At 56.3% G+C, this 57,376-nt stretch carries 54 protein-coding genes and 7 pseudogenes (1 of these 61 cut by a window edge); 13 read left to right on the forward strand and 48 right to left on the reverse strand.

Annotation, left to right across the window (positions count from 1 at the left end):
• Window positions 1-49: 49 nt before the first annotated feature.
• Both JCM17844_RS04715 and JCM17844_RS04720 read right to left on the reverse strand, forming a co-directional pair.
• Window positions 50-1,642, reverse strand: coding sequence for an ABC transporter permease (locus tag JCM17844_RS04715; protein ID WP_149999909.1), 1,593 nt, complete (start codon window positions 1,640-1,642; stop codon window positions 50-52).
• Window positions 1,639-2,601 (reverse strand): ABC transporter ATP-binding protein, encoded by a 963-nt coding sequence (locus JCM17844_RS04720; RefSeq protein ID WP_149999910.1) that lies wholly within the window; start codon window positions 2,599-2,601, stop codon window positions 1,639-1,641. The genes JCM17844_RS04715 and JCM17844_RS04720 overlap by 4 nt, the downstream gene beginning before the upstream one ends.
• A 108-nt stretch (window positions 2,602-2,709) precedes the next feature.
• Between JCM17844_RS04720 and JCM17844_RS04725 the strand changes: the two genes are divergently transcribed.
• Window positions 2,710-3,378, forward strand: a complete 669-nt coding sequence (locus tag JCM17844_RS04725; RefSeq protein WP_210431378.1) for a glutathione S-transferase family protein — start codon at window positions 2,710-2,712, stop codon at window positions 3,376-3,378.
• The gene (queG, locus tag JCM17844_RS04730; RefSeq protein ID WP_210431379.1) at window positions 3,375-4,559 is read left to right on the forward strand and encodes a tRNA epoxyqueuosine(34) reductase QueG; all 1,185 of its coding nucleotides are present in this window, start codon (window positions 3,375-3,377) and stop codon (window positions 4,557-4,559) included. The genes JCM17844_RS04725 and queG overlap by 4 nt, the downstream gene beginning before the upstream one ends.
• On the opposite strand, the gene JCM17844_RS04735 is transcribed toward queG, so the two are convergent.
• Window positions 4,556-5,554 carry a 2-hydroxyacid dehydrogenase gene (locus JCM17844_RS04735; RefSeq protein ID WP_149999911.1) on the reverse strand — a complete coding sequence of 333 codons (999 nt, stop codon included), beginning with the start codon at window positions 5,552-5,554 and terminating at the stop codon, window positions 4,556-4,558. The genes queG and JCM17844_RS04735 overlap by 4 nt on opposite strands.
• A gap of 304 nt (window positions 5,555-5,858) precedes the next feature.
• Between JCM17844_RS04735 and JCM17844_RS04740 the strand changes: the two genes are divergently transcribed.
• Window positions 5,859-6,305: an SH3 domain-containing protein gene (locus JCM17844_RS04740; RefSeq protein WP_149999912.1), complete on the forward strand. Its 447-nt coding sequence runs from the start codon at window positions 5,859-5,861 to the stop codon at window positions 6,303-6,305.
• A 22-nt stretch (window positions 6,306-6,327) separates the two neighbouring features.
• Here the strand turns inward: JCM17844_RS04740 and irrA are convergent, their stop codons facing one another.
• The 28 genes and pseudogenes from irrA to JCM17844_RS04875 all read right to left on the reverse strand — a co-directional run bounded on the left by irrA (window position 6,328) and on the right by JCM17844_RS04875 (window position 30,311).
• Entirely contained in the window at window positions 6,328-6,771 is a 444-nt protein-coding gene (gene irrA / locus JCM17844_RS04745; protein WP_149999913.1) for an iron response transcriptional regulator IrrA, read from the reverse strand.
• A gap of 107 nt (window positions 6,772-6,878) precedes the next feature.
• Window positions 6,879-8,276, reverse strand: coding sequence for an NAD(P)H-dependent flavin oxidoreductase (locus JCM17844_RS04750; RefSeq protein WP_150000166.1), 1,398 nt, complete (start codon window positions 8,274-8,276; stop codon window positions 6,879-6,881).
• A gap of 118 nt (window positions 8,277-8,394) precedes the next feature.
• Window positions 8,395-10,530 carry a polyribonucleotide nucleotidyltransferase gene (pnp, locus tag JCM17844_RS04755; RefSeq protein WP_149999914.1) on the reverse strand — a complete coding sequence of 712 codons (2,136 nt, stop codon included), beginning with the start codon at window positions 10,528-10,530 and terminating at the stop codon, window positions 8,395-8,397.
• Between the two features lie 189 nt (window positions 10,531-10,719).
• Window positions 10,720-10,989 (reverse strand): 30S ribosomal protein S15, encoded by a 270-nt coding sequence (gene rpsO / locus JCM17844_RS04760; RefSeq protein WP_149999915.1) that lies wholly within the window; start codon window positions 10,987-10,989, stop codon window positions 10,720-10,722.
• Window positions 10,990-11,004: 15 nt separating this feature from the next.
• Window positions 11,005-11,916, reverse strand: coding sequence for a tRNA pseudouridine(55) synthase TruB (gene truB, locus JCM17844_RS04765; RefSeq protein ID WP_149999916.1), 912 nt, complete (start codon window positions 11,914-11,916; stop codon window positions 11,005-11,007).
• Complete coding sequence (locus JCM17844_RS14440) at window positions 11,913-12,149, reverse strand: ribosome-binding factor A (RefSeq protein WP_210431381.1); 237 nt, start codon at window positions 12,147-12,149, stop codon at window positions 11,913-11,915. The genes truB and JCM17844_RS14440 overlap by 4 nt, the downstream gene beginning before the upstream one ends.
• A complete protein-coding gene (locus JCM17844_RS14445) occupies window positions 12,149-12,337 on the reverse strand; it encodes a ribosome-binding factor A (RefSeq protein ID WP_210431382.1) in 189 nt (62 codons plus the stop codon). Before JCM17844_RS14445 ends, JCM17844_RS14440 begins: the two co-directional genes overlap by 1 nt.
• A gap of 14 nt (window positions 12,338-12,351) precedes the next feature.
• A pseudogene (gene infB, locus JCM17844_RS04775) lies at window positions 12,352-15,032 on the reverse strand (translation initiation factor IF-2).
• Between the two features lie 43 nt (window positions 15,033-15,075).
• Window positions 15,076-15,756 (reverse strand): RNA-binding protein, encoded by a 681-nt coding sequence (locus JCM17844_RS04780; protein WP_149999917.1) that lies wholly within the window; start codon window positions 15,754-15,756, stop codon window positions 15,076-15,078.
• Window positions 15,753-17,350: pseudogene (nusA, locus tag JCM17844_RS04785) on the reverse strand (transcription termination factor NusA). Before nusA ends, JCM17844_RS04780 begins: the two are co-directional and overlap by 4 nt.
• A 42-nt stretch (window positions 17,351-17,392) precedes the next feature.
• Window positions 17,393-17,887: a ribosome maturation factor RimP gene (gene rimP / locus JCM17844_RS04790; RefSeq protein ID WP_210431387.1), complete on the reverse strand. Its 495-nt coding sequence runs from the start codon at window positions 17,885-17,887 to the stop codon at window positions 17,393-17,395.
• A 184-nt stretch (window positions 17,888-18,071) separates the two neighbouring features.
• Complete coding sequence (gene trmB, locus JCM17844_RS04795) at window positions 18,072-18,782, reverse strand: tRNA (guanine(46)-N(7))-methyltransferase TrmB (RefSeq protein ID WP_150000168.1); 711 nt, start codon at window positions 18,780-18,782, stop codon at window positions 18,072-18,074.
• A 28-nt stretch (window positions 18,783-18,810) separates the two neighbouring features.
• Window positions 18,811-19,989: a methionine adenosyltransferase gene (metK, locus tag JCM17844_RS04800; RefSeq protein ID WP_149999918.1), complete on the reverse strand. Its 1,179-nt coding sequence runs from the start codon at window positions 19,987-19,989 to the stop codon at window positions 18,811-18,813.
• Between the two features lie 213 nt (window positions 19,990-20,202).
• Complete coding sequence (locus tag JCM17844_RS04805) at window positions 20,203-20,607, reverse strand: helix-turn-helix domain-containing protein (RefSeq protein WP_210431389.1); 405 nt, start codon at window positions 20,605-20,607, stop codon at window positions 20,203-20,205.
• A gap of 176 nt (window positions 20,608-20,783) precedes the next feature.
• On the reverse strand, window positions 20,784-21,017 hold the full coding sequence (locus tag JCM17844_RS04810; RefSeq protein ID WP_210431390.1) for a hypothetical protein: 234 nt from the start codon (window positions 21,015-21,017) through the stop codon (window positions 20,784-20,786).
• A gap of 13 nt (window positions 21,018-21,030) precedes the next feature.
• Window positions 21,031-22,389: an apolipoprotein N-acyltransferase gene (gene lnt, locus JCM17844_RS04815; RefSeq protein WP_149999920.1), complete on the reverse strand. Its 1,359-nt coding sequence runs from the start codon at window positions 22,387-22,389 to the stop codon at window positions 21,031-21,033.
• The gene (locus JCM17844_RS04820; RefSeq protein ID WP_149999921.1) at window positions 22,382-23,254 is read right to left on the reverse strand and encodes a hemolysin family protein; all 873 of its coding nucleotides are present in this window, start codon (window positions 23,252-23,254) and stop codon (window positions 22,382-22,384) included. The genes lnt and JCM17844_RS04820 overlap by 8 nt, the downstream gene beginning before the upstream one ends.
• Complete coding sequence (ybeY, locus tag JCM17844_RS04825; RefSeq protein ID WP_210431391.1) at window positions 23,251-23,868, reverse strand: rRNA maturation RNase YbeY; 618 nt, start codon at window positions 23,866-23,868, stop codon at window positions 23,251-23,253. The genes JCM17844_RS04820 and ybeY overlap by 4 nt, the downstream gene beginning before the upstream one ends.
• Before the next feature lie 8 nt (window positions 23,869-23,876).
• A pseudogene (locus JCM17844_RS14460) lies at window positions 23,877-24,922 on the reverse strand (PhoH family protein).
• Between the two features lie 40 nt (window positions 24,923-24,962).
• Window positions 24,963-26,435 carry a tRNA (N6-isopentenyl adenosine(37)-C2)-methylthiotransferase MiaB gene (gene miaB, locus JCM17844_RS04835; protein ID WP_149999922.1) on the reverse strand — a complete coding sequence of 491 codons (1,473 nt, stop codon included), beginning with the start codon at window positions 26,433-26,435 and terminating at the stop codon, window positions 24,963-24,965.
• 85 nt (window positions 26,436-26,520) lie between these two features.
• Window positions 26,521-26,700, reverse strand: a complete 180-nt coding sequence (locus JCM17844_RS04840) for a hypothetical protein (protein WP_149999923.1) — start codon at window positions 26,698-26,700, stop codon at window positions 26,521-26,523.
• 17 nt (window positions 26,701-26,717) lie between these two features.
• The gene (locus JCM17844_RS04845; protein ID WP_149999924.1) at window positions 26,718-27,326 is read right to left on the reverse strand and encodes a lysophospholipid acyltransferase family protein; all 609 of its coding nucleotides are present in this window, start codon (window positions 27,324-27,326) and stop codon (window positions 26,718-26,720) included.
• Between the two features lie 71 nt (window positions 27,327-27,397).
• On the reverse strand, window positions 27,398-27,832 hold the full coding sequence (locus JCM17844_RS04850; protein WP_149999925.1) for a Fur family transcriptional regulator: 435 nt from the start codon (window positions 27,830-27,832) through the stop codon (window positions 27,398-27,400).
• Between the two features lie 130 nt (window positions 27,833-27,962).
• Window positions 27,963-28,388 carry a Ros/MucR family transcriptional regulator gene (locus JCM17844_RS04855; RefSeq protein ID WP_149999926.1) on the reverse strand — a complete coding sequence of 142 codons (426 nt, stop codon included), beginning with the start codon at window positions 28,386-28,388 and terminating at the stop codon, window positions 27,963-27,965.
• 95 nt (window positions 28,389-28,483) lie between these two features.
• On the reverse strand, window positions 28,484-28,801 hold the full coding sequence (locus tag JCM17844_RS04860; RefSeq protein ID WP_149999927.1) for a GNAT family N-acetyltransferase: 318 nt from the start codon (window positions 28,799-28,801) through the stop codon (window positions 28,484-28,486).
• A complete protein-coding gene (locus JCM17844_RS04865; RefSeq protein WP_149999928.1) occupies window positions 28,759-28,992 on the reverse strand; it encodes a hypothetical protein in 234 nt (77 codons plus the stop codon). The genes JCM17844_RS04860 and JCM17844_RS04865 overlap by 43 nt, the downstream gene beginning before the upstream one ends.
• Entirely contained in the window at window positions 28,989-29,717 is a 729-nt protein-coding gene (gene tsaB, locus JCM17844_RS04870; protein WP_149999929.1) for a tRNA (adenosine(37)-N6)-threonylcarbamoyltransferase complex dimerization subunit type 1 TsaB, read from the reverse strand. Before tsaB ends, JCM17844_RS04865 begins: the two co-directional genes overlap by 4 nt.
• A complete protein-coding gene (locus tag JCM17844_RS04875; protein WP_149999930.1) occupies window positions 29,718-30,311 on the reverse strand; it encodes a malonic semialdehyde reductase in 594 nt (197 codons plus the stop codon).
• Between the two features lie 300 nt (window positions 30,312-30,611).
• On the opposite strand from JCM17844_RS04875, the pseudogene JCM17844_RS17150 reads away from it, so the two are divergent.
• Both JCM17844_RS17150 and JCM17844_RS16420 read left to right on the forward strand, forming a co-directional pair.
• Window positions 30,612-31,076 (forward strand): annotated as a pseudogene (locus tag JCM17844_RS17150) (polysaccharide deacetylase family protein); the annotation flags it as partial.
• Between the two features lie 308 nt (window positions 31,077-31,384).
• Window positions 31,385-31,507, forward strand: a complete 123-nt coding sequence (locus tag JCM17844_RS16420; protein ID WP_268885068.1) for a hypothetical protein — start codon at window positions 31,385-31,387, stop codon at window positions 31,505-31,507.
• 13 nt (window positions 31,508-31,520) lie between these two features.
• Here the strand turns inward: JCM17844_RS16420 and JCM17844_RS04885 are convergent, their stop codons facing one another.
• From JCM17844_RS04885 to mutS, 7 genes and pseudogenes are all read right to left on the reverse strand, one after another.
• Window positions 31,521-32,090, reverse strand: a complete 570-nt coding sequence (locus JCM17844_RS04885; RefSeq protein ID WP_149999931.1) for a NifU family protein — start codon at window positions 32,088-32,090, stop codon at window positions 31,521-31,523.
• 162 nt (window positions 32,091-32,252) lie between these two features.
• Window positions 32,253-32,762 (reverse strand): universal stress protein, encoded by a 510-nt coding sequence (locus JCM17844_RS04890; RefSeq protein ID WP_149999932.1) that lies wholly within the window; start codon window positions 32,760-32,762, stop codon window positions 32,253-32,255.
• A gap of 82 nt (window positions 32,763-32,844) precedes the next feature.
• Entirely contained in the window at window positions 32,845-33,501 is a 657-nt protein-coding gene (locus JCM17844_RS04895; protein WP_149999933.1) for a DUF4136 domain-containing protein, read from the reverse strand.
• A 214-nt stretch (window positions 33,502-33,715) separates the two neighbouring features.
• Window positions 33,716-34,753: a tryptophan--tRNA ligase gene (gene trpS / locus JCM17844_RS04900; RefSeq protein ID WP_149999934.1), complete on the reverse strand. Its 1,038-nt coding sequence runs from the start codon at window positions 34,751-34,753 to the stop codon at window positions 33,716-33,718.
• Window positions 34,754-34,864: 111 nt separating this feature from the next.
• Window positions 34,865-36,412: a murein biosynthesis integral membrane protein MurJ gene (gene murJ / locus JCM17844_RS04905; RefSeq protein ID WP_149999935.1), complete on the reverse strand. Its 1,548-nt coding sequence runs from the start codon at window positions 36,410-36,412 to the stop codon at window positions 34,865-34,867.
• A 39-nt stretch (window positions 36,413-36,451) separates the two neighbouring features.
• Window positions 36,452-39,234, reverse strand: a pseudogene (locus tag JCM17844_RS17155) ([protein-PII] uridylyltransferase).
• Between the two features lie 58 nt (window positions 39,235-39,292).
• Window positions 39,293-42,031 carry a DNA mismatch repair protein MutS gene (gene mutS / locus JCM17844_RS04915; protein ID WP_149999936.1) on the reverse strand — a complete coding sequence of 913 codons (2,739 nt, stop codon included), beginning with the start codon at window positions 42,029-42,031 and terminating at the stop codon, window positions 39,293-39,295.
• A 174-nt stretch (window positions 42,032-42,205) separates the two neighbouring features.
• Here mutS and JCM17844_RS17160 point away from each other — a divergent pair.
• Window positions 42,206-44,472 (forward strand): annotated as a pseudogene (locus tag JCM17844_RS17160) (NADP-dependent malic enzyme).
• A 29-nt stretch (window positions 44,473-44,501) separates the two neighbouring features.
• Here JCM17844_RS17160 and JCM17844_RS04925 read toward each other — a convergent pair.
• Together JCM17844_RS04925 and JCM17844_RS04930 are read right to left on the reverse strand one after the other, a co-directional pair.
• A complete protein-coding gene (locus JCM17844_RS04925) occupies window positions 44,502-45,398 on the reverse strand; it encodes a GNAT family N-acetyltransferase (RefSeq protein WP_149999937.1) in 897 nt (298 codons plus the stop codon).
• A gap of 145 nt (window positions 45,399-45,543) precedes the next feature.
• The gene (locus tag JCM17844_RS04930) at window positions 45,544-47,034 is read right to left on the reverse strand and encodes an AmpG family muropeptide MFS transporter (protein WP_210431398.1); all 1,491 of its coding nucleotides are present in this window, start codon (window positions 47,032-47,034) and stop codon (window positions 45,544-45,546) included.
• A 185-nt stretch (window positions 47,035-47,219) separates the two neighbouring features.
• Here JCM17844_RS04930 and JCM17844_RS04935 point away from each other — a divergent pair, with 185 nt between their 5' ends.
• A complete protein-coding gene (locus JCM17844_RS04935; RefSeq protein WP_210431399.1) occupies window positions 47,220-47,639 on the forward strand; it encodes an MAPEG family protein in 420 nt (139 codons plus the stop codon).
• Here the strand turns inward: JCM17844_RS04935 and JCM17844_RS04940 are convergent.
• Window positions 47,636-49,162, reverse strand: coding sequence for a YifB family Mg chelatase-like AAA ATPase (locus JCM17844_RS04940; protein ID WP_149999939.1), 1,527 nt, complete (start codon window positions 49,160-49,162; stop codon window positions 47,636-47,638). The two genes, JCM17844_RS04935 and JCM17844_RS04940, sit on opposite strands and share 4 nt — an antisense overlap.
• A 138-nt stretch (window positions 49,163-49,300) precedes the next feature.
• Between JCM17844_RS04940 and JCM17844_RS04945 the strand changes: the two genes are divergently transcribed.
• Both JCM17844_RS04945 and JCM17844_RS04950 read left to right on the forward strand, forming a co-directional pair.
• Window positions 49,301-49,675 carry a histidine triad nucleotide-binding protein gene (locus tag JCM17844_RS04945; protein ID WP_149999940.1) on the forward strand — a complete coding sequence of 125 codons (375 nt, stop codon included), beginning with the start codon at window positions 49,301-49,303 and terminating at the stop codon, window positions 49,673-49,675.
• Window positions 49,672-50,064 (forward strand): MAPEG family protein, encoded by a 393-nt coding sequence (locus tag JCM17844_RS04950; protein ID WP_149999941.1) that lies wholly within the window; start codon window positions 49,672-49,674, stop codon window positions 50,062-50,064. The genes JCM17844_RS04945 and JCM17844_RS04950 overlap by 4 nt, the downstream gene beginning before the upstream one ends.
• A gap of 8 nt (window positions 50,065-50,072) precedes the next feature.
• Here the strand turns inward: JCM17844_RS04950 and JCM17844_RS04955 are convergent, their stop codons facing one another.
• Complete coding sequence (locus JCM17844_RS04955) at window positions 50,073-51,092, reverse strand: adenosine kinase (protein WP_210431400.1); 1,020 nt, start codon at window positions 51,090-51,092, stop codon at window positions 50,073-50,075.
• A gap of 161 nt (window positions 51,093-51,253) precedes the next feature.
• Between JCM17844_RS04955 and JCM17844_RS04960 the strand changes: the two genes are divergently transcribed.
• Genes JCM17844_RS04960 through JCM17844_RS04965 form a run of 3 tightly spaced genes read left to right on the forward strand, consistent with a single transcriptional unit; the run spans window position 51,254 to window position 52,415 of the window.
• Window positions 51,254-51,811, forward strand: a complete 558-nt coding sequence (locus tag JCM17844_RS04960) for an EI24 domain-containing protein (RefSeq protein WP_149999942.1) — start codon at window positions 51,254-51,256, stop codon at window positions 51,809-51,811.
• On the forward strand, window positions 51,811-51,939 hold the full coding sequence (locus JCM17844_RS16425; RefSeq protein ID WP_268885072.1) for a hypothetical protein: 129 nt from the start codon (window positions 51,811-51,813) through the stop codon (window positions 51,937-51,939). The genes JCM17844_RS04960 and JCM17844_RS16425 overlap by 1 nt, the downstream gene beginning before the upstream one ends.
• Window positions 51,936-52,415: a hypothetical protein gene (locus tag JCM17844_RS04965; RefSeq protein WP_149999943.1), complete on the forward strand. Its 480-nt coding sequence runs from the start codon at window positions 51,936-51,938 to the stop codon at window positions 52,413-52,415. Before JCM17844_RS16425 ends, JCM17844_RS04965 begins: the two co-directional genes overlap by 4 nt.
• 13 nt (window positions 52,416-52,428) lie before the next feature.
• On the opposite strand, the gene nth is transcribed toward JCM17844_RS04965, so the two are convergent.
• Entirely contained in the window at window positions 52,429-53,076 is a 648-nt protein-coding gene (nth, locus tag JCM17844_RS04970; protein ID WP_210431401.1) for an endonuclease III, read from the reverse strand.
• 71 nt (window positions 53,077-53,147) lie between these two features.
• Here nth and JCM17844_RS04975 point away from each other — a divergent pair, with 71 nt between their 5' ends.
• Window positions 53,148-53,720: a DUF2244 domain-containing protein gene (locus JCM17844_RS04975; RefSeq protein ID WP_149999944.1), complete on the forward strand. Its 573-nt coding sequence runs from the start codon at window positions 53,148-53,150 to the stop codon at window positions 53,718-53,720.
• On the opposite strand, the gene JCM17844_RS04980 is transcribed toward JCM17844_RS04975, so the two are convergent.
• The 5 genes and pseudogenes from JCM17844_RS04980 to dnaK all read right to left on the reverse strand — a co-directional run.
• Window positions 53,713-54,543 (reverse strand): S1 family peptidase, encoded by an 831-nt coding sequence (locus JCM17844_RS04980; protein WP_149999945.1) that lies wholly within the window; start codon window positions 54,541-54,543, stop codon window positions 53,713-53,715. The two genes, JCM17844_RS04975 and JCM17844_RS04980, sit on opposite strands and share 8 nt — an antisense overlap.
• Before the next feature lie 5 nt (window positions 54,544-54,548).
• Complete coding sequence (locus JCM17844_RS04985; RefSeq protein WP_149999946.1) at window positions 54,549-54,962, reverse strand: DUF350 domain-containing protein; 414 nt, start codon at window positions 54,960-54,962, stop codon at window positions 54,549-54,551.
• A gap of 21 nt (window positions 54,963-54,983) precedes the next feature.
• Window positions 54,984-55,784: a 4-hydroxy-tetrahydrodipicolinate reductase gene (gene dapB / locus JCM17844_RS04990; RefSeq protein ID WP_150000174.1), complete on the reverse strand. Its 801-nt coding sequence runs from the start codon at window positions 55,782-55,784 to the stop codon at window positions 54,984-54,986.
• A 41-nt stretch (window positions 55,785-55,825) separates the two neighbouring features.
• Window positions 55,826-56,962 carry a molecular chaperone DnaJ gene (gene dnaJ / locus JCM17844_RS04995; RefSeq protein WP_149999947.1) on the reverse strand — a complete coding sequence of 379 codons (1,137 nt, stop codon included), beginning with the start codon at window positions 56,960-56,962 and terminating at the stop codon, window positions 55,826-55,828.
• A gap of 119 nt (window positions 56,963-57,081) precedes the next feature.
• Window positions 57,082-57,376 (reverse strand): annotated as a pseudogene (gene dnaK / locus JCM17844_RS05000) (molecular chaperone DnaK); it runs 1,627 nt beyond the window's last position.

Here is a 57,376-nt window from a genome sequence, read left to right on the forward strand (position 1 = left end):
AAAGGGCAGCTTTGAGCTGCCCTTTTTGCATGATTGGAAAGAGGCCGTCCTATCCCCCTTGGCGCACCAATTTGATAAGCTGGCCGAATTTTGGCTTGCCACTGGACAAAACGGCGATGCGGAAAATCTTGCCCGATGCCCACAGCAGCACGGCAATGGTTAAAAGCTGCACCAGTACAGAGCCGACAATATCAAGCATTGGCGGCTCGGACGTGGCCCGCGCCATCATCATGAACGGCCCAAAGAACGGCATCCATGACAATAACTGCGCGCCGGACCCATTTGGGTCATCGGCAACAGCCCAAACCACAAAGGGGACCACCATCATCACAAGCACCATGGGCGTGGACATATTCTGCACGTCCCGCGATGTTTCGCAAAATGCTCCCAAGGTGAGAAAGATGCCCGCAAACAGGAAATAACCAAGGACAAAATAAACAAACAACGCCGGAAGAATGGGCTGTTTGGAAAACACGTCCAGCAAAATTCCCGCGAATTCCACAAAGTTGCTCCCACCCGCCAACATGATCACCGCAAGGAACATTCCCACCGAAAAGGCAAACATGGTCAGCGCCACCAAAGACGAGCCTAAAAGCTTGCCGATCAGCAACTGGTTGGGCGTGACAGAACTGACCAACACCTCGATGATGCGGCTGGATTTTTCTTCCATGGTGTTGTTCATCAACATGAACATATTGATATAGAGAAAATAAATCAGCACCACCGATAAAGCACGCGGCAAAATCCGGGCGATCATGTCCGCCGCCGTCAATTCCCGACCATCCTTGGCGGAAATATCCAGCTCCCGAATGGGTGCACGATAATCCATCCGCTCCAGAACCTCTGGATCTCCGGCATAGGCCACAAGTGCCGTCTTTTGAAACACCGTATCCACAGCCCTTGGCAAACGCATTACGAGGCTTTCCGGAAGGGCACCATTGCTCCAGATCTGCACGCTTTGCCCGGGTTCCGCATAGCCAAGGGCAGATAAGCTTCCGGGCTGTGCAGGCGCAGCATCAGGCTGGATCAGCACCACAGCGGTCAATGTTTCCGGCTTGTCACTGCCGGGAACAGTCACACTCTGTTCGCCAATAAGCCATGGCCGTAAATGATCCGCTGGTGCTCCCCTGAGATCCGCTTTTGCCAGATCGTCAGGCACATCCACCAGACGCAGAGTTTCAGGCTCCAGAACCGGTGGCGGCGACCCGGGCTTTACAAACGGAGCGGCGATGCTCATGGCCCAGACAAGCCCGCCATTGTTCAAAAACGCATCGGCATCGGCATCTGTAAAATCACTGCGGCGTTTCAATAGCAAGGGGGGCACTTTTTCAGGATCAAGTCCCTGATCGGTTTTAAACTCCGGAAACGCATAGGCGCGGGCATAAGAGGTGATCTCTGTCAGCGCATTTCGCGCATAATCACGCTTGATCTCCTGCGCCAGCATATCGCCATAACGCGCCTCTTCTGTCAGATCCACAATAGCCACATTGCGGGTGACACTGGTGTGCGAAGACAACCATTGCGGCACAAACATGCCTGCAGACATCAATAGCGGGATCAGCACAAGGGAAATGAGAAAACTTTTGGTCCGCACCGTCTCCACAAATTCATGGCGTGCAACAAGCGAAATTCCCCGAATCATTTGGCGTCTCCCCGCTCTTTTGAGACATTTTGACCGTCTACAGCCTTTTCCCCGCCCACCAGATGGACGAACACCTCATGCAGGCTGGGCTCAATCATCGAGAAATGCGCAATTTCGATGCGATGTTCCATACAGCGCCCCACCAGCTCTTCGGTGCTCACCCTGCCTTGGGTGACGATTTCCCATTCCATCACTCCATTCTCTTCGGAAATCCGGGTTACACCGCGCACCGCTTCCAGCTCGTGCAAGGCCACAATGTCATCTTTAGTGCGCAGCAAAATGCGCGGAGCCAACAAGCGCTTTGCCTCCCCTACGGTGCCATTGAACACATCGCGACCATGGGCAACCAGCCCGATTCGGTCGCATAAGCGTTCCGCATGCTGCATCACATGGGTGGAGAAAATAATGGTTTTCCCAGCCTGTTTCATATCCGCCAACAGGTCTTCCAACACCTGCTGATTGACCGGATCAAGGCCGGAAAATGGCTCATCCAACACCAGAAGATCGGGGTCATGGACCATGGTGGACAAGACCTGCACCTTTTGCGCCATGCCTTTGGACAATTGCTTGACGCGCTTTTTTGCCGCATCCGCAAGCCCATAACGCTCTAAAAGTTCTCCAGCGCGCCGCTTTGCACTGACCCCGTCCATGCCCTTCAATTGCCCCAGATAGGCAATCACATTTTGCGCCGACATATTCTTGTAAAGGCCACGCTCTTCCGGCAAATATCCAACGCGGTGCGATACAGAGAGCGCAGATTGCGCGCCCAAAATCTGTCTGGTGCCGCGATCAGGGTCGATAATGCCCAACATGATTCGAATGCTGGTGGTTTTTCCCGCCCCATTGGGCCCGAGAAAACCGTATACCTGCCCCGGTTCCACCTGCATCGAGACATTTTCAACTGCAATATGATCGCCAAAACGCTTGTGGACATTGGATAATTCAACAATGGGGGCCATAGTGTCTCCTGAAAACAGAGCGTACAAGATCGTGAGCGTCTGACATTACAATATGGTAGGGCTGGTGCAATCCTTGATGTTTATGGCTGTGCAACATGAGACGGACCGATGATGCGGGTGTTGTATCATAGCTGGCTTGAGGCCGGATCGCTTTTGACGCGAATCGTACTGGCAGAAAAAAAGCTGGAAACCCATTTGCGGCTGGAAAAGCCATGGGAGCGGCGGCCCGAATTTCTGCGCCTTAACCCGGCGGGCACGGTGCCTGTTCTGGTGGAAGACAAAACTGTCTTTTGCGATGCCATGGCCATTTGCGAATATCTTGATGAATCCAACCCCAGCCCCCCCCTGATCGGTGAAGATCCCAAGGCACGGGCCGAGGTACGCCGACTGACAAGCTGGTTCATGGGCAAATATCAGACAGAGGTAACGACCCATCTGATAACGGAAAAGCTGATGAAGCGCTTTTTACGCATGGGGGAGCCGGACAGTGGAGCCATCCGTTCGGCGCATCATAATTTGAAAATCCATATGGATTATCTGGATTTCCTGACCGAACGCCGCAATTATCTGGCCGGACCGCAGTTCAGCCTAGCCGATGCCGCCTGCGCCGCCCAGATTTCCATTGCCGATTATTTTTCCGATGTGCCATGGGACCGCCACCAAAACGCGCGAGAATGGTATATGCGGGTGAAATCAAGGCGCTCTGTGCGGCTGTTGCTGAAAGATCGTATTCCCGGCCTTATCCCACCCAAACATTATGAAAGGCCCGATTTTTGAGCGCCTCTCCCCCCCCTCTTCCTTTGGAAGATAGCCTGCGCGAATACGCCCTTGGGCTTGGCTTTGATGCGGTGGGCATCGCTGATCCCAATGCTGTGGCAGAGGCAGGGCTGCGGCTGGATCGTTATCTGGAATTGGGCCGCCATGGAGAGATGGGCTGGATGGCCGACAAAGCCGACCGCCGCCGCCATCCCAAAGCTTTATGGCCCGATGTGCAATCCGTGATTATGCTGGGCCTGAATTACGGACCCGCCCAGAATCCGTTGCAACAACTCGACTGGCGCCAAAAAGGCACGTTATCGGTTTATGCCCGCAACAAGGATTATCATGATCTGATCAAGGGGCGCCTGCGCCAATTGGCGCGGTGGGTGGTGGACAAACACAAAGCGCAAGTAAAGCTGTTTGTGGATACTGCCCCGGTGATGGAAAAGCCCTTGGCCGAAGCGGCGGGCCTTGGTTGGCAAGGCAAGCACACCAATCTGGTTTCGCCCGATTATGGCAGCTGGTTGTTTTTGGGAGCCTTGTTCACCACGCTCGACCTAAACCCCGATCAAAGCCCCGGCGATCATTGTGGGTCGTGCCGCCGTTGCCTTGATATTTGCCCCACCAAGGCATTCCCCGCGCCATATCAACTGGATGCGCGGCGGTGCATTTCCTATCTCACCATCGAATATAAAGGCCATATTGCCCGCGAATTCCGCAAAGCCATGGGCAACCGCATCTATGGCTGTGACGATTGCCTTGCCATTTGTCCGTGGAATAAATTTGCACAGAAAACCAAGGATGTGGCGTTTCTTCCGCGTACCGAATTGGCGGCCCCCGATCTGGCCGATCTGGCCGCACTGGATGACGCGGACTTTCGCACCGTCTTTGCCGGATCGCCCATCAAACGCACCGGACGCAACCGCTTTGTGCGCAATGTGATGATTGCCTTGGGCAACAGCGCCGATCCCACGCTATTGTCCGTGGTGGAGGCCCGGCTTCACGACAAATCCCCGCTGGTGCGGGCCATGGCCGTCTGGGCGGTGCATCAACTGGCCACGCCCGACCGGTTGGCCGCCCTGCGGGCACAACATCTTCCCACCGAAGCCGATCCGGCGGTGATCGCCGAATGGGCCGGAGAAGCCGACAAGACGGGCCAGAATGGCATCTTGGCCAAAGTCTCAGAGGCCGGGTCTTAAAGCCACTCCCCCAACACCCGATCAGGCGGTGCATGGCCATCGGCAAAGGTTTTGATATTGATCAGCACCTTTTCACCCATATCAACCCGCGCTTCATGCGTTGCCGATCCCATATGCGGCAAGGCCACCACGGTATTGAGCGCCAACAATTTCGGATTGACCGCCGGTTCGTGTTCATACACATCCAAACCTGCTCCGGCCAATTCGCCCGCTTCCAGCATCCGCAACAGGGCATTTTCATCCACCACTTCGCCGCGCGCCGTATTCACCACATAGGCATGGGGCCGAAGCTGTTTCAATCGCCGCGCCGACAATAGATGAAATGTCGCCGGCGTGTGGGGGCAGTGGATGGAAATCACATCCGCGCGGGCCAACATCTGGTCAAGGCTTTCCCACCATGTGGCTTCCAGATCCTGTTCCACTTGCTGCGGCAGGCGGCGGCGATTGTGATAATGGATCTGCATGCCAAAAGCCCGGGCGCGACGGGCCACCGCCTGACCGATCCGGCCCATTCCGATAATCCCCAGCCGCTTGCCCCACAGCCTGCGACCCAGCAACCCGGTGGGCGACCAACCCTCCCATTCACCACTTTCCAGCAAGCGCACCCCTTCCACCAGGCGGCGCGGCACCGCCAAGATCAGCGCCATGGTCATATCGGCGGTATCTTCCGTTAGCACCCCCGGCGTATTGGTGACGGTGATGCCGCGCTGGCGGGCGCTGGCCAGATCGATATGATCCACCCCATTGCCAAAATTGGCGATGAGCTTCAGCTGCGGGCCTGCATGGGCAAGAATCGCGGCATCGATTTTATCTGTCACCGTGGGGACCAACACATCCGCCTCGCCCACCGCTTCGATCAATTGCGCCGCGCTCATGGGTTGATCATCGGTATTGAGCCGTACATCGAATAACTCGGCCATGCGCGTTTCAATGGGTTCGGGCAAGCGCCTGCTCACAATAACGCGGGGTTTGGATGTCTTTTGAGCCTCGCTCATCAGCGGTCGATCCTTCAATTGCCATGTCGGTACGGATAGAAGAAGTGCAGAGATCAAAAAAGGCGTGCGGGAAGCTCTCCAAATTTCCTCTGTGGTTTTCCCTAGCAGATCGCGCGCCCGCTTTCAAAGTATCAACAAGACTATCATGCTATGAACAGATACTTGACCCCCCAAACCGGACGGTTAAATTCGCCCCGTCCATATATGTTGCCAAAAGGGAACCAAAACGGTGATCCGCAGATTTTTCTTCTCCTGCTTTTTGATATTGGCGACCACCGTCCCCATAAGCCAGGGATGGGCACAAATGATCGATGCCGGAGAAAGATTGCCCGGTGCCTCTGGCTTGCCTTTGCCGCGCTTTGTCTCATTGGCTTCGGGAGAAGCGAATATGCGCACCGGACCGGGCGAGCAATATCCCATTCTATGGACCTATATCCGCCGCACCTTACCGCTTGAAATTACCGCAGAATATGGAAATTGGCGGCGGGTGCGCGATAAAGACGGCACCCAAGGCTGGATGCATTCGGCTCTGCTATCTGGTGCCCGCACCGCTTTGGTAACCGGCGGCACCCGCAGCCTTTATGGAAAACCCCGGCCCACCAGCACAGAAATCATGCGAGCGGAATCGGGGGTGATTGTATCATTGGACCGCTGCCTGCCCCAATGGTGCCGGGTATCTTTGGCTGGCCGCACGGCATGGATAAACCGCACGGCCATTTGGGGCACTTACCGCGATGAAGTGATTGAATAGCTGCCCGAACCGCGACTCCGGCCTATTCGTCGATATACATCACCACATGCACCCCGGCCATACGCGCCCCTTTCGGGGGTTGCGGCAAATGCGATACCACCACATCTTCCTTGGGCACATCATAAAGCGCACCGGTGGCACAATTATAGAAATGATGGTGCGAATCGGTATTGGTGTCGAAATAAATGCGCGAGGAATCGATCACCAATTCATTCAAAAGTCCTGCTTCGGTAAACTGATGCAGAGTATTGTAAACCGTTGCCAAAGAGACTTTGACACCATCGGCCAATGCCTCTTCATGAAGTTTCTCTGCCGTCACATGGCGAGCTTCACCGGAGCTGAACAGCAGTTTGGCCAAAGACAGCCTTTGGCGCGTTGGCCGTAATCCGGCATCACGCAACAAGTTCAAACTCGCAGCATAGGGCCTGACAGCCTGACTTTGTGTCAGTCCTTCTGGAAATATCATCTCTACGTCTCCCTTGCCTGCAGGGTTATAGAAACAGAATGACCTGTTAACTATCTATTTACAAGATGATACTGTTTAATTCATTAAAAATACAATTCCGGCTCCGGTCAGTCCCCCGTCAGAATCCGGTCCACAAGCTGTTTCACCGTTGGCACAAACCCATTTGAATAAAAGGGATCTTCGGCAAAGCGATAGGCATTATGTCCAGCAAAGACCAGATTGTCCTCCAGGCTTTTGCCATGGGCAACATCTTGCAAAGTTTTCTGGATACAGAAACTTCTGGGGTCGGTTTTCCGGCCCGTCGAGTTTTTCTCGTTATCCGCCCAGTTGGAAAATTGACATTGCGACAGACACCCCATGCAATCCGCCTGATCCTTACGGATTTCATCACGACATTCGGTGGTCACAAACACCAAGGTATTGTCCGGGGTTTTCATCGCTTCGGTAAACCCTTGGGCAATCCATGCCTGCGCCTGTTGTTCATCAGACTTTGTCACATAAAATTTGCGCCGTGAGCCATCGGTCAACAGCGTGTCATGTTCGCCCACATTCTGCGTGGAATACGCAATCTGACGATTGCTGCGCCCCACCAGCGCATTCAAGAAGCGGTTTTTAATGGCTGAAGAATAAAAGCCGGTGGGCGAAAATTTGTGAAGCAGCACATCGCCGTCTTTCAACGTCATCAGCATACGCTTCCATTTTTCGGGAATCGGGCTTTCCCGCGTCACCAAAGGTCGGGTGCCAAACTGGAAGGCGATAGGGCCAAGTTCGGGATTGTCCACCCAATCTTGCCATTCGCGCAAAAACCACACGCCGCCCGCCATGATGATCGGCACCTCGGGGCAGCCCGCATCACGCATTGTCTGGCGCAGTTGCACCACGCGCGGATAGGGATCTTCCGGGATGTTCGGATCTTCGGAATTGGACAGGCCGTTATGACCGCCCGCCCGCCACGGATCTTCATAAACCACAGCGCCCAGATAACCGGAAAACTTGTTATAGGCGCGCTTCCACAAGGCGCGAAAGGCCCGCCCCGAAGAAACGATAGGATAATAATGCACCCCATAGCCCGCACAAATTTCCGCCAGCTTATAAGGCATGCCCGCGCCGCATGTCACGCCGTGTACAAGCTCGCGCGTTTTTTCCAACACGCCTTGCAACACCCTTTGTGCGCCGCCCATTTCCCATAAGACATTGATATTGATCGCCCCAAGGCCCCGCGATGTTTCATAGGCACGGCGCACCTGTTCAACACCGCCATCAATGGCATAGCGCACCAGCTCTTCATGGCGTTCGCGGCGGGTGCGGCCATAATATATCTGCGGGATAATTTGCCCGTTTTCATCATAGGAATCCGCATTGACAGCCGACACCGTGCCAACACCGCCCGCCGCCGCCCACGGCCCGGACGAAGCTCCGCTGGTGACAGCAATACCTTTCCCTCCTTCGATCAAGGGAAGAAGTTCTTTGCCGCCAAGGCGGATTGCATTCAGTGCCTTCACAATACATCTCCAAACAGACAAACACGCAGCTTTGACTTAAACAAAATCTGATGGAAAATACAAACGCCGAGACGGTCAAAAACCATCCCGGCGCCTTTTTTATTGCTATCGGGAAAGACGATCAGTCCCGATTTTTGCCGCCCTTCGCGGGCCGTGTATCTTCCAGCTCTTCGCCGGTTTCTTGATTTACAAGGCGCATGGACAACCGCACTTTACCACGATCATCAATATCAAGCACCTTCACCTTCACCTGATCGCCTTCTTTGACGATGTCGGTGACTTTATCAACCCGATGATCGGCCAGTTCTGAAATATGCACCAGACCATCACGGTTCCCGATGAAGTTCACGAACGCGCCGAAGTCCATGATGCGGACAACCTTGCCATCGTAAATACGACCCAGTTCCGGTTCGGCCACAATGCCTTCAATCCAGGCAACGGCTTTCTTGATTGCTTCGGGATCCGAGCTGGAAACCTTGATCGAACCATCGTCTTCGATATCCACCTTCGCGCCGGTGGTTTCGACGATTTCACGGATCACCTTGCCGCCCGTACCGATCACTTCGCGGATTTTTTCCTTGTTGATCTGCATGGTTTCAATGCGCGGCGCATTGACGGAAAGCTCGGTGCGGGCACCGGTCAACGCCTTGTTCATTTCACCCAGAATATGGGCACGGCCACCGCTGGCCTGAGCAAGCGCTTTTTCCATGATCTCTTCGGTGATCCCGGCAATCTTGATGTCCATCTGCAAGGAGGTAATCCCCTGCTCGGTTCCGGCCACCTTGAAATCCATATCGCCCAAATGATCTTCATCACCCAGAATGTCCGAGAGAACGGCGAACTTATCGCCTTCCTTGATCAGACCCATGGCAATGCCGGACACGGGACGCACCAACGGCACGCCGGCATCCATCATCGACAGAGACGAACCGCACACCGTCGCCATGGAAGACGAGCCGTTCGATTCAGTCACTTCCGAAACGATACGGATGGTGTAGGGGAAAGACTCTTTCGACGGCAGAACCGCCTTCAAGGCGCGCCATGCCAACTTTCCATGACCCACTTCCCGACGACCGGTGAAACCAACGCGGCCGGTTTCGCCAACGCTATAGGGCGGGAAATTATAGTGCAGCATGAAATGCTCACGATAAGAGCCTTCCAATGCATCGATCAGCTGCTCATCATCGCCCGTACCAAGGGTGGTCACCGCCAAAGCCTGCGTTTCACCGCGGGTGAACAGGGCAGAGCCATGGGCACGGGGCAGAACGCCCACTTCGGAAACGATGGGCCGCACCTGATCAAGGGCACGGCCATCGATGCGGGGCTTGCCTGCAATGATATTGCCGCGCACGATGGTCTTTTCCATCGATTTGAGGATATCCCCCACCTTATCAAGAGCTTCGGCATCATCGGCCAAAGCCTCTTTCACAGCCGCCTTCACCGCATCGATCTTGGCGCGGCGTTCTTGCTTTTCGGTGATGGCATAAGCCGCTTCCAGACCGGCGCGGGCCAATTCACCCACTTTGGCTTCCAAAGCCGAATTGTCGGGCTTTTCGGGCAGATCCCACGGTTCTTTCGCCGCTTCTTCCGCCAAGGCAATGATGGCATCGATCACCGGCTGCATCTGCTGATGGCCGAACATCACGGCCCCCAACATCACCGCTTCGTCCAGTTCCTTGGCCTCCGATTCCACCATCAAAACCGCATCCTGCGTTCCGGCAACAACCAGATCGAGGCTGCTATCCGCCAGATCATCGGGAACCGGATTAAGCAGATAGGCGCCATCCTTATAGCCGACGCGTGCGCCGCCAATGGGGCCAAAGAACGGAATACCCGACAGGGTCAGCGCCGCAGACGCCCCAACCATGGCAACCACATCGGGGTCGTTTTCCATGTCGTGGCTCAAAACGGTGCAGATCACCTGTGTGTCATTGCGGAATTCCGCAGGGAACAACGGGCGGATGGGACGGTCGATCAAGCGCGAGGTCAACGTCTCTTTTTCAGAAGGACGGCCTTCGCGCTTGAAGAAGCCGCCGGGGATCTTGCCGGCAGCATATGTTTTTTCCTGATAATTCACGGTCAGCGGAAAGAAATCCCGCCCCGGATCGGCTTGCTTCGCCGCCACAACGGTACACAATACCGTCGTTTCGCCATAGGTGGCGACAACTGCGCCATCGGCCTGACGGGCAATGCGGCCCGTCTCAAGAGTAAGGGGACGTCCGCCCCAATCGATGGTCTTGCGATAGATTTCGAACATTCTTGCTTCCATACGGTCCTGGGGCCGATGGCCTTCCACCACACCCCGGCAGGCACCCGGCCCGCCCATTCCATTGTGTTTTACGCGCACACCCGCCGACGGATTTCGGCAGGCCCCGCGCCGACGGACATGGTCCATCGGATCTTAAAAAAAGAGCCGGGCAATCGTAAACCCGGCTCCAAAACGTTCTTATTTGCGCAGTCCCAAACGTTTGATCAGAGCCGTATACCGGTTCTGATCCTTACGCTTGAGATAATCGAGCAAACGACGACGCTGATTGACCATTTTCAGCAAACCACGGCGGGAATGATTGTCCTTGGCGTGGGTTTTGAAATGCCCGGTCAGGTTAGAAATGCGTTCGGTCAGAATAGCGACCTGAACTTCAGGTGACCCTGTGTCGCTTTCGGCCTGTGCGTAGTCTTTGATCAGCTCTTGCTTGCGCTCGGCAGTGATCGACATCGATATACTCCATCATTAGAGATTAAAAACCCGCAAGGATTTCAACACACCGTTCGTACAGTCAGCGATTGCCACAGGGCGCTCGCCGCACATAAGAACCTGTATGCCTTCCTTGGCGGAGGGATGCCGGAGACATTGACCTTGCTTAATACGGTCAGCCTCCTGATCCGTGACGGCCAGCGCCGGGATGTCGTCCAGCGCGGTCGTTACGGGAAGCACATTCGCTTCGACGGGCGCACTCTGCCCGACTTTTGCGAGATTTTCCAGCGAAATTGCAGCCTCTTCATTGAATGGCCCCACCCGGGTCCGCCGCAAGGCCGTCACATGGCCTACTGTCCCCAAACGATGGGCCAAATCCCGCGCTAAAGAGCGCACATAGGTGCCCTTGCCGCAGGTCATGACAAAGCGGCCTTTTTGGCCACCCTCTTCCGCCCCCAAATAGCGCAGGGCATGAATCGTCACCGATCGAGCCGCCAAAGTCACATCTGCACCGGACCGGGCCAGATCATAAGCCCGCTTCCCCGCAACCTTGATGGCGGAATAGGCGGGCGGCACCTGATCGATGGTGCCGATAAAAGCGGGAAGGGCGGCTTCAATAGCGTCCGCTGTGGGGATCACATCGCTGCGGGCCACCACATCCCCTTCACAATCATCGGTGCTGCGGGCTTCGCCCCAACCGATGGTGAAGGCATAATCCTTTGTGGAATCGACGATATAAGGCATGGCCTTGGTGGCTTCACCCAATCCGATGGGTAGAATGCCGCTGGCCAACGGGTCCAGCGTGCCCGCATGGCCCGCTTTTTTGGCATCCAGCAGCCAGCGTATTTTTCCCACCGCCTGAGACGAAGTCATTTGCAGAGGTTTATCGAGAATGATCCAGCCATGAATATCACGCCCCCGCCGTTTCCGGCCTGTTCGGGCGGTCATGCAGGTGCGTCCTCGTCATTCCCGTCATCAAGGGTATCCGCCTGATCAAGATCCCGGCGAACCTTATCGGAGCGCAAAATCGTTTCGATGCGGTCCCCCTCGCCAAAGCTTTCATCCAGCTTGAAATGAAGCTGCGGCAAATATTTCAGGGTCAGTTGTCGTGCCAAAAGCCCACGAAAATGCGGAGCCGCACGGCTCAAGCCTTTCAGCACCGCCTCTGCATCAGCGCCCATCAAAGGCACCACGAACACATCCGCATGACGCAGATCAGGCTACATTCCACCGCCGACACGGTGACCAAATGGCCCGCCACATCGGGATCAGCAATGTCACCCCGGCTCAAGGTTGCCGAGAGCGCATGGCGGATGGTTTCCGCCACACGCAAGAGGCGCACATTGCGCCCGCCTTCACGCGCACCCATGCTTGCTCTCCTCGTCAGAGCTTGCGCTCGACTTCACGGGTTTCAAAGGCTTCGACCTGATCGCCGGGCCGCATATCTTGGTAATTCTCGAACGCCATACCGCATTCCACGCCGGACTGCACCTCGTCCACATCGTCTTTGAAACGACGCAGAGAAGACAAGCGCCCGGTATAAATCACCACATTGTCCCGCAGCAAACGCGCCTTGGCATTGCGGCGGATCACCCCTTCGGTGACCAGACAGCCCGCGGCCTTGCCAGACTTGCCGGCAGAGAACACATCGCGCACTTCCGCCATCCCCAAGGCCGTTTCTTCGATCGCCGGACCAAGCTGACCGGCCATAGCCGCTTTCACTTCATCCACCAGATCATAGATCACGGAATAATATTTGATCGGCACGCCATCGCGTTCGGCAGCCTCGCGGGCCTGCTTGTTGGCCCGCACATTAAAGCCGATGATCAAGGCATTGGACGCATTGGCCAAAGTGACATCGGTTTCGGTGATGCCGCCAGCCGCCGCATGCAAAATCCGCGCTTTGATATCCTCGCCGCCGATTTTCGCCAATGACTGCACAATCGCTTCCACTGTGCCTTGCACATCGCCGCGAATCACCACCGGGAATTCTTCGGCCTTCTTCTCTTTCAACTGAGAGAACATGCCTTCGATGCTGGTGGGAGTCGTGAACTGACGCCGTTTGCGCTGCTGTTGCTGGCGATATTGCGACACATCACGGGCCCGGGCTTCGCTATCCACCACCGAGAAATCATCACCGGCAGAGGGCGCCCCGTTCAGACCAAGGATTTCCACAGGGCGTGCCGGCGCAGCCTCGTCCAACTGGCGGCCCCGTTCGTCCACCATGGCTCGCACTTTCCCCCATTCGGCCCCGGCAACCACAATGTCACCAACCCGCAGGTTCCTCGTGCCACAAGAAGGGTCGCCACCGGACCACGGCCTTTTTCCAGCTTGGCTTCCACCACCACACCTTCTGCGGCGCGGTTGGGATTGGCCTTCAACTCCAGCACTTCCGATTGCAACAGGATGGCTTCTTCCAGCTTGTCGAGATTCTGCCGCTTCAGCGCCGAAACCTCCACATCCAGAACGTCGCCGCCCATGGCTTCAACCTGCACATCATGCTGTAGCAATTCCTGACGCACACGATCGGCACTGGCCCCCGGCGCATCCATTTTGTTGATGGCAATGATCATCGGCACATTGGCCGCCTTGGCATGATTGATGGCCTCGATGGTTTGCGGCATGATGCCATCATCCGCCGCTACCACGATCACCACCAGATCCGTTACACGCGCCCCACGGGCCCGCATCTGGGTAAAGGCTTCATGGCCCGGCGTATCAAGGAAAGTGATTCGCTCACCCGAAGACAGGGTCACCTGATAAGCGCCGATATGCTGGGTAATTCCCCCGGCTTCGCCCGACGCCACATCGGTTTCGCGCAAGGCATCCAGCAAGGATGTTTTCCCATGGTCCACATGGCCCATGATCGTCACAACCGGCGGACGAGCCTGCATATCTTCCAAATTATCTTCCTCGCCTACAAGGCCGATTTCCACATCCGCTTCCGACACGCGTTTTGGCAAATGCCCCAATTCCGCTACCACCAGTTCGGCGGTATCCTGATCGAGATTTTCATTGATGGTGACCATCATACCCATTTTCATCAGCACACGAATGGCATCGGTAGCTTTTTCCGCCATACGATTTGCCAATTCCTGAACTGTGATAACCTCCGGGATCACCACTTCACGGACCTTCTTTTCTTGGTCCTTGATGGATTGACCACCGCGGCGCTTGGCCTGTGCCCGGCGGAAAGCCGCCATCGACCGACGACGCTCTTGCTCGCCATCGCTATCAAAAGCACGATTGACGGTAAGCTTGCCAGAACGGCGACTGTCACCGCCGCCGCGGGTGCGTCGACCCCGGCTGCGTTTGTCGCCCTCCTCTTCCGGCTTGGTTTCGCGGCGCTTGCTGGCAGGTTTCTTCGCTTCCGCCTTTTTGGTGCTTTCCTCGCGCGCCTGAGCTTCTTCTTCCGCTTTTTTGCGGGCTTCGGCTTCGGCTTTTTTGCGAATTTTATCTTCAGCCGCGCGTTTGGCTGCCTGTTCGGCCAACCGTTTGGCTTGCTCTTCCGCCTTGGTCAGCTCACCTTTTGGGGCAGCCGCCTTCTCAGCAGCAACAGCACCGGCTTTTTCCGCCTCCGCGCGGCGAGCGGCTTCAGCCGCTTCGCGCAAGGCTTCTTCTTCCGCTTTACGGCGCCGTTCTTCTTCAGCGCGTTTCTTCGCCTCTTCTTCCACCCGAAGGCGCTCGGCTTCAGCGCGTTTGCGCTCTTCATCAAGGCTGGCCAGCGCGCGCTTGCGTACTTCCAATTCCTGATTGGTCAAAGCCCCGGAATCCTGCCCGGAAGACCGCTTGGTCTTGGATGTCGTGGGACGCGCTTGACGCTGCTGTTGCTTTTGCGGCGGCGACACCGGTTTTTGAGCAGGCTTTTCCGTCGTAGGCTGCGCCGTCGTCGATGCGGCTTCGGTGCCGCCCGCTTTCTTCAGCACACGCTTGCGGCGCCGCTCTACGACAACGGGCTTGGAACGGCCATGGGAAAAGTTTTGCCGCACTTGACCTGAATCAGGTCCCTTGCCGACACCGAGCGTGCCACGTCCAGAAAGGCTCAATTTGTTGTCGTCGCTCATATTCTCTCTTCGATCTATACACGAGGACTGCCCCCGTGATCCGTCATTCCGGCGCTCGAACACCCTCGGCCCGCATATCGGGCAAGGCTCCGAACAGTGACTGACCACGCCACAAAGCCAGTCTGTTCATCTCACACAAGAGGCGATCCGCCCCTCCGCCAGCCATAATGGCAGCGTGTACCACATTCTCGCCCCCTAGCGCCAAACCCAATTGGTCCCGGCTTAAAAGAGCAACAATCGCAACAGCTTCACCGGCTGCTGCACGCAATTTACGTCGACCATCCGGCGCTCCGTCGGTCGCTTCAATCAAAATACGCGCCCGACCCGATGTCACTTTGGCCCGCACCTTTTCAAAGCCCGTTACCAACCGTCCGGCACGTTTTTCAAGGCCAAGCCGACCCGTAACACGATTCACCAGCAAGCGATCGATCCGATCCGGCAAATCGGCATCCACCATATCCGGCGTTACCGATTGCTTCAAAGACCGCGCCACCCCGCCGATAAACCGCCGCCTTAAAAGCCCTTCTTCGAAAGCGGCACGGTCAGCCTTGATCCAGACCCCACGACCGGGCAGCGATTCCGCCAGATCCGGAACCAAATGACCATCGGGGGCCATAACAAAACGGATCATTGTTTCTTTGGACCCGGTGTCGCCGCTCAAAACACAGCGACGCTCCGGCTCCGATCGCCGTTTGCCCGACCTCTCCGACTTGTCCAAAGTCACGCCTGTTCCGCGCTCCCTTCAGCCTCACCACTCGCTTCACCGTCTGCTTCCATCTCGGTGTCCGTTTCCGGCTCATCCTCGATCCAGCCCGCAAGACGGCGTGCGCGCATGATCAAACCTTGGGCCTCCAACGGGTCCAGACCAGATGTTTTCAAAGGCGCATCCCGGTCCGAAACCAGCTCTTCCGGAGTGAAGCCTGCAAAATCCTCAAGGGATTTCACATCCGCCTCACCCAAAGAAACCAGCATCAAGGATGTCAGACCATCAAGGGCCGCCAATTCATCCGACACACCCAGAGCTTTGCGCTTTTCATCGGCTTCCGCCAATTTTGCATCCAAAGCATCTTGTGCGCGTTTTTGCAGCTCGCCCACCAAATCTTCATCGAACCCTTCAATGGCCGCCAATTCATCCGGCTCCACATAGGCCACTTCTTCGAGATCGCTAAACCCTTCCGCCACCAACAATTGGGCAAGGGTTTCATCAACATCAAGGGCTTCAACAAAAAAGCGGGTCTGTTGCGCAAACTCTTCCTGGCGCCGCTCGCTTTCTTCCTGCTCGGTCATGATATCGATGGTCCAGCCGGTCAATTGCGATGCCAGACGCACATTCTGGCCACGGCGACCAATGGCAAGGCTCAGTTGATCGTCCGGGACCACCACTTCGATGCGGCGGCTGTCTTCATCCATCACCACCTTCGCCACTTCAGCAGGGGCCAAGGCATTGACGATAAAGCTGGCCTGATCATCCTGCCACGGAATGATATCGATCTTTTCGCCTTGCAGTTCATTCACCACCGCCTGAACGCGGCTGCCGCGCATCCCCACACAGGCCCCCACCGGATCGATGGAATTGTCGTTCGACAAAACAGCGATTTTCGCGCGGCTTCCCGGATCGCGGGCGACCGCCTTGATCTCGATGATATTGTCGTAGATTTCCGGCACCTCCTGCGCAAACAGCGATGCCATGAATTCCGGCTTGGTACGCGACATGAAAATTTGCGGTCCACGGGTTTCCCGACGCACATCATAGATAATGCCGCGAATACGCTCGTTTTGCCGCAAATGTTCACGGGGGATCACCTGATCGCGGCGCATAATGCTTCCGCACGACCCAGATCCACAATGGCATTGCCATATTCGACGCGCTTGATCACACCGGTCACAACCTCACCAATGCGATCCTTATATTCTTCATATTGGCGATCACGTTCGGCATCGCGCACTTTTTGCACGATCACCTGTTTGGCGGTTTGCGCCCCGATGCGGCTATAATCGATGGGCGGCAAGCTATCGGCCAGAAAATCGCCAATGGCGGCGTCTTCCTTATCATGCCGAGCATCCACGAGAGAAACCTGGGTGGCCGGGTTTTCCACCTCTTCCACCACCTCCATCACGCGAAAGAGCCGAATCTCGCCGCTTTTGCGGTCGATCTGTGCTCTGATCTCGTTTTCCGCGCCATAGCGCGAGCGGGCGGCTTTCTGGATCGCCTCTTCCATCGCCTCAAGGACGATTTCCCGATCGATCATTTTTTCCCGTGCAGCCGCATCCGCGATCTGCAACAGTTCAAGCCGATTGGCACTGACGGCCGCTGCCATGCTCTTCTCGCTCCTCACAAAGGGCCGCTAAGCCCACTTTCCTCAGTCGAACGACGCTTGCTGGCGCGCCGCCTCCAATAAATCGTCCGTCAAGACGAGTTTTGCCTTCTGGACCTGATCCACCGGCAAGAGACAGTCTTTGCCATCGACCCGGACCTTAATCTTATCCGCTTCAAGCCCCAATAGTCGTCCGCGAAAACGGCGCTGACCATCAACGGCTTCTCCCAGTTCAATCTTGGCCTCGAATCCGGCCCACCGTTCAAAATCCTTACGGCGGGTCAGGGGCCGATCGACACCTGGCGAGCTCACCTCAAGCACATATTCACCGGAAATCGGATCTTCAACGTCAAGAAGCGCAGAAATCTCATGGCTAAGATCCGCACAATCATCAACCGACATGGTGCCATCAGGCCGTTCAGCCATCACCTGCAATTTCGGCCGTTGATCGCCGCCAAAGCTGACGCGCACCAATTCGAAGCCCATTGCTTCGGCGGTGGGCTCAATGATTGCCCTGACTTTCTCTGCCGCATCCATCATCCGGCTCGCTGTCTTTCTGGTGAAAACCCGTTACATAAACAAAAAAAGTGGGCCGCGGCCCACTCCTCAACATCGATCCCGTATGTCTGGGAGAGCAGGACTATATATACACAGTGCATGGCAACACACAAGCCCGGAAGCTATGTCTATCGCCGCCCCCCTTTTACCACAAATCACGCCCAATTCAGAGCCTGCGATAACGAAAATAACAATCCCAGCGGCCTTCACGGTCTGCCTTCAAGGCATAGCGGGTAAAAAGCCAGTCATCCGGTGCCGTTCGCCAATCCTTCGGGCTTTCCGCCAGCCAGTCAAAATCGGACCGCTGGCTCATGCGCATGGCCGTCCATTGGCGATATACCGGATCATCGGTAACTATGCGCAATTCTCCGCCCCGCCGAAGAATACGGGCCAAAGCATCCAGATTATGGGGATTGACGAATCGGCGCTTTGCATGGCGGCGCTTATGCCAAGGATCGGGATGTAACAAATACACCATGTCCAAAGATCCATCGGGCAAGGCATCGATCAAATCGCGGGCATCATCATCATAGACCCGCACATTGCCCAGACCTTCCCGCGCCACCGTATCAAGAAAACCCACCAGCCCGTTGATATAAGGCTCGCACCCAAAAAAACCGGTATCGGGCTGACGGATCGCCTGATGCGCCAGATGCTCCCCCTTGCCAAAGCCGATCTCGAGGGCGAAGCGAGAGAATTGGGGACCAAACAGCGCTTTCGGGTCCAGTGCTCCGGGGCGCTTTTCCGGCTTGGAAAGGCCAATCTTTGGATAAAGATCGTCGATCAACCCCTGCTGCCGGGGGCTAAGGCCGGGGCCTTTGCGCCGCCCGAAGAACTGTCGTTCATTCAGGCGCGCGCGCTTTTCATCGGAAATCATTGGTCGCAAGCCGCACCCTTATTGCCTGTTACGCGCCAAAGGCACCCTTGAGCGCATCCACCAGATCGGTCTTTTCCCAAGAAAAGCCGCCATCTTCGGTGGGGGCACGGCCAAAATGACCATAAGCGGCGGTGCGCTTGTAAATTGGGCGGCTCAGCTGCAAATGCTCACGGATGCCGCGCGGCGACAGGCTCACCAATTCCCGCAGGATTTTTGAGACTTGATCTTCCGCCACTTCGCCAGTGCCATGAAAGTCTGTATAAACGGCAAGTGGATAAGACACCCCGATGGCATAAGCCAACTGAATGGTGCATTTCTCTGCCAGCCCTGCGGCCACCACATTCTTGGCCAGATAACGGGCCGCATAAGCCGCCGAGCGATCCACCTTCGAAGGGTCCTTGCCCGAAAAGGCTCCGCCACCATGGGGGGCCGCGCCGCCATAGGTATCGACAATGATCTTGCGGCCGGTCAGACCCGCATCCCCGTCGGGGCCGCCAATCACAAATTTCCCAGTCGGGTTTACGTAGAACGCATCATCAGGACACATCCAGCCTTCGGGCAGAACACGCTCCACATAACCGCGCACCAGTTCACGCAAATCATCCTGACTGATATTTTCTTTGTGCTGGGTAGATACCACGATGGATTTTGTCGCCACCGGCCGGCCGTTTTCATAAGCCAATGTGACCTGACTTTTGGAATCCGGCTCCAGGGCCACCGCTTCACCGGAATGACGCGCCTGCGCCAATTCCTTCAGGATCTGATGGGCATATTGAATGGGAGCCGGCATCAAGGCTTCGGTTTCGCGGCAGGCATAGCCAAACATAATGCCCTGATCGCCCGCACCTTCATCCTTGTTGGATCCCGAAGCCGCATCCACGCCCATGGCAATATCGGCGGACTGTGGATGAATATAGCAATCGAACAAAGCGTTTTCCCAATGGAAACCCTCTTGCTCATAACCGATCTCACGCACGGCATCCCGCGCCACCGCTTCCAGCATATCGGTGGTAATATGGCTTGGGCCGCGCACTTCGCCCGCCAAAACGATGCGATTGGTGGTGACCAGCGTTTCTGCCGCAACACGCGCATTGGGGTCGGCGGAAAGATAAAGGTCCAGAACCGCATCGGAAATTCGGTCTGAAACTTTATCCGGGTGTCCTTCGGACACGGATTCGCTGGTAAACAGATAATTGCGAAGCGCCACGCTATCCTCCAATCCTCAACCCGATCCAAGAGTTGGACCCACAGGCTCTATACCGAAGGCGTCGCATCTCGACAAGCATAAAGAAATCTTTATGTGCTTATGTGCAGCAACAAATCCGTGCGCAAAAAGATCTTGAAACACAAAACCCCAACGCCCAAAGCGCCGGGGTAAAAGATCCAATCACTCTCGCCTTATGAAAAGAGCCGATGATGTTCAATCTTCATTTTGTGCAATGGATTTCACAAGTTCAAACATGCGCTTACGCACCTTTGGCTGCTCAATGCGGTAATAGGCCCGAACCAGTTCCAACGTTTCCCGTTTGGACAACTGATCCGCTTCAAAAGGTTCCGCAGGCGAATCCGACATACCCCGATTGGCAAACTCAACGCTTTCCGGCATGTCATCGAAAAAGAAGGACACGGGGACGTCAAGAATCTGTGAAAGCTTGAACAACCGGCTGGACCCAATACGATTGGCCCCCCGTTCATATTTCTGGATTTGCTGAAATGTCAGCCCCAGTGCATCGCCCAACTTTTCCTGGCTCATACCAAGCAAGGTTCGGCGCAAACGCACGCGCGAGCCAACATGTACATCAATCGGATCAGGATTTGCTGCCACCAAATTAGTCCTTATTCGTATTATTAAGCGTGAGCGTTAAAGGCAAATTGCGCCATAAAAACAATCATAATGGTAGAATACAACCACTATATCGTAAAGCCACATCGAACACACAACGCCCGCTTATCTTTAACGCGCCGACCAAACTGTGGTCAAGGCGCAATAAACAGGCATTTTCAAACCGCATCACCCGCATTACGTGTTTTTCGCCGCCTAATAATAAGGGCCGCTCCAATTCCGACAAAGACCGCCAGCAAACTATCGCCGATCCGGGCATAAAGGGGCGGACGGGGAAGCGCCACCGGCACCCCGCTATCAACAACCCCCCGACTGCCCAACGCAATTTGCGTCACAACCCGCCCCACAGAATCGACAACAGCACTGATCCCCGTCCCCGCAGAACGGATCAAGGGAATCCCTTCCTCAACGGCCCGCATCCGGCTTTGCGCAAAATGTTGATAGTCCAATACTCAACCCGAACCAGGCATCATTGGTCAGATTGACCAACATCTCGGGCCGCTCCATAGGCGCTACAACGGCACCGGGAAAGATGGCCTCGTAGCACACCAGCGGGCTGAAGCTCGGCAATCCCGCAAATTGCAGCGTGGAGGGGCCGCTTCCCGACCCCAGATCATATAATCCGCCGGCCAGTTTCTCGAGTCCAAGCGCGGAAAGCACCGAACGGGCTGGTAAATATTCCCCAAAAGGCACCAAATGATGTTTGTCATATTGGCCAAGAGTTTGCCCAAAGGAATCAAAGGCCATCACGCTGTTCATGGCTTTTGGGCGCCCATCGAGCCCTGTTTCCGCACGCAAAAGGCCGGTAATCAGCACCCCATCAGGCGGCAACATTCGGGAAATAATCGCCCGCCCGCCGGGCTTTTGATCGAAAAACGGGTCGGTGATCGCCGTTTCCGGCCATAAAACAATGAGCCGGCCATCAGGATCTGGCAGGCTGTCGCTTAAATATAGATGATCGGAAAAATGATCGCGACGAAGCGATCTGTCCCATTTCAATTTCTGCGGAATATTCGCCTGCACCAGCCGAACGGTCACATCAGGCACCCGCACAAGGGGGGTCTGATTCATCCGCATCAGGCCATAACTTCCCCAAATCATTAGCCCTAAAACCGCGCAAGCCGGCCATATCCATCCCCGCGCGCCACCGCCCCCATAGGCGGGATGAAGCGCCAAAGGACTGATGGCGATCAACAAAGTGAAAAAGCCAAGACCGTATGTTCCCACCAGTGACAAAGGCTGCATCATTGGCGTCCAGACAGCCCAGATCGCCGCCACCGGGTTCCACGGAAAGCCGGTGAACAGATGCCCGCGCAGCCATTCCGCCACCGCCCATGCCAAAGCAAACACCATCATAGCCGTAAGGCCCGGCACACTCACACGGCGCGTAAAAGCCGCCACCAAGGCCGGATAAAGCCCCATAGCCAAAGCCAATAACAACACCGCTGGCGGCCCCATGGCATCGGGAACAGAGGGTTGATTGGCAAAACTTTGAACGATCCAGCGCAGCCCCAATGAAAAAAAGCCGAAGCCAAAAGCCCAGCCATCCCAAAAGGCCGCCCCGGGACCGGCGGTGCGCATGAACATCCACACAAAAACCGGCATGGTGACCAACAGAACCGGCAAATAGAATGTGGGCGCAAAAGCAAAGCTGGAGATCGCCCCCAAAGAAAACAGCAGCGCCCAGCGCAGGGGACGGCGCTGCAGCCAAGCCAGCCCGCGCCGGTATCGGTCGGGTTGCAATTCTACGAGATTTTCAGGCATTGCGAAGAGCAGCCGGCTTGGGAGTGAAAATTCTCAACCGCAATATGCGTCTTGGTTCTGCGTCCACCACCTCAAAGCGCACACCGGACTCGTGCTTGATGCGCTCGCCGATCTGCGGCACCCGTCCGGCAAGGGAAAACACAAGCCCGCCCACAGTATCCACATCCTCCCACCGTTCATCGGTCAAATCAATATCGATGGTTTCTTCCAGATCTTCCAAGGAAAGGCGGGCATCAGCATCGAATTTCCCTTCCCCCAAAGACCGGATCAGAACGGGCTCTTCGGTATCATGTTCATCTTCGATATCGCCAACGATTTGCTCCACCAGGTCTTCAATGGTGACAAGCCCGTCGGTGCCGCCATATTCATCGACGATAATGGCCATATGAATGCGGTTCGCCCGCATTTTGGTCAAAAGATCCATGGCTCGCATAGACGGTGCCACAAACAAGACCGGACGCTGAATATCCGCGACCCGCGATTGGCCCGGCCCTTCATCCGCACCATTGCCATGCAGCAAGGTCAGCGCATCTTTCACATGCACCATGCCCACCACTTCATCCAAGGAGCCGCGAAAAAGCGGTAGCCGCGAATGGGCTGCCTGGGCAAAAACTTTCAGGATTGCATCAAAGGATTCTTCAATATCCACCGCGACCACATCCACCCGGGGCACCATGATGTCACAGATGCGCAGGTCGCCATTCTTCAAGATATTAAACAGCATCTTGATTTCATCGGGGCCAAGCGACAAGGTCCCCAATTCATCCCGATGTCTTTCGATGATCCCCTCAAAGGCTTCCCGCAGGCCCGTTTCATTCCCCCGCGACAAGCCCAACTTACGGGCGATGGTGCGCCAAGCGCTCATGGGGTTCGTCCCTTTATTGCCGCACTATTTTTCTGATCCCTATGGTCTTGATAGGGATCGCTGATGCCAAATCCGCCAAGAATACGCCGCTCCAGCGCTTCCATTTCTTCGGCTTCATCCTCGTTCATATGATCATAGCCAAGGCAATGCAGCACCCCGTGCACCACAAGATGGCTCACATGATCGGCAAGTGTTTTCCCTTGCGCCTGCGCCTCGCGCTCGACCACGCCAGACGCCAGAATAAGATCGCCCAACCCCACGGGCATCTCTGCCGGAAGCGTTTGCAAGGTCGGCTCCAGTTCATCCCCTTCAAAAGCAGGGAAAGACAAAACATTGGTAGAGCCGGCCTTGCCGCGAAACGCCATATTCAGCGCCGCCACCCGCGCATCATCGGCCAGTTCCACCGACAATTCGGTAGAGCGCATCAACAAGCCGGCCACACCAACATCACTGTGCAACATGGCCGCCTTGGCCATCGCCACAACAAGGGGTTCGCTTTCGGGGATCAAAGACAGCCATGTGCTGTCCGATATATGGATCTGGATATCGAAAGGATCATCATCTGTGGCAACGGCCAAACCGTCACCGAAGGGACTTATGGGGTCTTCTGGCATCTCAATTTTCACAGTTCGGCTTCAGGAGAAGAGGTGCCCATTTTATCATAGGCCGCAACGATACGAGCCACCAAAGGATGGCGCACCACATCTTTATCGGTAAATCGGATCACCTCGATCCCTGACACGCCAGACAAGGTTCCAAGAGCGTCCGCAAGGCCGCTTTTGCTGGTCGGGGGCAAGTCCACCTGGCTGGGATCACCGCAAATGGTCATCCACGAATTTTCCCCAAATCGTGTCAGAAACATCTTCATCTGCATGGGCGTGGTGTTTTGCGCTTCATCCAGAATCACATAGGCATTTGAAAGTGTCCGTCCGCGCATATAAGCAAGGGGAGCCACTTCAATCTGGCCAGACAACAGCCGTTTTTCAACCTGATCGGCGGGCATCATGTCATAAAGCGCATCATAAAGGGGCCGCAGATAGGGATCGACCTTTTCCTTCAGATCACCGGGCAAGAAACCCAGATTTTCTCCAGCTTCCACCGCAGGGCGCGATAAAATGATACGGTCCACCTCGCCAGCCAGCATCCGGCTACCGCCATGGCCACCGCCAGATAGGTTTTCCCCGTTCCCGCAGGGCCAATACCGAAGGTCAGCAACGACGATTGCATGGCCGAAATATAGCGGGTTTGCATGGGAGAGCGCGGCTGGATAACCCGATTGCGCGTTACAATCCGCACAGAGGCATGATCGCCCGCCATTGCAGCCGCACCAGAGGAGCCCGCTGGTTTAGCGGCTTCCTTTTTAGGCAATCCGGGAGGGGTGCCCATCATACGCAAGGTTCCATCCACATCTCCCTGATCAAGGCTTTCGCCCTGTTCCAAACGCGCATAAAGCGACATCAGTACCCGGCGCGCCACGTCGCACGCATCCATCGGCCCATCAATTGAAAGCTGGTTCCCGCGATTAACGATGGTCACACCCAGCGTCTGTTCGATTCTGGCCAGATTGCGGTCATGCGCCCCGTAAAGAGATGCAAGCAGCCGGTTATTCTCGAAATCGAGAAATGGTTTGGGTGTCGCGTTTTGCGGTGGCTGAGCCAGATCGTTCAAGCGCTGTTTGATCCCGTAATCGCTGCCAAGGACGGCAAATCTAAAAAGATGTGCCGGTTAATACAGGCCGACCGCGCAGGCTGTTCGGCCCTGCAGAAACAATTTCAACGTCCAGTAACCGGCCCATATGACGAGTGTATGGCTGCGTCGCCGATTCGTCCAGAGTCTCTGCACCGGAAAGCGACGCAAAATCCACATGAACCGCCTGATTATAGGGGCTGCGACCCAATAATTGCGCCGAAGACTTCCCTTCCCGTTCCATCAGAACCCGCATGGTGTGGCCCACGACGCTTTGATTGAAGGCATATTGCTGTTCATTCAACAAAGCCTGCAAGGCAGCCAGACGCTCGGTTTTCACCGCTTCATCCACCTGTTCCTCGATCACGCTGGCCGGTGTGCCGGGGCGCGGGCTATATTTGAAACTATAAGCCTGCGCATATTTAACGGACCGTACCAGCTCCAGCGTCTGTTCAAAATCCGCATCCGTTTCGCCGGGGAAGCCCACGATAAAATCCCCCGACAAGGCAATATCGGGCCTTTTGGTGCGCAAACGATCAATGATGCGGTGATAGTCCTCGGCCGTATGGCGACGATTCATGGCCTTCAGAATACGATCCGACCCGGATTGCACCGGCAAATGCAGATAGGGCATCAAGGTGTCCAGCGCCCCATGGGCTTCGAACAGATCATCGCTCATATCGCGTGGATGGCTGGTGGTATAACGCAAGCGTTCCAGCCCTTCGATCTCGCTCAGGCGATAAAGCAGCCCTGCCAAGGATTGCGTGCCGCCTGCCTGTGCCGCGCCGTGATAGGCATTTACATTCTGGCCCAGCAAGGTGATTTCCCGCACACCGCCATCCACAAGCCGCTGCGCTTCTTGCACAATATCGGCTTCAGGGCGCGACACCTCCGACCCACGGGTATAAGGCACCACACAAAATGTGCAGAATTTGTCGCAGCCTTCCTGAACGGTCAAAAAGGCTGTGGCTCCCTTATGTCCGGTCTTGCCCGGCAAATGATCGAACTTATCTTCGGCAGGAAAATCCGTATCCAGCACCCGCACCGTTTGGCCGCGCGCCTGTTGCGCATCCGCCCGATCGATCATATCGGGCAGCCGGTGATAGGTCTGCGGCCCGAAGACCATATCCACCGCAGGGGCGCGGCGCACGATTTCCGCACCTTCGGCCTGGGCCACACAGCCTGCCACGGCGATATACATGCTTTTGCCGTCTTTGGCGCGGCTATCTTTCAGCTGACGCAAACGGCCCACTTCCGAAAACACCTTCTCGGCGGCCTTTTCACGAATATGGCAGGTATTGAGAATCACCAGATCTGCAGTATCCGGGCTATCCACCGGCGTGAAATCCCGCCCCGCCAAGGCATCGGCCATACGCTGGCTGTCATAGACATTCATCTGGCAGCCATAGGTTTTGACGAAAACCGTCCGCTTGGCGGTGCTGGAGACAGCGGGGCTGTCCGCGCTGTCGGCTCTTTTATCAATGTGCTTACTCATATGCGCGCCTATGGCCGAAAAACACCCTGAAATGCAAGCAAAACCGCGTTTAACCGCAAAGAACATCCCAAGCAGGCCAACGCCGTCACTCTGCAATCCGTCCCATATTTGCCGCCGCCAGACCCTCGGAAACACACGCATGGCATTGCACCGCAAGCGTTTTACGGTCGATGCCCTGTGTCACCTCGATGGGGTCATGGTACTGGATCACCGCCTTGATCCGGCCCAGCCGCAATATTTGCCAAATATGGCTGGTCAGTTCCATATCCCCATACCAGCCAATCAGCGGTCTTTGCGCCCGTGATATCGGAATCCCGTTGATATGGGTATAGGCAATGGTGAAGGCTGGATTTTCAGGCCGTCCATTCCCTGCGCCACGGAAAAAAGTGACGATTTAAAAGGCTTCACCATGGTCCCGTCGGTCGAGGTTCCTTCGGCAAACAAGATCAGGCTATCCCCCTCGGCCAGACGGGCACTGATCTCGTTGCGTTGATGGATGCTGGAACGGGGCCGACCGCGATCCACGAACACCGAACGATAAAGACGCGCCATCAGGCTGATTCCACCCCAGCCCGCCACTTCTTTCTTGGCAATGAAGGCCGCCTTCACATGACCGCCGATAATGGGAATATCCAGCCAGGAAATATGGTTGGAAACAAACAGCACCGGACCATCGGCCTGTTGCCCGCGTATCTCGGTTTCCACACCCACCAGCCGGGTGATGAAACGCGATAAACCCATGGGAAAGCCCAACCAGTGCCGGGGCATGAAACGCAGCACGAAAAGCTGGAACGGCACCACAAGCGCACAGCTTAAGACGATCAGGCCCAAAGCGCTGGCCGCCCCCAAATGGAATCCCAATGTGCCGCGCAATTCACGCAGGCTCCTCACCTCCGAAGGCGGCGCATCCGATGCCTCCAGACTTGACGGAGCGCGGTGGGGCGGGGAGGAGGACAGCGGACTTACTCTGGCTTGTTTTTACGGGACAAGGGAACGCCGTACAGTTCCATCCGATGATCCACCAGCCTGAACCCCAGCTTACGGGCCACATCCTTTTGCAGGCGTTCAATTTCTTCATTGTGGAATTCAACCACCGTGCCGGTATCCAGATCAATCAGATGATCGTGATGTTCATCACTTACCGGCTCATAGCGCGACCGGCCATCACGAAAATCATGACGCTCCAGAATGCCTGCCTCTTCAAACAAGCGCACCGTCCGATAAACCGTGGCGATGGAAATGCGATCATCCACATGGGTGGCGCGCCGATACACCTCCTCCACATCAGGATGATCGGTGGCATCGCTTAAAACACGGGCAATCACACGCCGTTGGTCGGTCATGCGCATCCCTTTATCGATGCACATCTGCTCGATATCGAGCGGCTGATCGTCCATTGTTCTCTCCGCAGTTTTATGAACAGCGCACACTATACCGCATTCGCAGCATTGCTCCAGCCAATCAAAAAGAGCCAGAGCAACTTTCCTTGTCCAGGCATATCCACCGCATCAAAAGGCGGTATCGCGCCTAGCTTTTGCGGCGGCGGGTTCCCAAACCAATTTTCTTGGCCAGCTCTTGGCGTTGCTTGGCATAATTGGGCGCAACCATCGGATAATCTGCTGGCAAACCCCAGCGCTCGCGATAGTCTTCGGGGGTCATATCATAGCGGGTCTTGAGATACCGTTTGAGCATTTTCAGCTTTTTGCCGTCTTCAAGACAGATCACGAAATCCGGGGTTACCGATTTCTTGATGGGAACGGCGGGTTCTGGCCGTTCTGCCTCAACAACAGCATCTTCCGACCCGATTGCCCGCAAGGCACCATAGACATCTGCGATCAATTTAGGCAGTTCGGATACGGGCACAGAATTGTTGGAAAGATGAGAAACGACAATATCTGTCGTCAAAGCAAGCAATTCATCATTTTGCAAAATGCTATCTCCTGAAGCTGCCATTCAAGTCCATCCCTGTTTCAGGGGGACCAAAAGTCAAAATTGATAGTAATCTGTGCTTGATATACATCAACTCATGTATACTTCAAGAGATCAATTCAACGATGATGTTTATTTTTATTTCTATTTTTAAACTCATCAGGAGCACAGGCCATGGTCACCGCATCTCTAAATCCACCATCGGCCAATTGATAATAACGAGGCCGCCGCCCGATCTGCTTAAAGCCATGATCTTTATAAAAAGCGCAGGCGGCTTCATTATCTTCACGCACCTCTAAAAACAATTGTCGGGCGGCCCGGCTTTTACACAAACCCAAAAGATGCGCCAACAAAGACCGCGCCACGCCGGTCCGGCGGGCCTGCACCAAAACACCTAAAGACAACAGTTCACATTCATCGGCGGCAAAGCGCACCATGCATAGCCCAAAGGCTCATCCAGCCGGCAGGCCACCAAACCCAACACACCGGGCATCCGCAGCACCTCGGACAGTTCGCTTCCTCCCCAGCGTTCACCCGTATCGGGAGGGAAACTGCCATGATGCAAGGCGGTCAGCACGTCTGCCCCTTCGATCCCGATTTGATGCAAAGACAAAGGTTCCGCGGTCATGATGGGTCCAGCCGTGTCAAACCGGGGCGGGTGGACTGCTTGGCATCGGGGGGGCGCAGATAAAAAGGAGAGGGCAGTGCATCATGTTCCCGGCGCCCTGTCTGTACGGTCACTGTCTGTGCCGTCACTGTTTGTGCGACCAGATGCACCAAAGCCGCCGCCAATCCTTCGGGGGCCACCATCATCCGGGCATGGGGTATCCGCATGGCCAATTTTTCTGCCCCGCTGCCAATGATCCCACCGCGCCAATCGGCATAAAGCGCCGCTATATCCTCAAGCTCCGATAAAGCCGGAGCGCTGATCGATTGTCCTTTTTCATCAAAACTTTGACAATAAAGCTGATCCCCGCGCGCCGCCAAAGCCACCAGAACCGGCTGATCCGTTGTCTCTTGCTCCACCAAAGTCCGGGCCGCAAAGGCCAGGGTTTCAAAGGTGGTGAACCCGATGGCGGGAACAGACAAAGCCAAAGCCAATCCCCGGGCCGCGGCAATGCCCACCCGCACACCGGCAAAGCTGCCCGGCCCTGTGGTAACGGCGATATGGCTGATATGGGTCATCTCAAGCCCTTGCTGCCGCACCAGATCATCGATCATCGGCAACAAAGCCTCCGCCTGCCCGCGCCGCATGGTTTTGGTCAATGAGTACGGCGCGCCGCCCTCTTTCAAAAGGGCGACGGAGCAACTTTGCGCACCCGTATCAAAAGCCAGATACACCGGGGTCATCATTCAGAGCACTTGGCAGGCATCATCAAAGGCCAGTCTGGGGCTGCGCGGGAAGAGCTCATCGGTAGAGCCATAGCCAATGGCGCAAAGGAAATTGGATTTGATCTGGCTATCGGGGAAAAATTCCGCATCCACGGCTTTATTGTCAAAGCCGCTCATCGGGCCGCAATCAAGACCAAGCGCCCGGGCCGCCAGCATCAGATAGGCCCCTTGCAAAGTAGAATTGCGAAAGGCTGTTTGATGGGCCACATCCGCATCATGGGCAAACCAGTCCCGTGCCTCGGGATTGTGGGGGAACAATTGCGGGATTTTATCGTAAAATTCCGCATCCCATGCCACAATGGCGACCACCGGCGCTGTCATGACCTTGATCGCATTGCTGCCCATCACAAGGGGTTTCAACCGCGTTTTCGCTGCTTCGCTTTGCAGGAAAACAAACCGCGCCGGAGAACAATTGGCGCTGGTCGGTCCCCACTTGAGCAAATCATATAAGGCCTGTAGCGTTTCACCGCTGACCGGCTTGTCCTGCCAACGATTATAGGAGCGGGCCTTTCGAAACAGGGTGTCAAGAGCGGTAGGATTCAACGGGCTGCTCATAAAGACCTCTTTGATCATGAGGATGGATTGAGGAATGGACCAGCAATGATGCCAGAACAGACACTGCAAACAAGGGTCCCCGCTTTTAACCGATCCTGCGCTTTGGTCAAATGGGCGCGGCCTTTTACCCTTGCTCTTTTGGGACTGGCCCCACTGCTTTTTGGTGCAGCAATCGCTCAGGCACAGGCACAGCCCGGCCCAACCATGCCGGAAAGTCTGGCGCAAAGCGATCAGCATGATGCGGTCATTCTGATCTATCACCGCTTTGGTGAGAACACCATTCCGTCAACCAATATTCGCATGGACCAATTCAAAGAGCAGCTTGAAAGCCTGAAAAACAATGGCCATCAGGTTTTGCCCTTATCCGAAATCCTTGCCGCTTTCAAAAGCGGCACGGCCTTACCGGAAAAGGCCGTCGCCATCACCATTGACGATGCCTATGCCTCGTTCAAAACACAGGGATGGCCCTTATTGAAAGACTATGGCTATCCCGCCACCTTGTTTGTTGCCACCGACCCTGTGGATCAAAAACTGCCCGGATATCTAAGCTGGGACGATCTGCGCAGCCTTCAAACGGAAGGGGTCACCATCGGCCATCATGGGGCCGCCCATCTGCATATGGTGGAGGAAGGGGTGAAGGCCGCCCGTGCCGATATAGACCGCGCCAGCACCCGCTTTCAGGCCGAACTGGGGACCATTCCTTCTTTGTTTGCATGGCCTTATGGGGAATATAGCCCTGCCCTTATCCGCATGGCCCAAAAGATGGGATTCGAGGCCGCCTTGGCGCAATATTCCGGCGTTGCCGCCATGTGGGACGACCCCTTCGCGCTGCCGCGTTTCCCTTTTAATGAACGCTATTCAACGCCAGAGCGTTTCCACCTGATTTCCAATGCGCGGGCCTTACCGGTGACCGATATGATCCCCAAAGGCCCTCTCTTGACAGATGGCGACACCAACCCGCCCGCTTATGGGTTCAGCCTGCCATATCCGGTCCCCGGTCTTTCGGCGCTGGCCTGCTATCCCAGCCACGCAAAGCAAGCCAGATCCAGCAGCTTGGCAGCCGCCGGATTGAAGTGCGCATCGACCGGCCCTTTCCCGCAGGCCGCAACCGGATCAATTGTACTCTGCCCGGCCCGGATCGCCGCTGGTATTGGCTGGGGAAATTCATCTATGTGCCCGGCAATCCGGTGGACTAGGCCATTCGGCAAATCAGGCGATGGGGCGCACTTCGGTAATTTCCGGGATATAATAGCGCAACAGATTCTCGATTCCCTGCTTCAAGGTCATGGTGGAACTGGGGCAGCCCGCACAAGCGCCTTGCATATGCAGATACACCACGCCTTCCTGAAATCCGTGGAAGGTGATGTCACCCCCATCCCGGGCAACGGCGGGGCGTACTTTTTCATCCAGAAGCACTTTGATCTGATCGACAATCTCCGCATCTGCGGGGTCGCCTTCCATTTCCGAAGGCCCTGCCGCCATCACCTGCGCCCCCTCCAACAAGGTTGGCGCACCAGAGGTGAAATGCTGCATCACCGCACCCAAAATTTCCGGCTTGATCTGCTCCCAGCCTTGAGAGTCCGATTTGGTCACGGTGATGAAATCGGCCCCCATGAACACCGCCTCGACGCCAGCAACACGGAAGATCGCGTCCGCCAATGGCGAAACTTTGGCCTGCTCGGCATCGGTAAAATCAGCGGTTCCGCTGTCCAGGACCGTGCGGCCGGGCAAAAATTTCAGGGTCGCCGGATTGGGCGTTTGTTCTGTCTGGATAAACATGGGGCACCTCTTCAAATTACTCCGCTTATGTGGAGACAAGCGCGGCACAGGTCAAGGAAATCAGATGAATTTCATCCGATTTTCTTTGTCCTTGACATATCAACAGAAAGGGGTTGGCGCTGCCGCATTTACAAATGCAGGGGGAAGCATCATCTGCGCGGCTTAAACCAACCGATCAATGGTTTCTGGCTCCAGCGTACCGGGGACGATCACAACGGGGCAGGGCAGATTGGCCGCCATAGGGCCAGAGAAATAATCTACCAACGGCCCCGGTTCACCACCCGCACTGGCCGCCAAAACGAGGGCGAACAGATCCTGACGTTCTTTGATGAATTTATGCAGCTCTTCTTTAGGCGGACCTTCACGCACAACAATTTCCGGCTTCACCCCGGAATAGGCATAAATGCGTGCCGCCACATCTTCCAGCATGGCTCGCGCCTGCGACAATCCCTCCTCTCGCATCCGGTCCGCCACCGCTTTCCAATGTTGAAAGTCACCGGGGGCCACCGAATGAAACAAGATGATACCGCCACCAACAATATGGCCCGCACGCCCCGAAGCAAAACGAATTGCCAGTTGCGCCTCTTCGCTTTCATCCACCACAACCACGAAATTGCGGGGATGATCCGAGATCGGGCCTAAAGAATGATGGTCAGCAATATCCATTGTCATGGTGCGATGGTGGCAAGCCGCACGGGCTTGCGCAAGTCAAGAAACGCCGCGACAGGAAAAAATTATCACTCGCCCATCACACTCAATAACCGGTTGAAGACGATTTCGAGCCTTTGGGCAATTTGAGTTCAACCGTTTGGGTTTGGCCGCTTTGGCCGGGGAAGCCGGTAAACATGGCCTGTACCAGATAGGGCATCACCGACGGCACATCATTATTGCTGATGGTGGTATCTGCGCGGCCTTCAAAGACCACTTCATCATTTGAACGAACCATGGCAACGGTCATGCGCACCGAATGTACGGTAACGGAATAGACCTGATTGCCACCATAGCCGTATCCGCCATAGCCACCATAATATCCGCCATAGTAGGACGAACGGAACCCATAGGGATGGAAGAAACCACGCCCGTAATAAGGATAACCGCCATAATAATTGGGGCGCGAAAAGACCTTTTCACGGCCCTCTGACACCAGCCAGTCAAATTCAACGGTGATATCCGCATCCCCTTCTGTGGGGCGGTAGCCGGCATCGATCAATTGCGCCCGCACCAAACCGGCATATTGTTCGAATTCAAGGCTGCCTTGCTTATCAGGGTCAATAGCAACGATTTTCACCGTTTGCTGTTGCGGGGCAGAAAGCCGGTGAAACCGGGCCACATCGGCTTCAAAAGTTCGCGCACAGCCCGCAAGCACAAAAGCGGATAGCAACAAGATAGCCGTGATCAATCGATATGGCATGGCAGTTCCGTCCTTCTTATAATCCTGTTTGCGCGACCAAGATGCATCCAAACCCTGCGCAGATAACAATCATTTTAATCTGCACAGGCTAACATACAAGGCTGAACCGACGATGAATTCCGGCAAGGCCATCCTTGAAACGCTCTGTTCATAAGCCTCTATGGAACATATGGCTGCAATTTTGCGCAGCGCAAGCCAACGGCCTCATCAAATTTTAGCGCGCCCGACGCCCTAAAAAGCCAACGGTTTCCCGAACCTCTTCCATCACCGGCAAAGCCAAAGCCGCCGCCCGATCCGCCCCCTCACTCAAAATAGCATCGATCTCGGCGGGATCGTTCATCAAACGGCTCATTTCCTGCGTGATCGGCGACAGCTTTGCCACAGCCAGATCCACCAATGCCTTTTTAAACGGCGCAAAGTCTGTCCCGCCGAACTCCGCCAGCGTTTTCTCAAGGCTTTGGTCGGACAAAGCCGCATAAATGCCCAGCAGATTATTGGCTTCTGGCCGCTCCGCCAAATCCGCAACACTGTCGGGTAATGGATGAGGATCGGTTTTGGCCTTGCGAATTTTACGGGCAATGCTATCGGCATCATCGGTAAGATTAAGCCGCGACGCATCCGACGGATCGGATTTGCTCATTTTCTTGGAGCCGTCCCGCAGACTCATGATCCGCGCCCCTTCTTTCTGGATCACCGGCTCCACCAGCGGGAACACCTCACGGCCATAATCATTGTTGAATTTCATGGCAATGTCGCGGGTCAGCTCCAGATGCTGTTTTTGATCTTCGCCCACCGGCACATGGCTGGCTTTATAGGCCAGAATATCCGCCGCCATCAGATTGGGATAAACAAACAGCCCGGCGCTGGCTTTTTCGCGGTTTTTGCCCGCCTTGTCCTTGAATTGTGTCATACGGTTCAGCCAGCCGATGCGAGCCACGCAATTAAACACCCAAGCCAATTCGCCATGGGCGGCCACCTGGCTTTGATTGAACAAGACCGAACGCTTGGGATCGACCCCCGACGCAATATAGGCCGCCGCCGCCTCGCGGGTTTGCCGGATCAGCTCTTGCGGATCTTGCCAAACGGTGATGGCGTGCAAATCCACCACGCAATAAATACATTCATAATCGTCTTGCAGCTTGGCCCAATTACGAAACGCCCCCAGATAATTTCCCAAATGCATGGAGCCGGATGGCTGGGCACCAGAAAAAATGCGGTTTTTGGGCAAGGATACCGGACGATCTTCGGTCATAGGGGCGCTCACTGCAAAAGGATGTGAAAGCAAAACACAGGCTCAAACGAGACACTGGCTCAAAAGTGCCGAACCTTATGGCAATGGCCGCCCCCAAGGTCAACTGCCCGGCTATCGCCAATTTTTTATTTCGGACAGGCGAAAGGCTCCCGATATCAGGCTCGCCACACCATAAACACCAAGGCCGCTGACCACCAAGAGCGCCGCCTGCCCCACCTGCATCGCCTTGGACGCCCCGCGCCCGGCCCCAAAAAAATGATCCAGACCAAACAACACTGCCGCCATCAGGCCACAGCTCGCAATTACCCGAAGCAAGCGGCTTTTAAGGCGGGCATCAAGGGCAAACTGGCTACGGCGATGCAAATTGACATAAAGCAGCGCCGCATTCAGCCAAGCGGCAATGCTGGTGGCCAAAGCCAGCCCCACATGGCGCAACGGCCCCATCAGCAAAAGATTGAGCACCAGATTGGTGACAAGCGCCAATAGGGCAATTTTCACCGGCGTTTTCATATCTTCACGGGCATAAAAGCCCGGCACCAGAACCTTGATCAGCACAAAAGCTGGCAAGCCAGCGGCAAAGGCGGCCAAAGCCCATGCGGTGGCCTGACTATCATCTGCAGTAAACGCCCCATGCTGGAACAGCGCCGAAATCAAAGGCTGGGGAACAGTTGCCAAGGCAAAGGCCGCGGGCAGGGTGAGAATCAAGGCAAATTCAATGGCCCGATTATGATGATGGATGGCCTCCACAGCCGAGCCCCCCGCCAAAGTGCGTGAAAGATGAGGCAACAGCACCGTGCCTACGGCAATGCCGATCACTCCCAAGGGCAATTGATTGAGCCGGTCCGCATAAAACAAGAACGACAAAGACCCTTCGGGCAACATCGATGCCAAAATCACATCAATCATCAGATTGATCTGTGTCATGCCCGCCCCCAATGCCACCGGCAACATCACGGTGAGCAGTCTCTTGACCGCTGGGGTCAGTTTTGGGCGCGGCAAAGAGAGGGAAAATCCCATCCGGTGGGCGCCATAAAGCAGCAACAGCAATTGCACGACACCGGCAAGGCTGACCGCAATGGCCAACGCTTTGGCGGTCATGATGGCCGTGTCATGGAACAAAAGCAGCGAGGAAATCAGCACCAGATTAAGCAAGATAGGTGCCGCCGCCGCTTCAGAAAACCGCCCCAAGCCATTCAGAATACCGGAAAAAAGCGATACCAGGGAAATCAGAAGCAAATAGGGAAACGTAAGCCGTGTCAGATCTACCGCCAGCGCAAATTTCTCTGGCTGATCGGCAAATCCTGGGGCCAGAACAAGCATTGCCCATGGCATAACCGCTTGCATCAATCCCGTGAAAACCAACAGGATTGGCAGCAAAACAGCCAGGGCCTCCTGGGCAAAAATCCGGGCATTATGGCGGCTGGTCGGGGTAGGGTCGCGCCCCAGAATTCTGGAAAACAAGGGCACAAAGGCTGAAGAAAACGCCCCTTCCGCAAACAGACGGCGGAAGAAATTGGGCAATTTGAACGCCACGAAAAAGCAATCTGCCGCCAGCCCTGCACCCAGAAACTGCGCCATCAAAACATCGCGCATAAAGCCCAGAATACGGCTCATCAGCGTAAAAGAGCCTACGGTGGAGAATGCCCGCATCATACTCATAAGGCAGAAAACCCGGCCACAGCCTGCCAAAACGCCATCTTAGCCCCCATGGGCTTTGGCACCCATCCGGCGGCGATGTTCGTGACTGAAAGGCAGATCGCCCAAAGACGCCGCCAGCAATTTCTTTTCAATATTGGCAATGCGTTGCGCCCCGGTAATTTTCTGCCCTTCCAGATCCTGCACATAAAACACATCCACTGCCCGCTCGCCATAGGTTGCCACATGCGCAGAAAAAATCGACAAACGCATCCGCGAAAGAGCGCGGGTCAGATCGTAAAGCAGGCCGATACGATCGCGGGCATTCACCTCGATCACCGTGGCCCGGTTGGACGCCCGGTTATCGATCAGGATCAGCGGCTCCACCGTGAACACCGCCATGCGCTTTTTAAGGGCATTGGTTTTGCGCTTCAGATTTTCATCTGCGGGCAATTTGTTCACCACAGCACGGCGCACCGAGCGTTCCATCTGCGCCAGCTTGTGCGGATCGGAAAACGCCGAGCCATCCATGGTCTGGATACGAAAATTATCCAGAGCCTTCCCATCATTCGTGGTGTGGATCTTGGCATCCACCACCGATGCTCCAGCCACGGCAAATGCCCCTGAAAGCCTTGCAAACAGGCCGGGCCGGTCACGGGTAAACACCCCCACTTCGGTCATATCCTGAAAGGCATTCACCGACAGCATCACCCCCACTTCCTCGCCTGCACTTTCGGTTTCGCGAATAAGGCGGGCATTATGTTCGTGGGTGTTGCTGTCTTCGGCAATCCAATAGCTGTCATGCAGGCGGCTCATATGGATATCGCGGCTGCGTTTGGGCCAATCGCCCAGCCGTGACGCCAATTCCGCTTTTTTGCTGTCTACCCGTTCCTTGCGACCGGTTGTGGCATGACCGGCGATCAACACCTCTTCCGCCTGATCATAAAGATCACGCAAAAGCTGGCCTTTCCAGCCATTCCACACGCCGGGACCAACGGCCCGGATATCCACCACCGTCAAGATGATCAGCAATCTTAGCCGCTCCGGGCTTTTCACCGCCTTGCAAAAATCAAGGATGGTCTTGCGATCCGCCAAATCGCGTTTGAAGGCTGTGTGGCTCATCAGCAAATGCCACCGCACCAGCCACGCAACCAGATCCGTTTCCGCCGCCGTCAAACCCAAGCGCGGACACAAAGTACGGGCGATACGCTCTCCGGTTTTGGAATGATCCCCCTGCCTGCCCTTGGCGATATCATGCAAAAGCACCGCCACATAAAGCACCCGGCGCGACACCAGTTTATGGATCAATGTCGTGGACATGGGGTGTTCGTCGGCCAGTTCACCCCGTTCGATCTTTGCCAGCAAACCGATGGCATGGATGGTATGCTCGTCCACCGTATAATGGTGATACATATCATATTGCATTTGCGCCACCACCCGCCCGAAATCCGGCACGAAACGGCCAAACACACCGGCTTCATTCATGCGGCGCAAATTCAGTTCGGGATGGTCCTTCGAGGTCAGCACCTCCATAAAGGCCTTATTGGCTGCCGGATCTTCCCGCACCGTTTTATCGATCAATGCCAAATGGCGCCCGATATGACGTAACGCATTGGGATGGATATCAAAGCCCGATTGATGCGCCACCGCGAAAATTTCGATCATCTTGCGCGGATCTTTTACAAACAGCGCATCCCCCGACACATTGAGCCGATTACCATCCACCGAAAGCCGCGGATACGGCGCTTGGGGCGTAAGGCTTTCAAGGAAAACATCGATGTTTTCTCTTGCCGGTCTTCCAGCACCGCGCAAACCACACGGGTTAGATCCCCCACCTGCTTGGCCACCAGAAAATAATGCTTCATGAAGCGTTCAACGCCAGACAGGCCGGGGCGATCGCGGTAATTGAGCCGCCGCGCCAATTCCGGCTGGACATCGAAGGTCAACCGCTCTTGCGCACGCCCCACCAGAAAGTGCAGTGACACCCGCACCGTCCATAAAAATGATTCCGCCTTGCGGAACGACTGCAGCTCTTCAGGCGCCAAAATGCCTTCCAACACCAGATCGCGGGGCCGGTGCACATCATAAAGAAATTTGGTCATCCAGAACAAAGTATGCAAATCCCGCAGGCCGCCCTTGCCATCCTTCAGATTGGGCTCCACCACATAGCGGCTATCCCCCATGCGGCTATGGCGGGCGTCCCGTTCTGCCAGTTTTTGCTCCACAAACAGCCGCCCCTGCCCTTGAAGCACCTCTTTTCGGTAGCGGCTGTCCAGCTCGTCAAACAGCGCACGATCCCCCACCAGCATCCGCCGTTCCAACAGTGCCGTTTTCACCGAAAGATCTTTTTGCGCCATCCGCACGCAATCACCGGGCGAGCGCACCGCCTGCCCCACTTTCAGCCCCATATCCCACAGGGTATACAGCATGAACTCCACCACCTGTTCATGCCAGACCGTTGATTTATAAGGATAAAGAAACAACAGATCGAGGTCTGAGAACGGGGCCAGCTCGCTGCGGCCATAGCCGCCCGTCGCCACCACCGCCAAACGCTCGCTATCGGTGGGATTGTGACACGGATAAAGATGATGCACCGCCACATCATACAAGCCTTCCACCAGCTTATCCGCCAGATAGCTGAAAGACGCGGCCAAGGTGCGGCCATTGGTGCCATCTTGCTCATGGCGTTGCTTTAATTCTGCAAAGCCGTCCTTCCACGCCGTTTTGGCAACATCCAGAATCCGGGCGCGCCGGTCACGGGATTCAGGCTGGGTTGCCGCTTTGGCCAGCGCCTCCACAAAGGCTCCATAATCAATGATCTGACGCTTCTTCAAGATCTTGACCATGGCCGTCCTTCCTGTTGAATGCCCAAAATCCGGGGCCGGTATATCCCTTTATCTGCGCCTATTGTCCCCCATCCGACAAAGTCTTCAAGTGATAGATCAGATCATGGGCCTGTTTGGGGCTCAGATCATCGGGATTGATGTCTAAAAGCGCCTCTCTTACGGGATCGGTCGGAACCGCAGATCCGGCCTCGTCAGATAGTCTGTCGGCCATTTGGAACAAGGGCAGATCGCCCAGAACACCGCGCACCGGAGCACCATGGCCCTGCGCTTCCAATTCCGCCAGAACCTGCCGCGCCCGCGCCACCACAGAGGCAGGCAGGCCCGCCAGCTTTGCCACCTGAATACCGTAAGACCGGTCTGCCGCGCCATGGGCCACTTCATGCAAGAACACCACATCTCCCTGCCATTCCTTCACCCGCATAGAGCGTAAGGCCATTTTCGGAAGCCGTTCCTTGAGCGTTGAAAGTTCGTGATAATGGGTTGCAAACAAAGCACGGGCGCGGTTTTTTTCATAAAGATGCTCCACCGCAGCCCAGGCAATGGACAAACCATCAAATGTCGCGGTGCCACGGCCAATCTCGTCCAAGATCACCAAGGACCGTTCGGTGGCCTGATTCAGAATTGCTGCGGTTTCCACCATTTCCACCATGAAGGTAGAGCGCCCCTGCGCCAGATCGTCAGATGCACCGACCCGGCTGAACAGGCGGTCCACAATGCCGATACGCGCCGCTTGGGCCGGCACATAGCTGCCACTTTGGGCCAAGATGGCAATCAACGCATTCTGGCGCAAAAATGTGGATTTCCCCGCCATATTGGGACCGGTAATCAACCATAGCCGGGTTTCGGGGCCAAGATCGCAATCATTGGCCACGAAGGGGCCCTCATCGGCCTTGCGCAGCGCCGCTTCCACCACCGGATGCCGCCCGCCCACAATATCGAATGCACAATCGGTAGTGATCTCGGGCCGTGTCCAGCGTTCGGTAACGGCCACCTCTGCCAAGGCGGCCGATACATCAAAAACCGCCAAGGCCTGGGCCGTTTGCGACAAAGCCGCCCACGCATCCGATATATGTGCCAATAAGCGATCGAACAAATCCTGTTCCATCGCCAGCGCCCGATCCCCCGCCTGCGTGATCTTGCTTGCAAGCTCCGCCAGTTCCGGGGTGGAAAAACGCACCGAATTGGCAAGGGTCTGGCGATGGATGAAACGCTCGGCCAAGGGCGGCTTCATCAACGCATCGGCCGCTTTCGCCGATAGATCGATATGATAGCCCAGAACATTATTATGCTTGATTTTCAGGCCCGCAATACCAGTTTCCTGCCGATAGCGCGTCTCCAAAGCGGCAATCAACCGGCGGCTTTCATCACGCAAGGTGCGACATTCATCCAAAGCCGCATCATAACCCTTGGCGATAAAGCCCCCATCGCGCAACAAAGCGGGCGGTTCGGCCACCAAAGCCCGCGACAATTCCTCGATCAGCGCTTGATGTCCGCCCAATGCGGCATGATCTGGGGCCAGCGCATCGGGAAGGCCGGAAAAGCCGTTTTTTTGGGCCAAAAGATCGCGCACATCAGCCGCCACATTCAACGCATCCCGCACCATGGCCAGATCACGGGGCGTTCCCCGCCCGATGGTCAAACGCGACAAGGCCCGTTCCAGATCCGGAGCGTGGCGCAAGGCTTGGCGCAAATCAGCCCGCACCGCACCATCTTCAACAAAATAATCAATCGCCGACAAACGCGCATTGATCGCCGCTTCATCCGTCAAAGGGGCGCTCAAGCGCGCCGCCAATGCCCGGGCACCGGGGCCTGTGACCGTGCGATCAATGGTGGCGATCAAACTGCCCTTTGCCTCACCCGCCATGGTCCGGGTCAATTCCAGACTGCGTCTGGTGGCCCCGTCGATCAGCATGCTTGCTCCGCGCGGCAGTTGCGAAGGGGCCATCAAGCGCGGCAAACGGCCTTTTTGCGTATCTTCCAGATAACCGATCAGGGCATCATAGGCGGCCAGTTCGGCGCGGCTGAAATCCCCGAAAGCATCCAACACCGCCACATCAAACAAGCTACATAAACGCCGTTCGCCGCGCGCACTATCGGATTGGGTCTTTTCCAGCGGTGTCACCACATCGGAAAAAGCGGCCAAGGCCACATCCAGCACCGGATCGTCCATCAAGCCGGATGCCACCAGCAATTCCCCCGGGGCAATCTGCGCCAGATCCGCCGACACAAGATCCTCTGTGGTGAGCATCGAGGTCAGCGCCCCTGTGGACATATCGGCCCATGCCAAGGCCAAAGTGCCACCCGCTTTGACCAGCACCGTCAGATAATTATGGCGGCGGGCATCCAGCAAAGTGTCTTCCGTCAGGGTGCCCGGTGTCACCAGCCGGACCACTTCGCGCTTCACCACCGATTTTGCCCCGCGCTTTTTCGCCTCCGCCGGGTCTTCGGTCTGTTCACACACCGCCACCCGAAAACCGGCGCGGATCAATCGGGCCAGATAGCTTTCCGCCGCATGGACCGGCACTCCGGCCATGGGGATATCATCCCCTTCATGCTTACCACGTTTGGTAAGGGTGATATCCAGCGCCCCGGCTGCTTGAACCGCATCATCGAAGAACAATTCATAGAAATCGCCCATGCGGTAAAACAACAGGCAATCGGGGTGACCTGCCTTGATAGACAAATACTGCGCCATCATCGGTGTGGGAGCCGCCGAAGCCTTGGATGCGGCTTTCGACGGTCCTGCGGCTTTGGCTTTGGGCTGGGCGGTTTTCACAGTGATGGCAGATTTTTTCATAAAAGAAGTGTCTCGGGGCCTTGCTATGCTGTTGGAAACACGGTCATCTAGGGCGCTGAATTGGATATTTGAAGGTTTTAGCATGCGTTGCGCCTCCATCGCCAGTTTACCGTCGCATATAGAGTTTTGTTCGCCGTCTTGATCTCAGCCCGAATTTGCTACCGGGAGCGCACCATGTCCGACAATGATTCGAAATTTTCCGATCGGGAAGCCCTGCGCTTTCATTCTCTCCCCAAGCCCGGAAAGATCGAGATCGCGGCCACCAAGCCCATGGCCACCCAGCGCGACTTGTCTTTGGCTTATTCACCCGGCGTAGCGGTGCCGGTGAAGGCCATTGCCGAAAACCCCGATTGTATTTTCGATTATACGGCGCGCGGCAATCTTGTGGCGGTGATTTCCAACGGAACGGCAATTCTCGGCTTGGGCAATCTGGGGGCTGCCGCCTCGAAACCGGTGATGGAAGGCAAGGCGGTGCTGTTCAAGCGCTTTGCCGATATCGATGCCATCGATATCGAGCTCAATTCCGAAGATGTGGATGCCATCGTCAATGCCGTGTCCTTGATGGAGCCGAGCTTTGGCGGCATCAATCTGGAAGATATTGGCGCACCGGCGTGCTTTATCATCGAACAACGCCTGCGTGAGCTTATGGATATTCCGGTCTTCCATGACGATCAGCACGGCACCGCCATCATCACCGCCGCAGGCTTTTTAAATGCTATTTATCTCACCGGCCGCGATATCAAAAAGGTGCGGGTGGTGATGAATGGCGCGGGGGCAGCGGCCATCGCCTGTGCGGAATTGCTGAAAGCCCTTGGCGTGCTCCATGAAAATCTCATCATGTGCGATAGCAAGGGTGTCATCCACACGGCCCGCGAAGACACGCTGAACCAGTGGAAATCCGCCCATGCCATCGACACGGAACACAGAACGCTGGCCGATGCCATCGCCGGTGCCGATGTGTTCATCGGCCTGTCGGTGAAAGGGGCCGTCAACCGCGAAATGGTGAAAAGTATGGCCGAAAAGCCGATCATTTTCGCCATGGCCAATCCCGACCCCGAAATTTCCCCCGAAGATGTGGCCGAAGTGCGCGACGATGCATCATGGCCACGGGCCGGTCCGATTATCCCAATCAGGTCAATAATGTCTTGGGCTTTCCTTATATTTTTCGCGGCGCTTTGGATGTGCGGGCGCGCACCATCAATGAAGAAATGAAAATCGCCGCCGCCCATGCCTTGGCCGAGCTGGCCCGGTCCGATGTACCCGATGAGGTGGCCGCCGCTTATTCCGGGCGCAAATATAAATTCGGCCCGCAATACATCATCCCGGCGCCCTTTGATCCGCGCCTGATGGAATTTGTGCCGCCCCGCGTGGCGCAAGCGGCCATGGACAGTGGCGTGGCCCGCAAACCCATCGAGGATATGGCCGCCTATCGCCGTCAGGTTTCAAATCGGCTCAACCCCACAGTGGGCCTTTTGGGCGAGATGTATGACATGCTCACCAGCCACGACAAGCGGGTGATTTTCGCAGAAGCCGAAGAGGACCGCATGTTGCGTGCCGCAGTGGGCTTCAAATCCGGCGGTTATGGCACCCCCATCCTGATCGGCTATGAAGATGTGGTGGCAAAAAAACTGCATGATCTGGGGGCCGATCCCGATGAATTTGAAATCCATTCCGCCCGCACCTCGACCAAGAACGAAGCCTATACCGACTGGCTGTATAAGCGCCTGCAACGCATCGGCTATTTAAAGCGCGATGCGCAAAGGCTGGTGAACCGCGACCGCAATGTGTTTTCCGCCTGCATGCTGGCCAATGGTGATGCCGACGCCATGGTGACGGGGCTGACACGCAATTATTATCAGGCCGTCGAAAATATCCAGCTTGTGATCGACCCCAAAGCGCATATGCAGCCCTTTGGCCTGACTATCGTGATGTCGCGCGAACGCACTGTCTTCATTGCCGATACGGTGATGAACGAACGGCCCACCGGGGAAGAGCTTGCCGATATTGCCCAAAATGCCGCCGCCGCCGTGCGCCATTTGGGGCATAAGCCGAGCGTTGCCCTGCTGTCTTTCTCGAACTTTGGCCAGCCAATGCGCGAAAAAGCCGATCATGTGCGCGAAGCCGTGGGTATATTGGAACAGCGCGATGTGGATTTTGAATTCGAAGGCGATATGGCCCCCGATACGGCGCTGAACCCCGACCTGTTGAAACTTTATCCCTTTGCGCGGCTGTCGGGCCCGGCCAATGTCTTGGTGATGCCCGCCCTTCATTCCGCCAATATTTCTACCAAATTGGTGGGGGCTTTGGGCGGCGCAAAGGTCATCGGGCCGATCCTGTGGGGCTTTGAACGATCCGTCCAGATCGTGCGCATGGGATCCCATACCAGCGATGTGCTCAATATGGCGGCCTTGGCAGCCGTTGGCTCGATCGACCGGACATAAACAGAAAAAGGAAAAGGGGCGCATGCGCCTTATTCCCCAATGGCGGCGACATCCGGATCGCCGTCACCATCATTCACCGCGCCCGGTGTGCCAAAGCGCACGGAATAACGCTTGGTCACCCGCTCTACCGGCAACAGAATAAACACATCGGTGGTGCCGAACTGATAATCCACCACCGCGCCATCGCCGATAAAACAACCCAACCGCAAATACCCTTTGATCAAGGGCGGCAAGGCACGGCGCGCCATGCGGATATCCATGCCATCACGGGATTGCATGTTCATATCCACGAAACGATCCGGCACCGCGCGCACCATGAAATCCGCCGGGCACAGATGCTCGTGATAAAGATAAGACAGCGGTAATTTCAGGCTTTCGGGATCGGTGCCGTGCAAAGAGGCACAGCCGAACATATAAGCGATATCATGCTCTGCCAGATAGCCCGCAATGCCCTTCCACAAGAGGGTGATGGTGGTATTTGTACGGTAATCGCGGTGCACGCAAGAGCGCCCAAGCTCCAAAAGCTGGCCTCCCTTGCCCATATGGGTCTGGAAGCGCTCGCCCATCAAGGGGCCAAGGTCATATTCCTGCGCTGAATAAAAGCCGTCATGCAGTTCCGCCACACGCTGGCGCAATAACCGGTAGGTGCCCACCACCTGTTCGCCGCGCGGCTTGGAATGGTCGATCACCAGCAAATGATCACAGAGCGGATCATAGGCATCCATATCGCGGCGCTGTCTTTGCATGTCCAATGTCGGTTGCGCCGACATTTCCTCATAGAAAATATGGTAGCGCAGCCTTTGTGCTTCCAGAATTTCCTCTTCACTGCGCGAGCACCGCACCTCCAAAGGGCCGGAGCGGGCATAATAATCGGCATTCGCCAATGTTTGAGCGGCGACGACGGTCTCTTTTCCGGAATAATCCATAACGCGCTTTTAAGCCCTTATAGAGACAGTTTCATTACGAAGTGCCATGAGGACGTGGACCCACATTCTGCGATTCCCCAACGTTCCCAGAACCGCGCTATTAGCCAGCAGTGTGGCCTTTTCAAGACAGTATCTCAACCCAAACCTATGTTGCGCCGCGAAGATTTGTCCGCTTAAGGCTTGATCCACGCGACAAAATCCACAGCAACAACAATCCCGGCACGCCCACTATTCCGGACAGGATGAAAAAATAAAACCAGCCAATGCCGTCAGCCACAAAGCCCGCAGGGGCCGCCAAAAAGGTCCGCGCCACCAGCGCCACCGCCGACAACAAAGCATATTGAGTGGCGGTATAAGCGTCGCTGACCAGTCTGGAAAGGAAAACAATGAAAAGGGCATTGCCCATGCCGGAGGCAAAATTCTCGAAACCGATCACCAAAGCCAGCCAGCCCCATTGCGCATCGATTATCCTGGCCGAAGATTCAGCAGCCAATGCAGGCCCCACGGTCTTCATCATCACCCAATGCTGGCCAGTGCTCAAAAGCTCGCTCATCCAGTAAAGCCATGAAAATCCGAAATTGGAGACGATTTGCAAGGCGGCGGCAATCCACAAAGCACGCACAAGGCCCAAGCCGCTCATCATCAGGCCACCAACGAACATGCCGATAAAAACGGCCCCCAACCCAAAGCCCTTATACACAAAGGCAATGGTGGTTTTTTCATAGCCCAGATCCCGCACAAACGGCCCCGACAAGGCCCCCGCAAAGGCATCCTGGAATTTAAACAACACCACAAAGGCCAGCACTGGCAGCAAGGTCCATGAATAACGCCGCACCAGATCAATGAACGGACCGGCCACCAGCACATAAAGCCGCGCCAAAGCCTGTTCCAACGGCCCGCTTAGATGCGCTTTTTTCTCTAAGAACCGGTCGATTTCCGCCTGACGTTCGGCCAGCGCCTCATCGGCCTTGCGCTCTGGCTCGCCATTCATCAAGACCGCCAACAAGCCAAGGAACAATGTCAGGCTGGCCACCAGATAGGCCGTCTCCCAGCCGGCCCAGTCGGCCATCCACAAAACCAGCACCCCTGCCGCCAGCCGCGCCCCCAGATACCAAGCGGTGGCATGGACAGCGGACCCACCGGCCAATTGCCGGTCGCTCAGATATTCGATGCGGTAGGCATCCACCACAATATCGAAATTGGCCGAGGCAAAAGCGACACCAACCGCCAACAAGATACTGACCATCAAAGCATCGCCGGGATCCACCAGTGACAAAGGCACCATCAATGCCAGCAAAACAACAAGGCTGGCCGCCATCCAGCCGCGCCTTTGCCCAAGGCGGCGGGTCAGCGGGCCAAGGGGGATCTGATCCACAAATGGTGCCCATAAAAACTTGATGGCATAGGCGGTGCCGATCAGGCTGGTAAGGCCAATGGTGCCGAAATCCACCCCGGCATCGGTCAGGCGAATGCGAAAGGTTTCCCCCACAAGGCCAAGGGGCAGGCCGCTGGCAAAACCGAAAAACAAAAAGGCCAGAACCCGGCGTTCCAGATACACCGACCCTGCGCCAAAGGCTTCTGCGATCCGGGCGGGCAGCACATAGCGTGCCTTCATTGGGGCCGTGTTTTGTGACATATGCGAGTCCGGTGCGATCATGAGCCTGCACAGTAGAAGGCCGCACCAAAGTTGAGAAGGTTAAAAATAACCTCCGCCCTACTGATCGTCTCTAGGCGGCATTCTGTGCTTGCCACTTCCAGCCCTTGCCGCATCACATCCGGCGCGTCATAGTGCTTGAAACATGGGCCATTGGGGGAATAATCATGAACAATCCAGCCGCCTTCACACTGCCTTTATCCGCAGAGCTCTATTGGCTTTTGCTCACATGCCTTTTCACGGCTTTCTTGTGGCTGCCTTATATTTTACAGCTCTTGATGGAACAAGGCACAGTCAAAGCCTTGATGGATGGCCAGCACGCCGCACCGGCAGCCGCCCCATGGGCGCAACGGGCCAAACGCGCTCATCTCAATGCAGTAGAAAATCTGGCAGTATTCGCGCCGCTGGTGCTTCTGGTAGCCCTGACAGGCAATAGCAGTGGTGTCACCATCTTTGCCGCACAGATCTATTTTTTCGCGCGGCTGGGGCATTATCTGGTTTATCTGATGGGCCTGCCGGTCGTCCGCACCATATTTTTCGCCATCGGATTTATCTGCCAACTGGTTTTGGCCATCGCTCTTCTCTAGGCAGCATTGAAGGCCGGGGCGATACGGCGAAAACTAAGGGCTTCGGCAATATGGGCGCGGCGAATATCCGCCGCGCCGTCCATATCCGCCAAGGTGCGCGCCACCCGCAAAATCCGGTGATATCCCCGCGCCGACAAGCGCATCTGGCCGATGGCTTTTTCCAAAAGCGCCCGACCCGCTTCATCGGGGCGGGCAATCCGGCCCAGAATATCGCCATCCGCTTGCGCATTGGTCAACAGATCCGGTTCTCCCATGGCTTGAAAGCGGTCCCGTTGAAGGGTGCGGGCCGCCGCCACACGCTTTGCCACATCCGCCGACCCTTCCGCAGGGGACGGTAATGTTAGATCCAGAGCCGATACGGCGGGCACATCGATGTGCAGATCAATGCGATCAAACAATGGACCGGAGATTTTCGCCTGATAATCGGCGGCACAGCGCGGCGCACGGGCACAGGCCAGCGCCGCATCGTCCAGATGCCCGCACCGGCAAGGATTCATCGCCGCCACAAGCTGGAACCGCGCCGGATAGGTCACATGGGCCATGGCCCGCGACACCACCGCCTTGCCGGTTTCAATGGGCTGGCGCAGACTTTCCAAAGTGGCGCGGGGAAATTCCGGCAACTCATCCAAAAACAGCACCCCCATATGCGCCAAACTGACCTCGCCGGGTTTGGCCCGTGCGCCGCCGCCCACCAAAGCAGGCATGGATGCCGAATGATGCGGGCTGCGGAAGGGGCGTCGGCGGCTGATGGCCCCACCATCCAGCATCCCGGCAACGGAGGCCACCATCGACACCTCCAGTGCTTCTCTGGCCGACAAGGGCGGCAAGATTGAAGGAAGCCTTGCCGCCAGCATGGATTTCCCCGATCCGGGTGGCCCCATCATCAACAAATTATGGCCGCCCGCTGCCGCGATTTCCAAGGCGCGTTTGGCCAGCTCCTGACCCTTGATATCGCGCAAATCGGGCAAGCTGCCGTCCATATCCGCCAAGGCCGCTTCTGGCCGCGATAAAATCTGGCTTCCTTTCAAATGATTAACCAAGCTCAGCAAATCAGGGGCCGCTAAAATATCCAGATCCCCTGCCCACGCCGCTTCGCCCCCTTGGGCCGCCGGACAGACCAACGCCAAATCAAGGCCGGATGCGGCAATGGCGGCGGGCAGCACGCCGGGCACGGCGCTTATCTTGCCATCCAAGGACAATTCCCCCAGCGCCAAAAGCCCCGCCATATCTTCGCGATCCAGCACCTCCATGGCCGCCATCAGGCCTAAAGCGATGGGCAAATCATAATGGCTGCCTTCCTTTGGCAAATCGGCGGGCGACAGATTGACGGTGATGCGCTTGGGCGGCAAGGCCAAGCCCACCGCCGCCAAGGCAGACCGCACCCGTTCGCGCGATTCGCCCACCGCTTTATCGGGCAGCCCCACAATTGTAAATCCGGCCATGCCATTGCTGACTTGCACCTGAACATCCACCGGCTTTGCCTCGATCCCGGCAAAGGCCACTGTATTGATATGTGCGACCACGCACCGCCCCCCTTTTGTCGTCTGGCTTTTGCGATACTCTGTAGGGATTGGCCTTCAAAGGTCAATCATCGCGGATTTTTTCTTGCTGCCATAGCCCATTGGGGGGATGGTTTACGCCAAGACTAGAAGGAGGGTTTCATGGCCTATGACGACACCAATATCTTTGCCCGCATCCTGCGCGGCGAGATCCCGGCAAACACCATCTATGAAGATGACTATGCCCTTGCCTTTCACGACATCAATCCGCAAGCGCCGGTGCATGTTCTGGTGATTCCAAAAGGGCCATATCAATCCATGGAGGATTTCACCCAAAGCGCACCCGCCGACCTGATTGCCGGATTTTTCCGGGCCGTGGGTCATGTGGCCCGGTCCCTTGATCTGGCAAAAGACGGCTACCGTATTCTGGCCAATCACGGACCCAACAGCCACCAGGAAGTGCCGCATTTGCACATTCATATTTTCGGTGGCCGCCCCCTTGGCCCGATGTTGGTGCAAGCAGGGACAAAGGCATGACCCTTGCCGCATGGTGCTTGCTGGCGGCCTTCCTTCTGATCTACGCACCGCGCGGGCCGCTGCTGAAAAGTACGCTGGCCCAAGAAGGGCGTTATGACATTTTAGAACCGCGCGCCCAGCAAGCGCGGCTAAAGGGTCAAGCGATGCGGGCTTATGGCGCGCATCTCAATATGATGGAAGCCTTTGGGCCCTTTGCCGCTGCCGTGATCATGGCACATATCCTTGAGGCCGACCCTCTCTGGCGCGATGGGCTGGCCGTAACGTTCATCGCGGCCCGTGTGCTTTACATCCCCGCCTATCTGCGCGATTGGGGCTATGGCCGCACGGCTGTGTGGGCCGTGGGGCTTTTGGCTGTGATCGGGCTGTTTTTACTGCCCGCCTTTCACTGATTATCCGTCTAAGACGCCATCACATCGGCCACCACCGCCTTGAGATCGGTTTCCGGACGCGCCCCATAATGGGAAATAATCTCCGATGCGCAATGCGATGCCACCCGGCCCATCTGATGGGCATCGCCGCCGCGGGCCCACGCATAAAGAAAACCGGCGGAATAAAGATCGCCCGCACCGGTGGCATCCACCACCTTGGCCACCGGAACCGGATCGATCACATGCACCTCCTGACCCTTCACCACCACCGAGCCTTTTTCCGAGCGGGTAAGGGCCGCCAGATCCACCTTGTTGCCCAGGGTTTGCAAGGCCTGATCGAAATCTTTTGTTTGATAAAGCGATTTGATCTCGTCCTCATTGGCGAACAAAATATCCACATGATTGTCCACCAGATCGAGAAATTCACTGCGATAACGATCAACACAAAAGGAATCCGACAAGCTCAGCGCCACCTTGGTTCCGGCTTCATGGGCAACGCGCATGGCTTTCAAAAAAGCCTTTTTGGCTTCGACCGGGTCCCATAAATAGCCCTCCAGATAGACCACTTCGGCGCTGGCGATATAAGCGGGATCGATATCCGCTTCCGTCAGGCCTTGTGTCGCTCCAAGATAGGTGTTCATGCTGCGCTGGCCATCGGGCGTGACCATGATCAGGCACCGCGCCGTGGGATCGCCGTCTTTCGCCATGGATGTTTTGAATTCGACCCCTGTGGCGCGGATATCATGGGCAAAGACCTGCCCCAATTGATCATCCTTCACCTTGCCGATAAAGCCCGATCGACCACCCAAAGCGGCAAATCCCGCCGTTGAATTGGCAACAGAACCGCCTGAAACCTCGATACCGGGGCCCATCGCACTATAAAGCAGGCCCGCGCGATCGGCATCTATCAGCGTCATTCCGCCCTTTTGAATGGCATGAGTCTCTAGAAAGCCATCATCGGCACGGGCCAACACATCCACAATGGCATTGCCAATCCCGATCATATCAAGCTGTTTGTCCGTCACCTGTTCGCTCCCAATGGGGGCCATAACATCGTCCGCGTGATCATGGCCTCAAGACTGAAATTTGACGGCGGAGTATAACCATCCGGCGCGTGAAGCCAAGCGGCTGACATTTTCGTGTAATCCGCTATGCTGGGCTATCGACAGCGTGAACAAAAAACGAGCATGAAAATGATGATGATAAGGCCATGGGCCTTGCCTTGAACCAATTGGGCGACCCGGCATTCCGGCGGGTGATTATACTGGGATTGGGGCTTTCCGCTTTGGTGTTCGCCGCCATATTGGCCGGCATGATTGCGTTGCTGCCATTGATCCCTGAAAGCGGCATTGGCTGGCTGGATAGCGCGATGGATTGGCTGGCCGGCCTTGGGCTGCCGATTTTGTTTTTATTGGTTTTGTGGCTGCTTTTCCCCGCCGTCATGACCACCATTACCAGCTTTTTCCTTGATGATGTGGTGGATGCGGTGGAAGCAAAGCATTATCCGCAGGCTGCCGGCTGGCGGCGGTCGCCGCTGATAGAGGCCATCTGGCTGGCGGTGCGTTTGTCTGTGCTGATCATTGTGGTGAATATGGTGGCCTTGCCTTTTTATCTGGCCTTGCTGTTCACCGGATTTGGCACGCTGATCTTATATTTGGCGCTGAACAGCTATCTTCTGGGCCGCGAATATTTTGAAATGGTGGCGGTGCGCCATGCCAGCTTGCGCGATGCGGGCCGCCTGCGCAAATCACGGCGCGACCGGGCCTGATGGGGGGGCTTGGAATTGCGCTGTTGTTCATGATCCCGCTGGTCAATCTGATCGCACCGGTCCTGGGCATAGCCATGATGGTGCATCTGTTCCATGCCTCCCGCGCACAACAGGAGCCGGCTTTATGAAACGGTCTCTTGCTTTTTTGCGCCACAAGCACCCCGCCGCCCTGCGGCTTTGCCTTTTGGCCGGTTTGTCGGCGGCCTTGTCGGCCTGCGCTGCCCTTGGGCTGGAAAAAGACACTCCACCTCTTGCGAAAACCGAAACCGACGCGCCGCCAAAGATCGTGGCGGCTTTACCGCCCGCAAATGCACCGGAAATGGCCGCCCCCCCCAGCCTTCCCGATGCGGGCCGCCTTTTGGGGCTGAGTGCCCTTGAAATTCAGGAATTGATGGGCGAGCCTACCCTTGTGCGCCGCGAAGACCGCACACAAATAATGCAATATCTCGATGAAGACGCGGATTGTGTTCTGGATGTGTTTTTATATGAACCGCAGCCCGGCACGCATTTCCGCACCCAATATATCGAAGCGCGCAACCGTGCGGGCGAGACATTGAACCCGCAAGGCTGCATGGCCCAATTGATCCCGCAGGCACAGTGGTAACGAACGAAAGGGATCAGCCGGTTTTATCGGGATAACGACACAGATCCCGCACCAGACAACGGGCACATTCGGGCTTGCGGGCCTTGCAGATATAGCGGCCATGCAAGATCAGCCAATGATGGGCGTGGCGCATATAGCGGGCGGGGATGCGCTTTAACAGCCCATCTTCCACCGCCCGCGGCGTTTTCCCCGGTGCCAGCCCCAGCCGGTTGGCCAATCGGAATATATGGGTGTCCACGGCCATTGTCGGCTCGCCAAAAGCCACATTCAGCACCACATTGGCGGTTTTACGCCCAACACCGGGCAGGGCTTCCAGGGCAGCGCGATCTTTTGGCACAGTGCCGCCATAGTCTTTTGCCAGTATTTTCGACAGGGCAAAAACGTTCTTCGCCTTGGTGTTGAACAAGCCGATGGTTTTGATGTGCTGCCGAATCTCCTCTTCACCCAGCGCACACATGGCCTGTGGCGTGGGGGCGGCGGCAAACAATTCTTTGGTGGCCTTGTTCACCCCGGCATCCGTGGCTTGGGCTGATAAAACCACCGCCACCAAAAGGGTAAAGGGGCTGGTATAGTTCAGCTCAGTTTGAGGGTGCGGGTTGGCGGCTTCGAAACGCGCAAACAGCGCTTCGATATCGGCCTTGGGCATCAAACGGCTGGGCATGGCTTTGCTGGCTTCCTTGATCGGAGAATGACAAACAGCCCGACCCTAAGCGCCTTGAGAAGGATTTGTCTATGAACAGTCATAATCCCACGGCAAGCAAACTGGTCCAGGTCCTTCCCCTGAGCCGTAAAGAACGGCGCATGGCAGGGCTGGAAACAAACGCCCCCTTGTGGTTCGACGCGGTGATCCGCCCACACCGGTCCTTGGCCCCGCATAATTACCGGCTGACCCTTATTCTGGTGGCCGTCTTTTCTGCTTTGGCTGTGCTACGGTTTTTAACCCTGAACGCCTGGCCGGTGGCGATCTTCTTTGTGCTGGATGCGGGGCTGCTATGGGGGGCGCTGAAGCTGTCTTATGTTACAGCACGGGCGTTTGAAGCCATCCAATTGACAGACCAAATGCTGGTGGTCACCCGCGTCAGCTGGCGCGGCCATGTGCAAAACTGGGCCTTCCAGCCCGCATGGGTCGCTGTCACCTTATTGGAAGATGAAAAGCCCGCCAAATCCGTGCGCGTAAAACTGAGCGAACGGGATCGCCGGGTTTTTGTGGGAGAGGCTTTAAGCCCCACGGAGCGGCGGAGCTTGGCACAGGCCCTTATGGCCGCCCTTGAGCGCAAAAAGGCAGGCCGCCCGCCACTTATGTGATCTGGCAATAAACCTGCATCACCGCCCGGTTTTTTCGCAAGCGATTGCCGGTGGCGACGAAATCGCGTTCGGTCAGGCCTTTTGCACTGGCGGGCTGCCCCTGATTGCCCCAGCGTTTCCCGGCAAAATCCAACATATCCAGCAAGGATGCGATAGGGGTTGTATAAATTCGCCCGCGCCGCACGGTAGACGCCACCGTTGAGCCCACCACCTGCCCCTGTGCATTGAACACCGGACCGCCGCTGATTCCGCCCAATGTGGCAAGGCTATCGGGGATGCGGGCACGCTCCGCCCAAATATCGACGGGCTCCAGACGTTGAACATAGCCCCGCGTCCGCATCTGCCCCTGGCTCATTTTACGGGACATCACATCACCGGGCTTGCCGCTGGGAAATCCCATATGAAAGCCCAGATCCCCCCGCGTCGGAAGAGTATCAGCCCCTTGCAAAGAGATCTGACCGAAAGGCCGAGTCTGAAGGATGGCAAGATCATAGTGCGGATGCACCCAAAAATTTTGGACCCCGATGCCCTTATTGGGGCCGGTGAGCAACGCCATGCGCTCACAATCGCGGGCCACATGGGCCGCTGTCAGCCACAGGCCCTGCCGCGAAATGGCATAGGCCGTGCCAACGCTATTGCCGGTTTTACGCTCCGCATCGATGGTTATGATGGTGCCACGCGGCGAAGAGGGCGGCGGGGAAGGAGCCTCATAGCCCGGTGCCGGACGTGGCCGCCGCTCCTGCGGTTCCTGATCTTCTATTTGCCAGATCACGATCAGGATCACGACCAAGGCATAACCGAGCAGTTCAAACCGGCGCAGCATATCCGTCAAACACTGATTGCGGCGGCATTGACCATGGCCGTGGCAAGTTTTGCACTGACCAGAAGAATGGCGGCAGCCATTTCGCCCCGTTCAATGCGCGCGGACAGGTCCTTCAAAACCAGATCCATCACCCGAAACGCCAAAAGCTGGAGAACCAATGTCACCACGCCCCAAACCGCCATATCAAAAACACTGATCGACCCGGCAAGCGTAAAGGCCAAAGGCAGGGAAAGACCAAGAATTGCGCCGCCAAGGCTGAGGCTGGCCGCACTGTTTCCATCCCGGATCAGGGCCATTTCCTTATGGGGTGTCATCCACATATAAATGACCAGCCCAAAAATCAGAACGGCAAAACAGGTGGCGGACTGGGCAAGAAAATCCGGCAGCCCCGCAATAAGGCTATCGATGACCATCGGCATGAAATCCCCCCGTTTTCGCTGTCAGGCCTTCAGCCCCAACACATCCATCATGTCATACTGTCCGGCCTTTTTGCCAACCAGCCATAACGCCGCTTTTACCGCTCCGCGTGCAAAGACCATACGGTCCGAGGCCTGATGCGAAAGCGTGATGCGCTCCCCCGCGCCTGCAAAGAGAACCGCATGTTCACCCGCCACATCCCCGCCGCGCAAGGTGGCAAAGCCGATATGGCCTTCGGTACGCGGGCCGGTGATCCCGTCGCGCACCCGATCCGAATGGCTGGCAAGATCAATGCCCCGGCCAGACGCTGCCGCTTCCCCCAAAGCCAAAGCTGTGCCAGAGGGCGCGTCCGCCTTATGGCGGTGGTGCATTTCCAGAATTTCAATATCGAATTCCGGCCCAAGCGCCTGTGCCGCCTGCCGCACCAGAGAGTGCAAAAGATTGACACCCAAAGAGAAATTGGCCGCCTGCAACAGCGCAATATACGCCGTTGCCTGATCCATCGCCGCTTGTTGGTCGGGATCAAAGCCGGTGCTGCCCACAACAAGCGGGGTCTTATGTGTAGCCGCCAACCGGGCATGGGTCAGGCTGGCCTTGGGGGCGGTGAAATCAATCACCACATCGGATTGCGCGAATAAAGCAGAGGCATCATCGCTGATGCAAAGATCAAGAGGCGTGCCATCAAGGGCCATCAATGCCCGCCCCACATCAGGGGAGCCGGGCCGCGCAACACCGCCGGATAGCACCGCTTCGGGACAGTCCAGAACCGCTTTCAAAAGCGCCTGGCCCATGCGCCCGCTGATCCCCAAAAGCCCAATTCTGATCACCGGCGCCCCCTTCTTATCTCGCTTTGGCTCTCTGTCGGTCAATCGGTCAGATCATCCCACAGACCCTTGACCTTGCTGAAAAAGCCGGTGGATTGCGGCATATGTTTTTCGCCCAGTTCATCGGCCAAACCGCGCAGGGTATCTTTTTGCGCCTTGGTGAGATTCACCGGCGTTTCCACCGTGATTTCTATGATCATATCGCCATATATCGGCGTGTTGATCTGCGGCATACCTTTATTGCGCAAACGGAACTGGCGCCCTGTTTGGGTGCCTTCGGGAATACGCACTTTGGCACGGCCACCGCCAAGGGTGGGCACTTCGATTTCGCCGCCCAAGGTGGCTGTCAGCATGGAAATGGGAACGCCGCAATAAACCGTGGTGCCTTCACGCTCGAACACTTTATGCGGGCGGATGGACAGGAAAATATAAAGATCGCCCGCAGGACCGCCACGGAATCCGGCTTCCCCTTCGCCAGCAAGGCGAATACGGGTGCCTTCTTCCACACCGGCGGGAATTTTCACCGACAATTGCCGCGTTTTTTCCACCCGACCCATGCCATGGCAGCTTTTGCACGGGCTGGAAATCACCCGACCCGCGCCCTTACAGCCCGGACAGGTGCGCTCTACTGTGAAAAAGCCCTGCGCCGTGCGGATTTTCCCTGCCCCCTGACAGGCGGGGCACATTTCCGGGCTGGAGCCTTCTTCGGCCCCGGTGCCGGAACAATCGTCACAGGAAACGCTGGTGGGCACTTCGATATTTTCGGTCACCCCGTGAAAGGCGCTTTCAAGGGAAATTTCCAGATTGAAGCGCAGATCGGCGCCGCGCCGTGCCGAGGATTGTCCCCGTCCGCGGCCACCGCCGCCGCCCATCATATCGCCAAAGAACTGATCGAATATATCTGAAAAGCTGTCCGCATCGAAGCCGCGCGCCTGTGCGCCACCGCCATGCCCATTGGCAAAGGCCGCATGGCCATAACGATCATAGGCCGCGCGCTTCTGATCATCCTTCAAGATGTCATAAGCCTCGCTGATTTCCTTGAAACGCTGCTCCGCGGCTTCATCATTGGGATTGCGATCGGGATGATATTGCATGGCAAGCTTGCGGTAGGCCCGCTTGATCGTCGCCCCATCCGAGCCACGCTCAACACCCAGTGTTTCGTAAAAACATTCAGTCATGCAACGATCCGTTCTGTTCTTTTCCCAAAGCCTGAAACAACGCCGCCGGCACACCGTCTGGGACGGACACCGACGGCGCCTTTAAAGCTTTGGCTGTGCTTTGCTAACAAAGCGCACGCTTATTTCTTGTCGTCGTCAACTTCTTCGAAGTCGGCGTCCACCACCTCTTCCTCAGAGGCCTTGGCGGCGGCATCGGCTTGCTGGGCATCACTGGCCTGTGCACCCTCGGCTTCGCCTTGCTGCGCCTTGTAAATGGCTTCACCCAACTTCAAAGACGCCTGTGTCAGGCTTTCGGTCTTTTGCTTGATGGCATCGGCATCATTGCCTTCAAGCGCCGACTTCAGCTCTGTGACCGCCGTTTCAATGGCACCCTTTTCATCGGAAGACAGCTTGTCGCCATGTTCGGACAGGTTT

The sequence above is a fragment of the Iodidimonas gelatinilytica genome (assembly GCF_008579125.1).
GTDB classification, from domain to species: Bacteria; Pseudomonadota; Alphaproteobacteria; order Sphingomonadales; family Rhodothalassiaceae; genus Iodidimonas; species Iodidimonas muriae.

Bases quoted from the DNA above. Each gene is read 5' to 3' on its own strand.
- JCM17844_RS04715 (WP_149999909.1), bottom strand. From the start codon at position 1,642: ATGATTCGGGGAATTTCGCTTGTTGCACGCCATGAATTTGTGGAGACG.
- JCM17844_RS04720 (WP_149999910.1), bottom strand. From the start codon at position 2,601: ATGGCCCCCATTGTTGAATTATCCAATGTCCACAAGCGTTTTGGCGAT.
- JCM17844_RS04725 (WP_210431378.1), top strand. From the start codon at position 2,710: ATGATGCGGGTGTTGTATCATAGCTGGCTTGAGGCCGGATCGCTTTTG.
- JCM17844_RS04735 (WP_149999911.1), bottom strand. From the start codon at position 5,554: ATGAGCGAGGCTCAAAAGACATCCAAACCCCGCGTTATTGTGAGCAGG.
- JCM17844_RS04740 (WP_149999912.1), top strand. From the start codon at position 5,859: ATGATCGATGCCGGAGAAAGATTGCCCGGTGCCTCTGGCTTGCCTTTG.
- irrA (WP_149999913.1), bottom strand. From the start codon at position 6,771: ATGATATTTCCAGAAGGACTGACACAAAGTCAGGCTGTCAGGCCCTAT.
- pnp (WP_149999914.1), bottom strand. From the start codon at position 10,530: ATGTTCGAAATCTATCGCAAGACCATCGATTGGGGCGGACGTCCCCTT.
- rpsO (WP_149999915.1), bottom strand. From the start codon at position 10,989: ATGTCGATCACTGCCGAGCGCAAGCAAGAGCTGATCAAAGACTACGCA.
- truB (WP_149999916.1), bottom strand. From the start codon at position 11,916: ATGACCGCCCGAACAGGCCGGAAACGGCGGGGGCGTGATATTCATGGC.
- JCM17844_RS14440 (WP_210431381.1), bottom strand. From the start codon at position 12,149: ATGGGCGCTGATGCAGAGGCGGTGCTGAAAGGCTTGAGCCGTGCGGCT.
- JCM17844_RS14445 (WP_210431382.1), bottom strand. From the start codon at position 12,337: ATGGGTGCGCGTGAAGGCGGGCGCAATGTGCGCCTCTTGCGTGTGGCG.
- rimP (WP_210431387.1), bottom strand. From the start codon at position 17,887: ATGATGGATGCGGCAGAGAAAGTCAGGGCAATCATTGAGCCCACCGCC.
- trmB (WP_150000168.1), bottom strand. From the start codon at position 18,782: ATGATTTCCGATGAAAAGCGCGCGCGCCTGAATGAACGACAGTTCTTC.
- lnt (WP_149999920.1), bottom strand. From the start codon at position 22,389: ATGCCTGAAAATCTCGTAGAATTGCAACCCGACCGATACCGGCGCGGG.
- JCM17844_RS04820 (WP_149999921.1), bottom strand. From the start codon at position 23,254: ATGAGCGCTTGGCGCACCATCGCCCGTAAGTTGGGCTTGTCGCGGGGG.
- ybeY (WP_210431391.1), bottom strand. From the start codon at position 23,868: ATGCCAGAAGACCCCATAAGTCCCTTCGGTGACGGTTTGGCCGTTGCC.
- miaB (WP_149999922.1), bottom strand. From the start codon at position 26,435: ATGAGTAAGCACATTGATAAAAGAGCCGACAGCGCGGACAGCCCCGCT.
- JCM17844_RS04840 (WP_149999923.1), bottom strand. From the start codon at position 26,700: ATGGAACTGACCAGCCATATTTGGCAAATATTGCGGCTGGGCCGGATC.
- JCM17844_RS04850 (WP_149999925.1), bottom strand. From the start codon at position 27,832: ATGGACGATCAGCCGCTCGATATCGAGCAGATGTGCATCGATAAAGGG.
- JCM17844_RS04855 (WP_149999926.1), bottom strand. From the start codon at position 28,388: ATGGCAGCTTCAGGAGATAGCATTTTGCAAAATGATGAATTGCTTGCT.
- JCM17844_RS04860 (WP_149999927.1), bottom strand. From the start codon at position 28,801: ATGGTGCGCTTTGCCGCCGATGAATGTGAACTGTTGTCTTTAGGTGTT.
- JCM17844_RS04865 (WP_149999928.1), bottom strand. From the start codon at position 28,992: ATGACCGCGGAACCTTTGTCTTTGCATCAAATCGGGATCGAAGGGGCA.
- tsaB (WP_149999929.1), bottom strand. From the start codon at position 29,717: ATGATGACCCCGGTGTATCTGGCTTTTGATACGGGTGCGCAAAGTTGC.
- JCM17844_RS04875 (WP_149999930.1), bottom strand. From the start codon at position 30,311: ATGAGCAGCCCGTTGAATCCTACCGCTCTTGACACCCTGTTTCGAAAG.
- JCM17844_RS04885 (WP_149999931.1), bottom strand. From the start codon at position 32,090: ATGTTTATCCAGACAGAACAAACGCCCAATCCGGCGACCCTGAAATTT.
- JCM17844_RS04890 (WP_149999932.1), bottom strand. From the start codon at position 32,762: ATGACAATGGATATTGCTGACCATCATTCTTTAGGCCCGATCTCGGAT.
- JCM17844_RS04895 (WP_149999933.1), bottom strand. From the start codon at position 33,501: ATGCCATATCGATTGATCACGGCTATCTTGTTGCTATCCGCTTTTGTG.
- trpS (WP_149999934.1), bottom strand. From the start codon at position 34,753: ATGACCGAAGATCGTCCGGTATCCTTGCCCAAAAACCGCATTTTTTCT.
- murJ (WP_149999935.1), bottom strand. From the start codon at position 36,412: ATGAGTATGATGCGGGCATTCTCCACCGTAGGCTCTTTTACGCTGATG.
- mutS (WP_149999936.1), bottom strand. From the start codon at position 42,031: ATGAAAAAATCTGCCATCACTGTGAAAACCGCCCAGCCCAAAGCCAAA.
- JCM17844_RS04925 (WP_149999937.1), bottom strand. From the start codon at position 45,398: ATGGATTATTCCGGAAAAGAGACCGTCGTCGCCGCTCAAACATTGGCG.
- JCM17844_RS04930 (WP_210431398.1), bottom strand. From the start codon at position 47,034: ATGTCACAAAACACGGCCCCAATGAAGGCACGCTATGTGCTGCCCGCC.
- JCM17844_RS04935 (WP_210431399.1), top strand. From the start codon at position 47,220: ATGAACAATCCAGCCGCCTTCACACTGCCTTTATCCGCAGAGCTCTAT.
- JCM17844_RS04945 (WP_149999940.1), top strand. From the start codon at position 49,301: ATGGCCTATGACGACACCAATATCTTTGCCCGCATCCTGCGCGGCGAG.
- JCM17844_RS04950 (WP_149999941.1), top strand. From the start codon at position 49,672: ATGACCCTTGCCGCATGGTGCTTGCTGGCGGCCTTCCTTCTGATCTAC.
- JCM17844_RS04955 (WP_210431400.1), bottom strand. From the start codon at position 51,092: ATGGCCCCCATTGGGAGCGAACAGGTGACGGACAAACAGCTTGATATG.
- JCM17844_RS04960 (WP_149999942.1), top strand. From the start codon at position 51,254: ATGGGCCTTGCCTTGAACCAATTGGGCGACCCGGCATTCCGGCGGGTG.
- JCM17844_RS16425 (WP_268885072.1), top strand. From the start codon at position 51,811: ATGGGGGGGCTTGGAATTGCGCTGTTGTTCATGATCCCGCTGGTCAAT.
- JCM17844_RS04965 (WP_149999943.1), top strand. From the start codon at position 51,936: ATGAAACGGTCTCTTGCTTTTTTGCGCCACAAGCACCCCGCCGCCCTG.
- nth (WP_210431401.1), bottom strand. From the start codon at position 53,076: ATGCCCAGCCGTTTGATGCCCAAGGCCGATATCGAAGCGCTGTTTGCG.
- JCM17844_RS04975 (WP_149999944.1), top strand. From the start codon at position 53,148: ATGAACAGTCATAATCCCACGGCAAGCAAACTGGTCCAGGTCCTTCCC.
- JCM17844_RS04980 (WP_149999945.1), bottom strand. From the start codon at position 54,543: ATGCTGCGCCGGTTTGAACTGCTCGGTTATGCCTTGGTCGTGATCCTG.
- JCM17844_RS04985 (WP_149999946.1), bottom strand. From the start codon at position 54,962: ATGCCGATGGTCATCGATAGCCTTATTGCGGGGCTGCCGGATTTTCTT.
- dnaJ (WP_149999947.1), bottom strand. From the start codon at position 56,962: ATGACTGAATGTTTTTACGAAACACTGGGTGTTGAGCGTGGCTCGGAT.